This window comes from Phycicoccus sp. 3266 (assembly GCF_031456495.1).
Lineage (GTDB): Bacteria > Actinomycetota > Actinomycetes > Actinomycetales > Dermatophilaceae > Pedococcus.
In genome coordinates this window covers 618,690-676,360 of sequence record NZ_JAVDUW010000003.1, presented here as the reverse complement: position 1 = coordinate 676,360, position 57,671 = coordinate 618,690, and the positions used below count along the sequence as shown (strand labels likewise).

The window sequence follows — 57,671 nt, the reverse complement described above, 5'->3', positions numbered from 1 at the left end:
CAGCACACCAATGCCGTCTACGGCTTCACCTCGATGCTCATCAACGTGCTGCGTGACGAGCAGCCGACGCACGTCGCCGTCGCCTTCGACGTGTCGCGCCAGACGTTCCGCAGCGAGGAGTACGCCGACTACAAGGCGACCCGGTCGGCCACCCCGAGCGAGTTCTCCGGGCAGATCCCGCTGGTGCGCGAGATCCTCGACGCGCTCAAGATCCGGTGGGTCGAGGTCGACGGCTTCGAGGCCGATGACGTCATCGCCACCCTGACCACGCTGGCCACCGAGCAGGGAATGGACGTCGTCATCTGCACCGGTGACCGCGACGCGTTCCAGCTCGTCACCGACAAGGTCACCCTGCTCTACCCCGTCCGCGGTGTCTCCGAGGTGTGGCGGATGGACCCCGCCAAGGTCGAGGAGAAGTACCTCGTCTCGCCCGAGCGGTACAGCGACCTCGCGGCCCTGGTCGGCGAGACCAGCGACAACCTGCCCGGTGTGCCCGGCGTCGGGCCCAAGACCGCCGCCAAGTGGCTCGGCCTCTACGGCGACCTGCAGGGCGTGGTGGCCCACGCCGACGAGATCAAGGGCAAGGCGGGGGAGTCGCTGCGCGACCACCTCAACGACGTGCTGCGCAACCGGCGCCTCAACCAGCTCGTCCGCGACCTGCCGCTGCCCGTCACGATCGACGAGCTCGGGCGCAGGAACTGGGACCGCGAGCTCATCCACACCGTCTTCGACAGCCTCGAGTTCCGCGTCCTGCGCGACCGCCTCTTCGAGTACCTCGAGGCGCCGCAGGAGGAGGCCGACCACGGGTTCGACCTCGAGGGCTCCGTGCTCGCGCCGGAGGAGGTGGCCGGGTGGCTCGAGACGTATGCCGCGCCCGGAGCGCGCGTGGGCCTGCACCTCGTCGGCCACTGGGGTCGCGGGACGGGCGATGCCACGGCCCTGGCGCTGGCCACCGAGGGTGACGCCGCGGCATACCTCGACCTCACGACCCTGGACCCCGAGGGGGAGGCGACCGTCGGCGCCTGGCTGGCCGACCCCGAGCGACCCAAGGTCCTGCACGACGCCAAGGGACCGATGCTCGCGCTGTACGCCCGGGGCTGGGACCTGCAGGGCGTCGCCACCGACACCGCGCTGGCCGCCTACCTCGTGCGGCCGGACCAGCGGTCGTACGACCTGGCCGACCTCGTGCTGCGCCACCTCGGCCGCGAGCTGCGGGCCGAGACCGAGTCGACCGGCCAGGGGCTGCTCGACTTCGGCGACGAGCACCTCGGTGGGGCGCAGGACGCCATGGTCCGCGCCCGCGCGGTGCTCGACCTCGCGGCGGCACTGTCGGAGCAGCTGGACGCCACGGGTGGCGCCTCGCTCCAGCAGGACGTCGAGCTGCCGCTCGAGCGGGTGCTCGCCGGCATGGAGCGCACCGGCATCGCGGCCGACGTCGACACGATGACCGGCCTCGAGGCCGACTTCGCCGCCAAGGTGCGCGAGGCGCAGCAGGACGCGTACGACGCGATCGGCGGCGAGCAGGTCAACCTCGGCTCGCCCAAGCAGCTCCAGGTCGTGCTCTTCGAGACGCTCGGCCTGCCGAAGACGCGGCGCACCAAGACCGGGTACACGACGGACGCCGACGCGCTGACCGACCTCTACGCCAAGACCGAGCACCCGTTCCTCGAGGCGATGCTGCGGCACCGCGACGCCTCCCGGCTGCGGGTCACCGTCGAGGGGCTGCTCAAGTCGGTCGCCGAGGACGGGCGCATCCACACGACGTACCAGCAGACGATCGCGGCGACCGGCCGGCTGTCCTCGACCGACCCGAACCTGCAGAACATCCCGATCCGCACCGAGGAGGGCCGCAGGATCCGCGAGGTGTTCGTCGTCGGCGACGGGTACGAGTCGCTGATGTCGGCCGACTACAGCCAGATCGAGATGCGGATCATGGCCCACCTGTCCGGTGACGAGGGCCTCATCGAGGCGTTCCGGACGGGCGAGGACCTGCACCGGTTCGTCGGGTCGCGGGTGTTCTCGGTCGAGCCGCAGGACGTCACCCTCGAGATGAGGTCCAAGGTCAAGGCGATGTCGTACGGCCTCGCGTACGGGCTGTCGGCGTTCGGGCTGAGCAAGCAGCTGACGATCTCGACCGGCGAGGCCCAGGGCCTGATGGACGAGTACTTCGCCCGGTTCGGCGGCGTGCGCGACTACCTGCGCGACGTGGTGGCCGAGGCGCGGGCGACGGGCTACACCCAGACCATGCTGGGGCGGCGCCGCTACCTGCCCGACCTCACCAGCGACAACCGCCAGCGCCGCGAGATGGCCGAGCGGATGGCGCTCAACGCCCCGATCCAGGGCTCGGCCGCGGACATCATCAAGGTCGCGATGCTCCGCGTGGACCGCGCGCTGGCCGAGGCCGGGGCGAAGTCCCGCCAGCTGCTCCAGGTCCACGACGAGCTCGTCCTCGAGATCGCACCGGGGGAGCGCGACGACGTCGAGGCGCTGGTGCGCCGCGAGATGGGTCATGCGGTCGAGATGGACGTGGCGCTCGACGTCAGCGTCGGGGTCGGCCGCTCCTGGCACGACGCCGCGCACTGAGTCCTCCGTGGGCAGACCCCTCGGCGCAGCGACAGGTCGCCCGACCGCTGCCCGTTGGCGGTGTGGGCTGAGGCCACCTCTGGACTCGGGGCTATTGCGGTGCAAGGCCGTCATGGCGGTCAAAATGGTCAACAACGAACCGAACGGTCGATGCGTTACGGATTCTTCTCTGCGAGTCGCGTCACACGCGTGATTTTTTCGGTGGCCGTACCCCATACTCTCCGGTAACCATGCACCCGCCAACGGACGTCGGGTGCTTTTCCTGTGAGGTGGACATGCGCAGAGGCCTGGTCGTCGGGCTTGTGTTGGCCGTATTCGCGGCCTTGATCATCGGACTCGGACAGCTATTTGGTCTCGACCTGCAGCACGTCGCCCTGCTGGGCGCGGCGCTGGGTGGAGTCCTGGGCCTGGTGCCGCACGAGCCGCCACTAGGGAAGTTGGGAGGCTTCCTCGTTGGCTTCGTCACCGCGTGGATCGGTTTCGCCCTTCGCGCCGCCGTCCTGCCGGATTCCGCCAGCGGGCGGGCGGTGGCTGCGTTCCTCGTCGTCGCCGTCATCGGGGTGGCCTGCGCGGTCAGCGCCGGCAACCTGCCGCTGTGGAGTGGACTCCTCGGCGCCGCGGCGATCGTGGGTGCCTACGAGGAGACCTACACCAACGCTCCCTCGCAGTTCCTCCAGGAGTCGCCCGCGGCAGGCACCACCGTGCTGTTCGCCGTCGCCCTGGGCTATCTCGCGGCCTCCCTCCTGCCTATCGGCGAGAGAGGCGCCCACACCAAGGGTTCATGGGACAGCTGGTTCACCCGCGGCTCGGGCCGTTCGGGTGAGGACAACGTGGACACGGTCGGCATCGACGGCCTCGTGGCAGGAGAGAACAAGTGATCAAGAAGAAGTCTGTGACGCTGGCAGGCGCCGCGTTCTTCGCCGTTCCGGCCGCCGCAATCCTTGCCGCCGGTCCTGCCATGGCGGCGTCGGGCTCGGGCGTCCTGGTGTCCAACACCGAGACGATCCAGGCCTACTTGAACGCGAGTGGCAAGGTCGACGTCGCCCGCGTGTACGAGCAGGTGGCCATGGAGGGCAGGGGCACCGTCAATCTGGCCAACCCGGTCGAGACGAAGGGACTTCGCAACCTCGACGGCTTCGGGGGGTTCGAGGTCAAGGGCGGCCAGATGGTCGGCTCCTACACCGTCGACGGTGAGAAGCGACTGCGCTCCGTGAGTGACTACACCAAGCGCCTCCCGCTGGAGGTAGACGTGAAGTACTTCATGGACGGCAAGCAGGTACAGCCCGGTGATGTGGTTGGCAAGAACGGCAACCTCAAGGTGCAGTACACCGTCCGGAATGTGACCGGCAAGCCACAGGAGGTGTCGTTCAACGACGGGACCGGCAAGACGACCACGGCCACCGCCGATGTGGTGATCCCGATGGTCGGCTCCCTCACGACCGTCCTGCCGTCGAACTTCACCGACGTTCGGTCCGACGAGGCCAACATGGCGGGCGACGGTCACGGCGGGACGAAGATGTCGTTCACGATGACCCTCTTCGGCCCGATCGGGAAGCCTGAAGCCACGTTCGGTTACGAGGCGCGGGTTTCCGATGGGGTGGTGCCGAAGGCGTCCATCTCCGCCCTTCCCGTAAGCCCCTTGGACAGCCCGTCCTTCAAGGGCGGGGCCGAGTCCTACAAGGGTGGCGCGGAAACGGGTGCGACTCTGACGGCCGGGGCCACCGAGATCGACAGCAACCTGCTGAAGCTGCGCGACGGAGCGGGGGACCTGCTTGCCGGTCTGATCAAGCTCCGCGACGGTGCCAACCAGCTCCATGACGGCCTCGCGGGGCAGGCGGCCCCGGGAGCTGCCAAGCTGGCCGCGGGTGCCGGTGACCTCAAGAACGGCACCGGCCAGCTCCGTGACGGCGCGGCCAAGGCCAAGGACGGCTCCTCGCAGGTGGCCGGCGGCGCGACCCAGGTGGCAGGCGGAGCCGCGCAGCTCGACGATGGCGCGGGCCAGCTCCTCGACGGTCTCACCACGGCGGGGCAGAAGGCGCCGCAGCTCCTCGACGGGCTGGCGCAGGTTGCCGACGGGCTGGACCTCCTTGATGCGGGTCTCGTGAAGCTGCACGGGGGCATCGGGGAGCTCCCGACCAAGGCGCAGCCGCTTCACGACGGCATCGCCCAGCTCCGGGCAGGCATCGGCGACAAGGGCCAAGCCAACACGCTCATCGATGGCGTGGACCAGATCCGCGCCGGCTTGGCGGCGGCGACCGCGGACAAGGGCAGTCTCGATCAGCTGAAGGCTGGCGTGGACGCGTCGAAGGCTGGCGTGGACGCGTCGAAGGCGGGCGTCGACAAGTCAAAGATTGGCGTCGACCAGTCCAAGGGCGGCGTCGACCAGTCCAAGGGCGGCGTCGACCAGGTCCTTCAGGGACTGCAGGCGGCGCTCGCACCGGGCGGCGATATCGATCAGGCCAAGGCCGCCATCAACTCGATCAGCGCCACCTGTGGTGTAGGGAACGTCGTGTGTCAGGGGACTGTCGCTGCCGTGGCGAGTGGTGTGGAGGCAAAGCTGCGTAACAGCACGGGCCAGGCGTCCGACGGCCTCACGCAGGTCTCAGGTGGGCTTGGCGCAGTCTCGGGCGGTCTCAGTCAGGTGTCCGGCGGTCTCAGTCAGGTGTCCGGCGGGCTGGGCCAGGTCTCCGACGGGCTTGGCCTGGTTTCTCCGGGGCTGGCTCAGCTGAAGTCGAAGCTCGGTGACGCAGTCGTCGGGCTCGTCAAGGTGGAGTGCGGTCTCAGCAACCAGACGTTGACGGGCCTGTGTGACCCGAAGCGTCCCGGGTTGCTCGAGGGATTGGGCGCTCTTGATGGTGGCGTGACGCTGCTCGTCAACGGCGTTGTCGACCAGGTGCAGAGCGGCGTAGGTGGCGACACGGACACGAAGGAGGACGGCACGCTTAGGGGCGGAGTCCACAGCCTTCAGGGTGGTGTCGACCAGATCGGCGCAGGTGGCGTGACACTTCTGGACGGGCTGTACCAGCTCGGCGGCGGCGCGGCCATGCTCAAGGACGGCACCAGCCAGTTGGCCGGAGGGTCGGCGCAGCTTGCGGACGGCGCCAAGCAGCTCGACTCCGGCCTGGGTGACCTCTCCAGCGGTGCGGGCCAGCTTGACGACGGTGCGGGCCAGCTCAAGGACGGCGCCAACAAGCTCTCGACCGGTCTGGGTGACGCGGCCAACGGGTCGACGCAGCTCGCCGACGGCCTGGACCAGGCCGCTTCGGGTGCTCCCAAGATCAAGGACGGGGCGCAGCAGCTCTCCGACCAGGGCACCAAGAAGCTCATCGAGGCGGGCAAGTCGACGGCCGCCGACTACGGCCAGAAGTACGCCCTGATCGAGGCTGGCGCCAAGCGCGCCAAGGCCGAAGGCATGGCGTACGGAGCCCCGGCTGGCGCCGCCGGCCAGACGGCATACTCGTTCGAGCTGGCGGGCGACGACGGGGAAGGTGGTCGCAACGTGGGTCGCGGCCTCGGTGCGGCCGTTGTCTTCGCTCTGGCAGCCGGTGCCGCCATGCTGAGGCGCCGGGTGGTCTGACCTACCCGCTGCACGACGAAGGGGCCGACCGGGATCATCCCGGTCGGCCCCTTCGTGCGTGTGAGGACTCAGGCGGGGGAGGCCCCGGTCACCGGACGTCCGCTGCCCTCGCGCACCCCGTCCTTGTCGCCGGCGTCCTCGGCCGTGAGCGGCTGGGCGATGCTCTCCAGCGACTGCCCCTCGGCCTTCACCCCGAGGAACGCCTCGACCAACCCGGCGACGATCATCAGCGCCGCGCCCAGGAAGTAGCCGAACGCGAGCCCGGTGATGTCCTTGGACTCCGACGCGTCGTCGATCAGCTTGCCGAACAGCAGCGGGCCGCTGATGCCGCCGACCGCAGTGCCGATCGCGTAGAAGAACGCGATGCACAGCGCCCGCGTCTCCAGCGGGAACACCTCGCTGGCAGTGAGGTATGCCGCGCTGGCGCCGGCCGAGGCGAAGAAGAACGTCACGACGCCGAAGACGGTCAGGGTCGTCGCGTTGAGGCCGCCGAGCATCATGCCGGCGATCCCGAGCAGCACGCCGGACACGATGTACGTGCCGGTGATCATGCGAACCCGGCCGACCCGGTCGAACAGCGGGCTGAGCAGCAGCGCGCCCAGGAAGTTGCTGACCGCGAAGACCGCGAGGTACCAGCCGGTCTGCTTCACGCCGAAGAACGTGGTGAGGGTGTCGCCGTAGGTGAAGAAGAAGGCGTTGTAGAGGAACGCCTGCCCGACGAACAGCGAGAAGCACAGGATCGTCCGCTTGGGGTAGAGCGTGAACACCGTCTTGGCGATCTCCGGGATCGAGATCGTCCGGCGCTGCCGGATGGTGATCGGCTCCTCCGTCGGCTCGGGCAACGAGCCACCCGTCTCCTCGGAGACCGTGCGCTCGATGTCCTTGACGATCCGCTCGCCCTCCTCGTCGCGGCCGTGGATGAACAGCCAGCGCGGGCTCTCCGGCACGTTGCGCCGCACGAAGAGGATGCCGACCGCCAGGACGGCGCCGATGCCGAACGCCAGACGCCAGCCGATCGCCGGGTCGACGACCTTCGGGTCGAGCAGCGGGATGGTCAGCAGGGAGCCGAGCGCGGCGCCGACCCAGAACGAGCCGTTGATCGCGACGTCGACGCGACCGCGGTAGTCCTTCGGGATGAGCTCGTCGATCGCCGAGTTGATCGCGGCGTACTCGCCTCCGATGCCCATGCCGGTGACGAACCGGGCGGCGAAGTACCAGAGCGGGTTGGGGGCGAACGCCGTCGCCACCGTCGCGATCGTGTAGATGCCCAGCGTCAGCAGGAACAGCTTCTTGCGGCCGAAGCGGTCCGTGAGCTGGCCGAACAGCAGCGCGCCGAGGCAGGCGCCCGCGACGTACACGGCACCGGCGAGGCCGATGTCCGAGCTGCTGAGGCCGAGACCGGTGCTGGCCGGCTTCAGCGCGTCCGACATCGAGCCGACGATGGTGACCTCGATGCCGTCCAGGATCCAGACGGTGCCGAGGCCGATGACGACCAGCCAGTGCCAACGGGCCCAGGGCAGGCGGTCCATGCGGGCCGGGATGTCGGTGGTGATGCGTCCTGTTTCGACGTCTGACGCCACGGTTCTCCTCCTCCTCGAGTGAGCGGTGGCACGCGCTCCCTCGGGGTCGGGGGTCTCCGCGGCAACCGCGACCACGCTAGGGCCGGAGGCGCAAACCTGCAGGTTGAGGTCGTTTCGGGCACCCGAGGCGGCCGCGCGAGGCGGCCGAGAAGGCCCGCCGCGCGGAGGGCGCGACCGGTCTCAGCCCCGGACGCAGGCGAAGATCGCGGTGCCCGGGAAGAGCCGCCCGCGGGTGGGCGACCAGCCACCCCAGGCCTGGGTGTTGCGCTCGGGCCACTCGGGCTCCACGAGGTCCACGAGGACCAGCCCCGCTGCCACGAGCTCGCGCACCCGGTCACCGACCGTCCGGTGGTGCTCGACGTAGGTCGCCTCGCCGTCGGAGTCCGCCTCGACGTACGGCGTCCGGTCGAAGTACGACTGCGTGACGGTCAGCCCGTGCTCGCTCGGGTCGTCGGGGAACGCCCACCGGAACGGGTGGGTGGTCGAGAAGACGAAGCGGCCCCCCGGGCGCAGCACGCGGGCCGCCTCCCGCATCAGCGCCGCCGTGTCCGCGACGAAGGGCACCGCCCCGTATGCCGTGAACACGACGTCGAAGCTGCCCTCGCCGAACGGCAGGGCCACCGCGTCGCACTGCAGCAGCGGCACCGGCCGGGCCGGGGGAGCGGCCCGCCGGTTGAGGGCGACCCCCTGGCGCAGCATCCCGGCGGACAGGTCCGTCGCGACCACGGAGGCACCGCGACCTGCGACCCAGCGGGAGCACTGACCGGCGCCGGCCCCGATCTCCAGCACCCGCCGGCCCTCCAGCGGGCCGAGCAGCCCCAGCTCCGACTCGCGCCAGCCCTCCGGTCCCCAGACGAACTCGGAGTCGCCGAGGAAGGCCCCGTGCTCGGCGTAGTACTCGCCGGCCTCGGCGTCCCACCAGGACCGGTTCGCCGTCGCGGTCTCGTCCGGGCCCGCCGTCCGGCGGCTGACCTGCGCAAACTCGCTCAACGGCATACCCCTCGCGTTTTTGACCCCCGCCGGACGCCGCCGGTAAGGTGGAGCAGCACATCCGTGTGCTCGCTTCGTCGTGTCCGTGCCCCAGGGCACGGGGCGACCCGCGGGTCGCACAACCACACCTTCTATTTCCTGCCCATCATCGGAGTTCCTACTACATGACTGCCAGCACGGTCGAGAAGACCGCCCCTCAGATCGCCATCAACGACATTGGCTCTGAGGAAGACCTCCTTGCCGCGATCGACGCGACCATCAAGGACTTCAACGACGGCGACATCGTCGAGGGTCGCATCGTCAAGGTCGACCGGGACGAGGTCCTGCTCGACATCGGCTACAAGACCGAGGGCGTCATCCCCTCGCGTGAGCTGTCGATCAAGCACGACGTCGACCCGTCCGAGGTCGTCTCCGTCGGCGACGAGGTCGAGGCCCTGGTCCTCCAGAAGGAGGACAAGGAGGGTCGCCTGATCCTGTCCAAGAAGCGCGCCCAGTACGAGCGCGCCTGGGGCACGATCGAGAAGATCAAGGAGGAGGACGGCGTCGTCACCGGCACCGTCATCGAGGTCGTCAAGGGTGGCCTCATCCTCGACATCGGCCTGCGCGGCTTCCTCCCGGCCTCGCTCGTGGAGATGCGTCGCGTCCGCGACCTCCAGCCGTACGTCGGCAAGGAGATCGAGGCCAAGATCATCGAGCTCGACAAGAACCGCAACAACGTGGTCCTGTCGCGCCGTGCCTGGCTCGAGCAGACCCAGTCCGAGGTCCGCACGACCTTCCTCAAGGAGCTCCAGAAGGGGCAGGTCCGCTCCGGCGTCGTGTCCTCGATCGTCAACTTCGGTGCGTTCGTGGACCTCGGCGGGGTCGACGGCCTCGTCCACGTCTCCGAGCTGTCCTGGAAGCACATCGACCACCCGTCCGAGGTCGTTGAGGTGGGCCAGGAGGTCACCGTCGAGGTCCTCGACGTCGACATGGACCGCGAGCGTGTCTCCCTGTCGCTCAAGGCGACGCAGGAGGACCCGTGGCAGCACTTCGCCCGGACCCACGCGATCGGCCAGGTCGTCCCGGGCAAGGTCACCAAGCTCGTCCCGTTCGGTGCGTTCGTGCGCGTCGACGACGGCATCGAGGGCCTGGTCCACATCTCCGAGCTGGCCGAGCGCCACGTGGAGCTGCCGGAGCAGGTCGTCCAGGTCGGGGCCGACATCTTCGTCAAGGTCATCGACATCGACCTCGAGCGTCGCCGCATCTCGCTGTCGCTGAAGCAGGCGAACGACGAGAGCGCCCCGGTGTCCGAGTTCGACCCGACGCTGTACGGCATGGCCGCCGAGTACGACGAGCAGGGGAACTACAAGTACCCCGAGGGCTTCGACCCGGAGACCAACGAGTGGCTCGAGGGCTACGAGGCCCAGCGCGAGAAGTGGGAGAAGCAGTACGCCGAGGCCCACGCCCGCTGGGAGGCCCACAAGGCCCAGGTCGAGCAGGCCGCGAAGGACGACGCAGAGGCCGCTTCCAGCGCGGGCACCTCGACGTCCTACTCCTCCGGTGGCAGCAGCAGCTCGGACTCGGGCACGTCGTCGTCCTCGTCCTCCGAGGGCACGCTGGCCTCCGACGAGGCGCTGGCCGCTCTGCGCGAGAAGCTCACCGGCAACTGACCCGGTCGGCACGCACCGCGTGCCACCACGGTCGACACCACGAGGCCCGGTCCCCACGAGGGGGCCGGGCCTCGTGCCGTGCCCGGGGAGCGTGGTCAGGACGGCCCGTGGTCGGGACGGCGCGTGACCCGGCGCCGCGGGTGCGCGATCGGGCTGACGTGTTTGGATGGCGGTATGCCACGCACCATCGCCACGAACACGAAGGTCGACCTCGACGGGCTGCTGGAGTTCGTCCGCCCCCGCCACCACATGGTGCTCATGACCGAGCGGTCCGACGGACGCCCCCAGGCGTCGCCGGTCACGGGGGGCGTGGACGACAGCGGGCGGATCGTCATCTCGACCTACCCCGAGCGCGCCAAGACCACCAACGCCCGTCATCGACCGCACGTGAGCGTGATGGTCCTGTCCGACGACTTCGGCGGTGCCTGGGTGCAGGTCGACGGCGACTGCGAGGTGCTCGACGTGCCCGACTCGGTGGAGCCGCTCGTGGAGTACTTCCGCAACATCTCCGGCGAGCACCCCGACTGGGACGAGTACCGCCAGGCGATGCTCGACCAGGGCAAGTCCATCCTGCGCATCACGCCGACGCGCTGGGGACCGATCGCCACCGGCGGTTTCCCGGCCCGGCTGGCCGACGACTGAGGCAAGGCCTGCCCGGTCGAGCCGGAGCCGGCGACTAGGGTGTCCTCATGCTGAGGGTGGGGTTGACGGGCGGGATCGGCTCCGGCAAATCCACTGTCGCGCAACGGTTCTCCGCCCTGGGCGCCGTCGTCGTCGACGCAGACGTCCTGGCGCGCGAGGTGGTCGCACCCGGCAGCGAGGGGCTCGGGCTCGTCTCCGGACGGTTCGGTGACCGCGTCCTGGCACCCGACGGGGGCCTGAACCGCGCGGCGCTGGGGGCGATCGTGTTCGCCGACCCGTCGGCCCGCCGTGCCCTCGAGGAGATCACCCACCCGCTCATCGCGCGCCGCACGGGAGAGCTGTTCGCAGCAGCCCCCACGGACGCGGTCGTCGTGCACGACGTCCCCCTGCTCGTGGAGAAGCACATGGGGCCCGGCTACCACCTCGTCGTGGTCGTCGACGCCGACGAGCAGGTCCGGCTCGACCGGCTCGTGCAGACCCGCGGCATGGACGTCGAGGACGCCCGTCGGCGGATCGCCGCCCAGGCGTCCGAGCAGGAGCGTCGAGCCGCCGCCGACGTGTGGCTGGACAACGGCGGGAGCCAGCCGGAGCTCGAGGCCGCCGTCGACCGGCTCTGGCACGACAGGCTGGTCCCGTTCGAGCGCAACGTGCGCACGGGCGTCCGTGCGGCCCGCTCCGACGACCTCCGCCTCGTGCCGCCCGACCCGTCCTGGCCCGTCCAGGCCGAGCGGCTCCTGGAGCGGCTGCGGCTCGCGTTCGGGGATGCGCTCGTCACCGCCGACCACGTCGGCAGCACCGCCGTGCCCGGGCTCCTGGCCAAGGACGTCATCGACCTCCAGGTGGGTGTCGCCTCGCTGGAGGCCGCCGACGACCCGGAGCTCGTCCGGCGGTTGCGGGACGCCGGCTTCCCCCGCACCGGGCCGGTCGCCTTCGACAACGCCAAGGACGGGTCGGCCTGGGAGAAGCGGTTCCACGCCGGCGCCGACCCCGGACGTCTCGCCCACGTGCACGTCCGCGAGGTCGGCAGCCCCGGGTGGCGGTGGGCCCTCGCCTTCCGCGACTGGATGCGCTCCGACCCTGCCGCGCGCGAGGAGTATGCCGCGGAGAAGCAGCGCCTCGCGGCGACCGGGCTCGACGTCGACGCCTACGCCGACGCCAAGGAGCCGTGGTTCGACGCCGTGCACGCCAGGGTCGAGGAGTGGGTGCGGGTCAGCGGCTGGGAGCCGGCGAGCGGCTGACCCGCGCGCCCGGCAGGGGCGCCTCGGACCGGACCGGGACGAGGGGGAGGGCCACGGCGGCGAACGCCGCGGCACCGGCGAAGGCGGCGGCATACCCGAGCTGCTCCACCAGCGCGCCCGCGAGGGGCGGCACGAGGGAGGCGGTCAGGAACTGCCCGGTGTTCTGGATGCCGAGGGCGCGCCCGGACCAGAACGGCCCGGCCCGCTCTGCCACGGCGGTGAAGGCCAACCCGTTGTCGGCGACGGTCACGGTCGACGCGACGAGGAGCAGGAACGCCGCCACGGCCCACCCCGCGGCTGCGGTGGCGCCGAGGGCCAGCATGGCCACCACGACGGAGACGGCGACCCAGCGCAGGGGCCGCATCCTGCTGCCGACCCGGTCGGACCAGGCGCCTGCGGCGATGCGGCCGAGGGCGCCGGCCACCTGGGTCACCGCGACGAGGACTCCCGCCGAGCCCGCCGACCAGCCGCGGTCGTCGACGAGCCACGCCAGCCCGAAGGTCCAGACGAGGAACTGCGGCACCACCAGCAGCATCGAGACGCCGTGCACCCGGGCCAGCGTGCGGTCGCCGCGGTAGGGGCTCGCGGTGTGCTCCACGGTCCGCGCCGGCCGCGGCGGGTCGAGGACCACGAGGGCGACGGCCGTGAGCGCGAGGACGGCCGCGACGGCGGGCACGAGGAGCGCTGCCCGGACGCCGTGGGCGTCGGCGAGCGGCGCCATCGTGACCGCTGCGACCCCGACGCCGAGCGGCTGGGCCATCTGCCGGATCCCCATGGCGAGGCCGCGTCGCTGCACCGGGAACCAGCCGACCACCACCCGGCCGCTGGCCGCGTTCGCGGCACCGGCCGCCGCCCCGGCGAGCACCAGCCACGCCGACCACCACACGACGCCCGAGCCCCAGGCCGCCGCGACGGAGCAGGCGCCGGCCGCTGCGAGCCCCGAGAGCAGGGCGAGGCGCTCGCCGCGACGGTCCACGAGCAGGCCCCAGGCGACGAGGGAGAGCATCACGCCGATGGTGGGGGCGGCAGCGACGAGGCCGGCGGCGGGCAGGGACAGGCCGCCGCGCCGGTGCAGCACCGGGATGAGGAACGCCGGGCCGTGGAGGGCTACCGCACCTGCCGCCTGCGCCGCCGTGCTGGCCGCCAGCATGCCCCAGCGGCGGGCCGTGCCGACGGTCGCGAGCTCCACCCGGCCAGTCAACGCCGGGCGATCCGGGGGCGCAGCGACGTCTCAGCCCGTGGCGGACAGCGCGCCGTAGCGCTCGCGCGTCCGCTGCGCCCAGGCGGTCGCGGGCCGCAGCGCCAGCGCCGCGCCGAGGACCAGCGCGGCCGGCACCAGCCACCCTGGCCAGCCCCACTCGATGCACAGGAGGGTGATCAGCGTGGGCGCGACGACGTTCGACAGCGAGAACCCGAGCCCGGCGAAGCCCTGGTACTGGCCCTGCCGCTCCTGCGGGGCAAGGCCCATCTGCACGCCCCACTGGCCGCCGCTGGAGCGCATCTCTCCCACGACGTGCACGGCGGAACCGACGACGAGGACCGCTGCCGCGCCGACCGGTCCCAGCCAGCCCGACGTGGCGATGACGGCGAAGCCGAGGGCGATCCAGACTGCGCCGTGGACCATCGCCCTGGCCGACTCTGTCACGCCGTCGACCCCGCGCGTCATGCGCACCTGGAACAGCGTCACGGCCACGGTGTTGAGGACCAGCAGGACGGCGACCATGGCGGTGGGGGCACTGGTGTGCTGGCTGATTCACAGCGGGATGCCGACCTCCATCACCACGAAGTGCATCGCGACCACGCCGGTCAGCAGCGTGACGACGACGTAGGGCGTGTCGCGCAGCACCGCGAGCCGGGGCTCGCCCGCGCCGTGTGCCGGGGCTGGTGGCAGGTGGGGGAGGCGCAGGCTGACCAGGCCGGCGACGATGCCGGTGACGCCGTCGATCGCGAAGACGGCCAGGTACGCCCACGGCCGGTCGATCCACAGCGCGATGCCGCCCAGGGCGGCCCCGAGCGAGATGGCCAGGTTGGTGACCGCCCGCAGGTACGCCTTGAAGGCGACGCCGGAGCCACCGACGGCGATCCGGCCGATGTAGCCGTTGCGGACGGCTCCGCCGCCGTTCTGCAGGGCGTTGACGACGGCGAGGACGGCCGTGAGGGCCCAGAAGTCGCGCACGACCAGGAAGAGCAGCCCCACCGCACCGAACGCCGCGGTCAGCAACGACATCACCTCGCGGGGGCCCCGGACGTCGCCGAGGTGGCCGAGGGGGACCTGCGCCACCATGCCGACGACGGCGGCGATCGAGAGCGCCAAGCCGACCTGGGCGGCGGCGAGGCCCACCTCCCGGGTGAAGTACAGGGCGAAGGTGGTCAGGGTCGCACCGGCGCCGGCCCGGTTGACGAAGGTGCCGAGGGCGAGCACGCGCAGGCGGGGGTCGACCGGTATGCCGCGGCGGGTGAGCGGTGGCGTCGTCGCCGGGGCTGGCACGGAGGACCTCCGGGGTGCAGGGGAGCGGGGCGGGCACACGCTAGCGCGGGGGTGGGACATCCCCGCGCCGGGCGCGGTGTCGGTGGCACGGCATACGGTGGATCCATGCGTCCCACGACCGACCTGCAGCGCACGGTGGCCCCGTTCGAGGTCGTCTCCGAGTTCCAGCCCGCCGGTGACCAGCCCGCCGCCATCGCCGACCTGTCCCGTCGGATCAAGGCGGGGGAGAAGGACACCGTCCTGCTCGGCGCGACCGGCACGGGCAAGTCCGCGACCACGGCCTGGCTGATCGAGCAGGTGCAGCGGCCCACCCTCGTGATGGCGCCGAACAAGACGCTGGCCGCGCAGCTCGCCAACGAGTTCCGCGAGCTGCTGCCGCACAACGCGGTCGAGTACTTCGTCTCGTACTACGACTACTACCAGCCCGAGGCGTACATCCCGCAGACGGACACCTACATCGAGAAGGACTCCTCGATCAACGACGAGGTGGAGCGGCTGCGGCACAGCGCGACGAACTCGCTGCTCACCCGACGCGACGTCGTCGTGGTCGCGTCCGTGTCCTGCATCTACGGCCTCGGCACCCCGCAGGAGTACGTCGACCGGATGGCCCGGCTCAAGGTCGGGCAGCAGGTCGACCGCGACGACCTGCTGCGGCGGTTCGTGCAGATGCAGTACACCCGCAACGACCTCGCCTTCACCCGCGGGACGTTCCGCGTGCGGGGTGACACCGTCGAGATCATCCCGGTCTACGAGGAGCTCGCGGTGCGCATCGAGTTCTTCGGCGACGAGATCGAGCGGATCTACACGCTGCACCCGATCAGCGGTGAGGTGATGCGCGAGGAGGAGGAGATGTACGTCTTCCCCGCCACCCACTACGTCGCCGGTCCGGAGCGCATGGAGCGGGCGATCCGCGGCATCGAGCTCGAGCTGGCGGACCGCCTCGCCGAGCTGGAGAAGCAGAACAAGCTGCTCGAGGCCCAGCGCCTGCGCATGCGCACGACGTACGACATCGAGATGATGCGCCAGGTCGGCTCGTGCTCCGGCATCGAGAACTACTCGATGCACATCGACGGCCGCGCCCGGGGCACCGCGCCCAACACCCTGCTCGACTACTTCCCCGAGGACTTCCTGCTCGTCATCGACGAGTCGCACGTGACCGTCCCGCAGATCGGCGCCATGTACGAGGGCGACATGTCGCGCAAGCGGATGCTCGTCGACCACGGGTTCCGGCTGCCCTCCGCGATGGACAACCGGCCGCTGAAGTGGGAGGAGTTCCTCGACCGGATCGGCCAGACCGTCTACCTGTCGGCGACGCCCGGTCCCTACGAGCTGGCCCAGGCGACGGGTGTCGTCGAGCAGATCATCCGCCCGACCGGCCTCATCGACCCCGAGGTCATCCTCAAGCCCACCAAGGGCCAGATCGACGACCTGCTGCACGAGATCGGCGAGCGCACGAAGAAGAACGAGCGCGTCCTCGTGACGACCCTGACCAAGAAGATGGCCGAGGACCTCACCGACTACCTGCTCGACAAGGGGGTGCGCGTCCGGTACCTGCACAGCGAGGTCGACACGCTGCGCCGGGTCGAGCTCCTGCGCGAGCTGCGCATGGGCGAGTACGACGTGCTGGTCGGCATCAACCTGCTCCGTGAGGGCCTCGACCTGCCCGAGGTGTCGCTCGTGAGCATCCTCGACGCCGACAAGGAGGGCTTCCTGCGCTCCGCCCGGTCGCTCATCCAGACCATCGGCCGCGCGGCCCGCAACGTCTCCGGCCAGGTCCACATGTACGCCGACTCGGTCACCCCCTCGATGCAGGAGGCGATCGAGGAGACCCAGCGCCGCCGCGAGAAGCAGATCGCCTACAACAAGGAGGCCGGGGTCGACCCCCAGCCGCTGCGCAAGAAGATCGCCGACATCACCGACCTCATCCAGCGCGAGGACGCCGACACCGAGGCACTCATCGGGTCCGGTCGCACCCAGTCGCGGGGCAAGACCGGACAGCGCGGCGGGCGCGGCACGGTCCAGGCCGACGCCGGGGTCGCGGCGGACCGGCTGCGCGGCATGCCGGCCAACGACCTGGCCAACCTCATCCAGGAGCTGTCGACGCAGATGCACCAGGCGGCCGCCGACCTGCACTTCGAGCTGGCTGCCCGCCTGCGCGACGAGATCGGCGACCTCAAGAAGGAGCTGCGCCAGATGTCCGAGGCGACGAAGTGAGAGCGGCCGGAGCCTGACGCGGGCCTGACGCGGGCCCGACGCGCCTTCGGGGAGGAGGCCGCGTGCTGGACCCGATTTGGGGACGTCCGCGGCGGTCTGGGAGACTGGTCAGGCTATTCGGAGGGGAGTATCCCCATCGCGGTGTCCTCGTCATCACGGCTTGCAGCCCGGGGCGCCGGTCCGCACCTCACGGGGCGGGAGAGACCTCCGGCCACCTCGTCGTGACCGGAGGACCCTTGACCGTGACCACACTCGCAGCGACCACCACCACGCAGATGGAGGTCGCCCCCTGGGTCTGGTACCTCACCATCGGGCTCATGGCCGCGGTGCTGCTCTTCGACATCTTCGTCGTCGCCCGCCGGCCGCACGTGCCGTCGACCAAGGAGGTCAGCCTCGCGCTGGCGGTCTACGTCGGCGCGGCCCTGGTGTTCGGGCTCGGCGTCTGGTGGTTCACCCACGACCAGGCCGGCGCGAAGTTCATGACCGAGTACTACGCGGGCTGGCTCACGGAGTACTCGCTGTCGGTCGACAACCTCTTCATCTTCCTGTTGATCATGGCCCGGTTCGCGGTGCCGGAGAAGCTCCAGCAGACGGCCCTGCTCGTCGGCATCGTGATCGCGATCGTCCTGCGCGGCATCTTCATCGCGGTCGGGGCGGCTGCCATCAACCAGTTCTCCTGGGTCTTCTACATCTTCGGCGCGTTCCTGATCTACACCGCGGTCAAGCTGGCCCGCGAGAACGGCGATGACGACGAGGAGTACGAGGAGAACGGCTTCATGCGCTGGGTGGAGCACCGCTTCCCGGCCACGAAGGAGTACGACGGGCCGAAGCTCTTCACGAAGGTCGACGGCAAGAAGCTGGCCACCCCGATGTTCATCGTCATCGTGGCGCTCGGCACGACCGACCTGCTCTTCGCCCTCGACTCGATCCCCGCCATCTACGGCCTGACCAAGGAGCCGTACCTCGTCCTCACCGCGAACCTCTTCGCGCTGATGGGCCTGCGCCAGCTCTACTTCCTCATCGGCGGCCTGCTCAAGAAGCTCGTCTACCTCACCATCGGGCTGGCCGTCCTGCTCGCCTTCATCGGCGTCAAGCTCGTCCTGCACGCCCTGCACGAGAACGAGCTGCCCTTCATCAACGGCGGCAAGCACGTGGAGGCCGCTCCGGACATCCCGATCTCGGTGTCGCTCGGCGCCATCGTCGTCATCCTCGGCGTGACCACCGTCGCCAGCCTCTGGAAGACGCGGCGCGACGACCGCGAGTCCGAGGTGGAGCGCTCAGCCTCCTGAGGCCGCGGGGTCCCGTGGCTGGCCGGCGCCCATGACCAGGGCGCTGGCCAGCACGACCAGTCCCATGCCCGCCAGCTGCGTGGGGTGCAGCCGCTGGCCGAGCACGAGCAGCCCGGCGAGCGCGGCCGCTGCCGGCTCGAGGCTGAGCAGCACCCCGAACGTGCGGGGGCTCAGGTGCCGCAGCGCCGCGAGCTCGAGCGAGTACGGCAGCACCGACGACAGCACTGCGATCCCGAGACCCTTGAGCACCGCCTCTCCGCTCCACTGCGGCACCGACGCGGCACCGAAGGGCAGGCCGACGAGGAGCGCCACGCCCATGGCGAGCGCCAGGCCCTCCAGCCCGACGAACTCGCGGCCGGCGTGCCGGCTCGCGACGATGTATGCCGCCCAGCAGGCGCCCGCGAGCGCCGCCAGCCCCAGCCCGGCCCACTCGAGCCGGTGCCACGGCGTGTCCAGCGCCTCCGAGATGAGCACCACCCCGACGGCGGCGGCGCCGACGGCCGCGAGGTCGCGGGCGCGCCGGGACAGGACGGTGGCGAGCGTGAGCGGCCCGAGGAACTCGATCGTCACCGCCACGCCGATCGGCAGGCGGGCGAGCGAGGCGTAGAAGGCGAGGTTCATCAGCCCCAGGGCGAGCCCGAAGCCGACGACGACGAGCCACGCGCGCCGCGAGTGACCCCGGAGGCGGGGACGGGCCAGCAGGCCGAGGATCGCGGTGGCGAAGAGCAGCCGCAGCACCACCGACCCGCCTGCGCCGATCTCGGGCACCAGCGTGGCCGCGAGGGCACCCCCGAGCTGGACGGACGCGATCGCCGCCAGCACCAGCAGCAGGGGAGGCGCGGGGGGCTGGCGGGGCGTCACAGTCGGCGACTCTAGTGAGCCGGGTGGGACGCCTGCGCCACGGTCTGCGTCACGGTCTGCGCCGCGCGCGGGGCCAGCTTCACCAGCCGCGGGCGCGCCACTCCGCCAGGTGCGGCCGCTCGGCGCCGAGCGTGGTGCTCGCGCCGTGCCCGGGCCACACCACCGTGTCGTCGTCGTAGACGTCGAACACGCGGGTGGTCACGTCCTCGATGAGCGAGTCGAAGCTCTGCCCGGGGTTCTTCGTGTTGCCGACGCCGCCGGGGAACAGGGAGTCGCCGGTGAAGAGCTGCGTCGGCCCCTCCGGGTCGCGATAGGCCAGCGCCACCGAGCCCGGCGTGTGGCCCCGCAGGTGCACGACCTCCAGGGGCACGTCCCCCACCTGGACCACGTCGCCCTGGGCCAGCAGGCGGTCGGGCGGCACCGGCACACCCTCCGCGTCGTCGGCGCCGCACGCGGTGGAGGCACCCGTCGCCGCCACCACCTCGGCCAGGGCCCGGTGGTGGTCCCAGTGCTGGTGCGTCGTGACGACCGTGCGCAGGTCCCCGCCGGCGCCCTCGACGAGCCGGAGCAGCCGCTCGGCGTCGTCGGCGGCGTCCACGAGGAGCAGCTGTCCGGTGCTCGAACAGCGCAGGAGGTACGCGTTGTTGTCCATCTCGGACACTGCTGCGCGCCACATCGTGAGACCGCCCCACACGTGTTCCTCTGCAGGTCGGCCGGATCCGTCGTCGCTGGTCATCGCCATGAGAGGCATTCTCCCCCGATGACAGGCAACCACGGGAAATCGGTGGTATCGCCTAGTCCCGAATGACTATTGCTGCTCCTCTTTCCGGCGTCCTACTTTTGAGCGGTCGCAGAGCCACAGGGGGCCTCACAGGGGGTGCAGGTCCCCGGCTCGCGGGTTGTGAGGGAATGCACATGGTTGCAGTGGTACAGGAGGTCCAGCGCCCAGTCGCTGGAGGGGAAATCGACACCGTTCGAGCGTTGCTGCACGACTTGCGGCAGCCGCTGGCGGCCATCCTGATGTTGGCCGGCACGGAGGGTGGGGACACGAACCGCAAGTTCGACGTCATCGCAGGGCAGGCACGCTGGCTCGCCGAGCTGGTCGAGGCCAGTCTCGGCGGAGGCGCCACCGACGCGGTCGTCCCGACGGACGTCGTCGAGGTGGCGGCCCAGGGGGTCGAGCGGGCGCGGGCGACCGCGGACTGCGAGATCGAGCTCGTGGGCGACGCCGTGGCGTACGCGTCGGCACGCCCGGTCGCGTTGAGCCGGGCACTCGCCTGTGTGCTCGACAACGCGGTCCGTGCGGCAGGCGAGGACGGCCACGTGCGCGTCGAGGTCCACCAGGACCCGGTCGGGGTGCACCTGAGCGTCGTCGACGACGGCCCGGGTCTGGGCAAGATCTCGTCGCGCACCTCGCTCGGCCTGACCACGACGCGCGCAATGGTCGCGTCGTGCGGTGGGTCGTTCGAGATCCACGGCGGTTCCGGTGGCGGTGTCGAGGCGGACATCCGCCTGACCCCGTCGGGCCTGAGGTCGGTGGCCTCGTGAGGATCGTGGTCTGCGACGACCACCTGCTCCTGCTCGAGGCCCTGGGCCTCGCCCTGGGGGCACGGGGTCACGAGGTCCTGGCGCTCGCCGAGTCGCCCGACGAGGCGGTCGAGGCGGTGGCCGAGCACCACCCGGACGTCTGCCTGCTCGACGTCAACTTCCCGGGCGGGACGTCGCTCACGGCGATCCACCGGATCCGGGAGCTGTCGCCGTCGACCAAGGTCGTGATGCTGTCGGCCGAGGCCGACCACGCCATCGTCGGCCGGGCGATCGCCGAGGGTGCGTCCGGGTACGTCGGCAAGGAGAAGCCCATCGTCGAGATCGTCGAGATGCTCGACCGAGCGGTCCGCGGGCAGCTCGCGGTCGAGCCGTCGCTGCTGCAGCGCGCCCTGCGCCCGCAGAAGTCGTCGGACGACCCGCTGTGGGCCCTGCAGTTCCTCACCGACCGCGAGTGGCAGGTGATGCGCTGCATCATGGACGGCCAGACGACGGAGGAGATGGCCACCTCGCTCGGCGTGCAGCGCAGCACCGCGCGCACCCACGTGCAGAACCTGCTGACGAAGCTGGGGGTGCACTCGAGGCTGCAGGCAGCCGCCCTGCTGTCGGCCCACGGGTCGCAGGAGACGTGGCCGGCGCACCTGCGTTGACCTGCGGGGGTTCCTGAGGGTGACGGTCCGTCTGCGGTGCAGACGGACCGTCACCCTTTTGACGTAGCGGGCTCTCCAGCACGGGTCGGTTACCGCGCGGGGCCCCGACCGGCAGCCTTTGCGCATGTCGTCGCCGATCCGCGTCGTCCTGGTGGACGACCACGAGGTGTTCGTCGACGCCCTGGCCCTCTGTCTGGGTGACCACCCGGACCTGGTGGTCACGGGCGCCGCGACGAGCCTCGACCATGCCATGCGCCTCGTCGACGACGTCGACTTCGACGTCCTGGTCCTCGACCTGAACCTGGCGGGAGAGGACGGCCTCGAGGTGGCCCGGCACGTCCTGCGCACCCGTCCTCGCGTGGGCATCCTCGTCGCGACCGGCGCGGACTCCGACTCCCGCGTGGTCGAGGCGGTGCAGCTGGGGGTCCGCGGCTGGCTGCCCAAGACCGTGACGGCGAACGCGCTCGCGGACGCCATCCGGGGCGTGGCGCGCGGTGAGACGTGCATCCCGGCCGACCTGCTCGCCCAGGTCCTCGTGGGCATGTCCCGGGGCGCCCAGCCGCAGCTCGAGAACGTGCAGGGGATCACCGACCTGACGTCGCGTGAGCTCGAGGTGCTGTCCTGCCTCGTCGAGGGCCTGACCCGCACCGAGATCGGCGACCTGCTGCACGTGTCGCCCAACACGGTGCGCACCCACGTGCAGAGCATCCTGCACAAGCTCAAGGTGCACTCGGCACTGGCCGCGGTGGCCATCGCCCGCCGGGCCGGCATCACCGGGACCCGGCTCACCGCCTGAGGCGGACCGACCCGGGGGCTACGAGCCGCGGGGGAGCTCCGGCAGGTGCTCGGAGCGCACGCCGCTGGGGTCGCGCCGGGCGAGCCAGAGCAGCAGCCCCGCCAGCGGCCCGGTGACCTCGGCATCGTCGGCGGCGTCCTCGGGTCCGAGGCGCCAGGTGTCGCCCTCGTCGGAGCGCAGCGACAGGGCCAGGTCGGGGGCGGCAGCCCGCAGCCGGGTGACCGCGTCGTCGACGAACCGGCGCGCCAGGTCCGGCTCGAGGTCCGCGAAGGTGAAGCCGGCCGCGAGGTCGACGTGGTGGAAGACCACCTCGCGCAGCCGCAGCAGCGGCAGCACGTCCGGCGAGACGGCCAGGCCTCCGCGCATCTCCACGTGCTCGACGGCGCGAGGTGCGGTGGCGAGCCGCTCGAGCACCGGCGCCAGTGCCTCGGCCGTGCTGCGCACGTCCTCGACCAGCTCTGCCATGGACCGTTCCGCGCCCGCCTCGATCTCCGCGTCCCGGGCCCGCGTCCCACCTGGGTACATGTCCCGCCGCTCCCCGTCGATCGCCCACTGCGCCAGCCGGTCGATCGCCTCGGCGTTGCGGGCCACGTGGGTCAGGACGTGCCCGCGGGTCCACCCGTCGCAGAGCGAGTCGGCGGCCGGGTCGTCGAGGGTGCGGGCGGTGGCGAGGAGGCGGTCGGTGTGGGCGGCCAGGGCGGCCAGCTGGGACTCCATGTCCGAAGGCTAGGAGCCCGAGGGCTCCGGCGCAGGGTCCGCCCCGCCTGCGTCGCCGTCTCCCCGCGCCGGCTCCGGGGTGACGGGGTCCGACGGCGTGGTGCCGTGGGACGCGGTCCCGGTCGCCGCTGCCCGGGTGGCTGCCGCCAGCGCGTGCGCGGCCCCGATGAAGGCGAGGTGCGAGAACGCCTGCGGGAAGTTGCCCACCATGCGCGAGTTCGCCGGGTCGTACTCCTCCGAGACCAGACCGACGTCGTTGAAGAGCGTCACGAGCCGGTCCATGAGGGCGGTGGCCTTGTCGACCTGGCCGCTCACGGCATACGCGCTCACGAGCCACCACGAGCACGCCAGGAACGGGTGCTCGTCCCCGGCGAGGCCGTCGACGCCGCTCTGGGTGCGGTAGCGCAGCAGGAAGCCGTCGCGCATGAGGTCCTGCTCCACGGCGGCGATGGTGCCGAGCACCCGCGGGTCGTCAGGCGGGAGGAACCCGACGAGCGGGATGAGCAGGAGGGAGGCGTCGACCTCCTTGGTGTCGTAGTGCTGGGTGAACGTGCCACGGTCGGCGTCGTACCCCTTGTCGAGGATCTCCGCACGCACGCGGTCCCGCAGGTCGCGCCACCGGTCGACCGGCCCCTCGAGCCCCCACTCCTCGACGCCGCGCACGGCCCGGTCGAGGGCGGCCCACACCATGACCCGCGAGTGGGTGAAGTGGCGGCGCGGGCCGCGGATCTCCCACAGCCCGTTGTCAGGGGCATCCCAGTGGCGGGCCAGCTCGTCGACGAGCACCCGCTGCATCGCCCACGCCTGGGGCAGCACCTCCAGGCCCCGTCGGCGGGCCTCGTCGAGGGCGATCATCACCTCTCCGAGCACGTCGGACTGCCGCTGCTCGACGGCCCCGTTGCCCACGCGGACCGGCACCGAGCCGGCATACCCGGGCAGGTGCTCCAGCGTGCGCTCCGGCAGCCGCCGGGCACCGTCCACGGCATACATGATCTGCAGGTCCTCCGGGTCGCCGGCGACGGCGCGCACGAGCCAGTTGCGCCACAGGCGCGCCTCGTCGACGTACCCGGAGGCGAGCAGCGCCTCGAGGGTGAGGGAGGCGTCGCGCAGCCAGCAGTACCGGTAGTCCCAGTTCCGCTCGCCGCCGAAGTCCTCCGGGAGGCTGGTCGTGGGCGCGGCCACGATGCCGCCGAAACGGGAGTGGGTGAGGGCACGGAGGGTGAGGAGGGACCGGACGACCAGGTCGCGGTGCGGTCCGTCGTAGTCGCAGCGTGACGCCCAGTGGGTGGAGAGGCGGACGGTCTCCTCGATCCGGCTGTCGATGTCGAGCGGCGGGGGCACCGGCTCGTACGACGGGAACCAGGTCGTCGAGAACGTGTGGGTCTCGCCGGCGTGCACGTCGAACTCGTCGACGTGCCGGCCGTCGCGGGCGCGGGGGAGCCGGGTGCCGCGGAGCACGAGCATGTCGGGACCCGCCACGGCACGGATGACGTCGCTGTCGAGGCGGTGCCCGGTGCCGTGCGACACCCACGGCCGCACCTGGCCGTACTCGAACCGGACGACCCACTCGTGCCGCATGGTGACGACGCCGTGCAGCCCCTCGACGCTGCGCACGATGTCGGCGCGACCGTCCCCGAGCGGCATGAGGTCGGTCACCTTCACCGCGCCGGTGGCGGTCTCGTGCACGGTCTCGAGCACGAAGGAGTGGTCGAGGTAGCTGCGGGTGCTGCGCGCCTCGTCCCGGGGTCCGAGCAGCCAGCGCCCGTGCTCGGGCGTGCCCAGGAGCGCCGCGAAGCAGGCGGGGGAGTCGAAGCGCGGCAGGCACAGCCAGTCGATCGAGCCCTGCCGGCTCACGAGCGCCGCGGTCTCCGTGTCGCCGAGGAGCGCGTACTCCTCGATGGGCGTGCTCTCGTGGCCGGGCATGCGGCGACTGTATGCCGGGTGCCGGCGGCCCCGCACGCGGGCGCGGGAGGGCTCCGACGGGCGATGTCGGTGGCCCCACCTACGATGGACACCGTGACTTCCGCCCTGCCCGCACGCCGTCCGACGCACGACCAGCTCATCGTCCGCGGGGCCCGCGAGCACAACCTCCGCGACGTCTCGATCGAGCTGCCGCGCGACTCGATGATCGTGTTCACCGGCCTCTCGGGCTCCGGCAAGTCCTCGCTGGCGTTCGACACCATCTTCGCCGAGGGCCAGCGCCGCTACGTCGAGTCCCTCTCCGCGTACGCCCGCCAGTTCCTCGGACAGATGGACAAGCCGGACGTCGACTTCATCGAGGGGCTCTCGCCGGCCGTGTCGATCGACCAGAAGTCGACGAACCGGAACCCGCGCTCGACCGTCGGCACCATCACCGAGGTCTACGACTACCTCCGCCTCCTCTTCGCCCGCGCCGGGCGGCCGCACTGCCCCGTCTGCGGCGAGCCGATCACGCGGCAGAGCCCGCAGCAGATCGTCGACCGGCTGCTCGAGCTGCCCGAGCGCACCCGCTTCCAGGTCCTCGCGCCGGTCGTCCGGGCGCGCAAGGGCGAGTACGTCGACCTGTTCGCCGAGCTGCAGACCAAGGGCTTCTCGCGGGCCCGGGTCGACGGCGAGGTCGTCTCGCTGACCGAGCCGCCCAAGCTCGAGAAGCAGGTCAAGCACACGATCGACGTCGTCGTCGACCGGCTCGTGGCCAAGGGCGACGACACCGGGTCCAAGCGGCGGCTCACCGACTCGGTCGAGACCGCCCTGTCCCTGGCCGGCGGCGTCCTCGTGGTCGAGTTCGTCGACCGCGACGCCGACGACCCGGAGCGCGAGCGGCGCTTCTCCGAGAAGATGGCCTGCCCCAACGACCACCCCCTCGCCATGGACGAGGTCGAGCCCCGGTCGTTCTCGTTCAACAGCCCCTTCGGCGCCTGCCCGAAGTGCACCGGCCTCGGCACCGAGCTCGAGGTCGACCCCGAGCTGCTCGTGCCCGACGAGGACCTGTCCCTCGCCGATGGTGCGATCGCGCCGTGGGCCCAGGGCAGCGGGTCGGCCGAGTACTTCCAGCGGGTCATGACGGCGCTGGCCGAGGACCTCAAGTTCTCCATGGACACCCCGTGGCACGCCCTGCCGGCGCGCGCCAAGGAGGCGCTGCTGCACGGGCAGAACTACAAGGTGCACGTCCGGTACCGCAATCGCTACGGCCGGGAGCGCTCGTACACGACCGGGTTCGAGGGCGTCGTCCCGTTCGTCCGCCGCCGCCACTCCGAGACCGACTCGGAGTGGAGCCGTGAGCGGTACGAGGGGTACATGCGCGAGGTGCCGTGCCCCGAGTGCAAGGGCGCGCGCCTCAAGCCGGAGTCGCTGGCGGTGCTGCTCGGCGGCCAGTCGATCTCCGCGGTCTGCGCCATGGCGATCGCCGACTGCGCGACCTTCCTCAAGGAGGTCGACTTCAGCCCGCGCGAGCGGCAGATCGCCGAGCGCGTCATCAAGGAGATCGAGGCCCGCCTCGGCTTCCTGCTCGACGTCGGCCTCGACTACCTCTCGCTCGACCGCCCTGCCGGCACGCTGTCCGGTGGCGAGGCCCAGCGCATCCGGCTCGCGACGCAGATCGGGTCCGGCCTCGTCGGCGTGCTCTACGTCCTGGACGAGCCGAGCATCGGCCTGCACCAGCGGGACAACCACCGGCTCATCGAGACCCTCACGCGGCTGCGCGACCTCGGCAACACGCTCATCGTCGTGGAGCACGACGAGGACACCATCGCCACCGCCGACTGGGTCGTCGACATCGGCCCGGGCGCGGGGGAGCACGGCGGTGTCGTCGTGCACTCCGGCACCGTCAAGGGCCTGCTCGAGCACCCCGACTCACTGACCGGCAAGTACCTCTCGGGCCGGCTGGAGATCCCCACCCCGTCGGTGCGGCGCCCGCGCGAGAAGGGCCGCGAGGTCAAGGTCGTCGGCGCGCGCGAGCACAACCTCCAGGGCGTCGACGTGTCGTTCCCGCTCGGGACCCTCACGGCGGTCACCGGCGTGTCCGGCTCGGGCAAGTCGACCATGGTCAACGACATCCTCTACAACGTCCTGGCCAACAAGCTCAACGGCGCCCGGCACGTCCCCGGCCGGCACAAGACGGTCACGGGCCTGCAGCACCTCGACAAGGTCGTGCACGTCGACCAGAGCCCGATCGGCCGCACGCCGCGGTCCAACCCGGCGACGTACACCGGCGTGTTCGACGCGATCCGCAAGCTGTTCGCCACGACCACCGAGGCCAAGATCCGCGGCTACCAGCCCGGCCGGTTCTCGTTCAACGTCAAGGGCGGCCGCTGTGACGCCTGCTCCGGCGACGGCACCATCAAGATCGAGATGAACTTCCTGCCGGACGTCTACGTCCCGTGCGAGGTGTGCCACGGCGCCCGGTACAACCGGGAGACCCTCGAGGTGCACTTCAAGGGCAAGACGATCGCCGACGTCCTCGACATGCCGATCGAGGAGGCCGCCGACTTCTTCGCGGCCGTGCCCGCCATCGCCCGGCACATGAAGACGCTCAACGACGTCGGCCTCGGCTACGTCCGGCTCGGCCAGCCCGCGCCCACCCTCTCCGGTGGTGAGGCGCAGCGCGTCAAGCTGGCCTCGGAGCTGCAGAAGCGCTCGACCGGCCGGACCATCTACGTGCTCGACGAGCCGACCACGGGTCTGCACTTCGAGGACATCCGCAAGCTGCTGCTCGTGCTCCAGGGGCTGGTCGACAAGGGCAACACGGTCATCGTCATCGAGCACAACCTCGACGTCATCAAGAACGCCGACTGGATCATCGACATGGGTCCGGAGGGCGGCAACGGCGGTGGCCTGGTCATCGCCGAGGGCACGCCCGAGGAGGTCGCGCAGGTCGAGGGGAGCCACACCGGCCGGTTCCTCGCGCCCGTGCTCGCCAAGAGTGCGCGCACCCCGACCCGGGCGACCGGCAGCCGGGCGACGAAGAAGACCGCGGCCGCGTCGGCAGCCACCCAGCGCACGGCCACCCGCGCCACCGCCAGCACGACGAAGGCTCCCGCCCGGAAGACGACGACGAAGTCGGCAACCACGAAGTCGACCACGGCGAAGAAGTCGGCGACGAAGAAGGCCCCCCGCTCGCCGCGCTGATTCCCCGCGTGTTGCCACGTCGTGGTCACCACGAGCGGTCCTGGATGCCCTAGTGACCACTAGTGGGCAACAAGTGGAGGGGTAGGAGCATGACGAACGGCCCCGGAGGGGAACCTCCGGGGCCGTTCGTCGGTCGAGCGAGCGGTGCTAGATGTCGCCGCCGAGGTACGCGGCCTTGACGGCCGGGTCGTTGGCGAGCTCCTCGCCGGTGCCCTCGCGGACGATCTCCCCGGTCTCGAGGATGTACGCGCGGTGCGCCCTCTTGAGCGCCTGCGCGGCGTTCTGCTCCACCAGCAGCACCGTCGTGCCCTGCTTGTTGATCTCCGTGATGATCTCGAAGATCTGCTGGATGAGCTTGGGCGCCAGGCCCATGGACGGTTCGTCGAGCAGGAGCAGCTTGGGCGAGGCCATGAGCGCGCGCCCGATCGCCAGCATCTGCTGCTCGCCACCGGACATCGTGCCCGCGACCTGCGTCCGGCGCTCGGCCAGGCGGGGGAAGAGCCCGAAGACCCGGTCGAGGTCCTCGCGGACCTTGCCCGACTTGCGGTCCTTGCGGGCGTAGGCGCCCATGTCGAGGTTCTCGGTGACCGTCATGCCGACGAAGCAGCCGCGACCCTCGGGGGACTGCGCGATGCCGAGGACCGGGCGGTCGTGCGCGGGCATGGACGTGATGTCCTGGCCCTCGAAGCGGATCGCGCCGGCCCGGACCGGGCGCAGGCCCGACACGGTCTTCATCGTCGTCGTCTTGCCCGCGCCGTTGGCCCCGATGAGGGTGACGACCTCACCCTCCTCGACCCGGAACGAGATGTTGCGGATCGCCTCGATCCGGCCGTAGTTGACGCAGAGGTCGTCGACCTCAAGAAGCATTCTCATCCACTCCCAGGTAGGCGGCGATGACCGCGGGGTTGTCCTGGATCTCCGCCGGCTTGCCCTCGGCGATCTTCTTGCCGAACTCCAGCACGACGATCCGGTCGGTGACGCCCATCACGAGCTTCATGTCGTGCTCGATGAGCAGCACGGTGTAGCCCTGCTCGCGGATCGACTGGATGAGCTCCATGAGCCGGGCCTTCTCGGCCGGGTTGAAGCCGGCTGCGGGCTCGTCGAGGCACAGGAGCTTGGGGTTGGTGGCCAGGGCCCGCGCGATCTCGAGCCGGCGCTGGTCGCCGTAGGGGAGGTTCCGGGCGAGCTCGTCGGCACGCTTGTCCAGGCCCATGAACTTGAGCAGCTCGTAGCCGCGGTCCATCCCCTCCTTCTCCTCCGCCCTGTGCTTGGGCAGGCGGAGCAGGGCGGTGCCCATGCCGGTGGAGTGGTGGGCGTCGGCACCGACGAGCACGTTCTCCAGCGCGGTCATGTTGTGGAAGAGCCGGATGTTCTGGAACGTGCGCGCGATGCCCAGCTTGGTGATCTGGAACTTCTTGCGCCGCCCCAGCGGCTCGCCCATGAAGCGGACGTTCCCCGAGGTGGGCTGGTAGACGCCGGTCATCACGTTGAAGCAGGTCGTCTTGCCGGCGCCGTTGGGGCCGATCAGCCCGAGGATCTCCCCGGTGTTGATGTGGAACGAGACGCCGTCGAGGGCGGTGACGCCACCGAAGCGCAGCGTCACGTCGTCGACCTCGAGCATCTTGCCCTGGGGGAGGTCCTGCACCTCCTCGACGGAGATGTCGACGGACGTGTCGGGTGTCGCCTCGGTGTCGGGACCGAGAAACGTGTCGTCGTCCACCCGGGGGCCCTTGGCGGGCTCGGGGGTGCTGGACGCCTTCGGGTCCGGGGTGGTGGCAGAGGGGGTGGTGTCAGACACGAGCGACTCCTTCCGCGTCGATCTGGTCGGGGGCGACCTCGTCGGCCCGTTTCGCACGGACCGAGCGCCGCGGGGGCAGCAGCCCCTGGGGCCGGAAGATCGCCAGGGCCATCAGCGCGATGCCGAAGAGGAGGAAGCGGGCGTCGGACAGGAACCGGAACTTCTCCGGCGCCCACGTCAGCAGTGCGGCCGCCACGACGACACCCCACCGGTTGCCCTGGCCGCCGACGACGACCATGGCGACGAACAGCACCGAGTAGAGGATGGTGAAGTTGTCGGGGTTGATGAACTGCTGCTTGGTGGCGAAGAGCGCCCCGGACAGGCCACCGATGGCGGCACCCGTGGCGAACGCCAGCAGCTTGAACTTGAAGGTCGGCACGCCCATGAGCTCGGCGGCGTCCTCGTCCTCACGGGTGGCCTCCCAGGCCCGGCCGACGCGCGAGTTCTGCATCCGCCAGTCGAGGAACAGCACGATGATCACGAAGGTCAGCGCCAGCCAGTAGTAGGGCACCGAGTCGGTGACGCTGAACTCGAACGCCTTGCTCGTGTTGTCCAGGTTCAGGGTGGCGACGAGGCCGTTCCACTCCAGGTGGGGGAGCGAGAACAGCACCACGCTGGGCGGCGTCGGGATGTTCGAGATGCCTCGGCTGCCGTTGGTCAGGGCGTCGCCATTGACCAGGATGAGCCGGACGATCTCACCGAACCCGAGCGTGACGATGGCCAGGTAGTCGCCCCGGACCCGCAGGGTCGGTGCGCCGAGGATGATGCCGGACACGAGGGTCACGAGCATGGCGGCCGGGATGCACAGCAGCAGCGGCAGCTTGCCGTGCTGCGAGCCCAGGACACCCACGGTGTAGGCACCGATCGCGAAGAAGCCGATGTACCCGAGGTCGAGCAGGCCGGCATACCCGATCACGATGTTGAGCCCGATCGCCACGAGGGCGTACAGCGCACACAGGAAGAGCACCGCACCGAAGTCGGAGTCCTGCGTCGTGATGAACGGTGGGTTGAGGATCGGCAGCAGGTAGATGAGCACGACCACGGCCAGGACCAGGACGATCCGGGCCCAGCGGGGCAGCGCGCGGTAGCGGTCGGCGACGCCGGAGAAGAAGCTGCGGACACCGTTCATGCGCGTGCCTTTCCGAGGGACTCGCCGAGGAGGCCGGTGGGGCGGAACAGGAGGATGACGACGAGCAGCGTGAACGACACGACGTCCTTCCAGTTCGACCCGAAGATCGCCGAGCCGTAGCTCTCGGCCACGCCGAGCACGAACCCGCCGAGGAGCGCACCGCGCAGGTTGCCGATGCCACCCAGGACCGCGGCCGTGAAGGCCTTGACGCCCAGCAGGAAGCCGGCGTTGTACCGGGTCTGGCCGACCTTGATGAGGTACATCATCGCCGCGGCGCCGGCCATGGCGCCGCCGAGGACGAAGGTGAGCCGGATGACCCGGTCGCGGTTGACGCCCATGAGCGCGGCGGCCTCGGGGTCCTGGGCGACGGCCCGGATGCCGCGGCCGAGCCGGGAGCGCTTCACGAACTGGTCGAGCACGACCATCATGACGATGGCGGAGCCGAGGACGATGAGGTCCTTGTTGGAGACCTGGTAGTCGCCGATCGTGAACAGCCGGACCGTGTTGATCTGGAGCGGGAAGGGGGAGGCCTCACGGGGCCGTCCCACGTAGTCGCCCAGCTTCACGTCGAGGCCCATGGCCTTGAACGGCTTGTCACGCAGGCCCATCGCCTCGGAGAGGGTGTACGAGGCGCCGATGGCGGAGATGAGCGCGATGAGCGGCGGGGAGTTGCGCTTGCGCAGCGGCCGGTATGCCACGAACTCCAGTGCGAGGGCGACCAGGGCCGAGACGAGCATGGCGGCCAGGAAGCCCACGACGAGGTAGCCGACCAGGCCCATGCCCGTGGCCTTCCCGCCGCCGATGGCGAGGAGAACCCACACGGCGGCGAAGCTGCCCCACATGAAGACCTCGGAGTGCGCGAAGTTGATCAGGCGCAGGACGCCGTAGACCAGCGTGTACCCGAGGGCGATGAGGGCGTAGATGGCCCCGAAGGCCAGTCCCGTGATGGTGAGTTCCCAGAAGTGGTTGAGCAGAAGATCCATCAGACCTCCGTGTGAGGGGGGACCTGCACGGGTCGGCGCTCGAGGGGGTGGCGGCCGGCCCGGTCCCGGCGTCCGGGTGGGAACACGGTAGCGGCCAGGACCCTGACTGAGGAGGGTCCTGGCCGCTACCAGTGCGTCGTTACTTGATTTCCTGGTCGGGCACGATCTTGCCGCCGGTCACCTTGTAGGCCCACACGGAGACCTCGGCCGGCTCGCCCTTGGAGTCGAACTTGACCTTCTTGGTCACGCCCTGCTTGTCGTAGGAGGCGATGAAGGAGTTCATGTCCGAGGAGGACGTCTTGCCGGCCGCGATGCCGTCGAGGAAGACGTTCGCCGCGTCGAAGGCCTCGGCCGAGTAGGTGGCCGGGTCGGAGTTGTAGGCCTTCTTGTAGGCCGCCGCGAAGTCGGGCGCCTTGTCGGGCGGCAGGCACGGGCAGGTGAGGATCGCGCCCTCGGCCGCCTGGCCGGCACCCTTGATGAAGCCGTCGTCCTTGACGCCGTCAGCCGCGACGAAGGTGCCGGTGAAGCCACCGTCCTTGAGCTGCTTGACCAGCTTCGAGGCGTTCGAGTAGTAGCCGCCGTAGAAGAACGCGGTCGCGCCCGAGGCCTTGGCCTTGGTCACGGTCGGGGAGAAGTCGTCCTGCTTGCCGTCGGCAGCGGTCTCGTCCGTGCCCACGACGAGGGAGCCGAGGTCCTTCTTGACGATGTCCGCCAGGCCCTTGCCGTACTCGGAGGTGTCGTCGGAGACGAAGACCTTCTGGGCCTTGAGGACGTCCTTCATGTACTTGGCGGCCGCCGGGCCCTGGGTGGCGTCGTTGCCGAGGATGCGGTGGAAGGTCTTCCAGCCGTTCTCCGCGAGCGCCGGGTTGGTGGCGGAGGCCGTGATGATGTTCAGGCCGGCCTTGTCGAAGATGGGGTCGGCGGCCTTGGACTCACCGGAGAACGCCGGGCCGACGATGCCCACGAGCTTCTTGTCGGTGACGGCCTTCTGGGCCAGGCCGGGCGCGATGGCCGGGTCACCCTGGGAGTCGAAGGAGACGAGCGTGACCTTGCAGTCCGAGTGCTTCTCGTTGTACTGGTTGACGGCGAGCTCGGCACCGTTCTTGATGTTGATGCCGAGGTTGGCCGCGTCCCCCGTGAGGGCGCCGAAGAAGCCGATCTTGAGGTCACAGGCCTTGCCGCCGCCGCCGGCGGAACCGCTGCCGCCACCGCTCGTGCCACCACAGGCACTCAAAGCGAGCGCGGCGGCAACCACCGGCGCGCCGATCTTGAAGACAGAACGCAAGACTCCTCCTGAAGTCAATTGTGCTCGCGGGTAGGTAGGGGCAAACCCGCGCCAGCCCCGGGGGTGGGGTTTGAGGAGACTATGCCTCGCCCGGTGCTGCCGGGGGGAGGTGCTTGGGATCAGCGTGACCGTGTCGTTACCAGCCCGCGACCTCGGGTGGTGAACCGTCGACGTCCCTCGCCCGTTTCCCACCGTGTCGGGATCGTCCGCACCGGGCGCTTCCCAGACGGCACCTGCATACTCGGCCTCCCGGCCCCACCCCGAGCCCTGCTCCCGAAAGGCGAACCCCATGACCCACCCCGAAGAGCACAGCGGCACCGGCCCCACCCGTCGCACCGTCCTGGCCATCGCGGGCATCGCCGGCGTCGGGGTGGTCGCCGGCTGCAGCTCCGCCCAGGACGCGGCCAACGGCGTCGTCGACTCGGCCACGAGCTCGGCGAAGGAGGCCGTCAAGCAGGCCATCGACAAGGCCAGCATCCCCGTGGGCGGCGGCAAGATCTTCACCGACCAGCAGATCGTGGTCACCCAGCCCAAGGCGGGGGAGTTCAAGGCGTTCACCGCCGTCTGCACGCACCAGGGCTGCCTGGTGAGCAAGGTCGAGAACGGCGTCATCACCTGTGGGTCCCCGTGCGGTCACGGCAGCGAGTACGACGCCGCGACCGGCCAGGTCAAGGTCGGGCCCGCCCCTGCCCCGCTGGCGGAGAAGAAGGTCACCATCGGCACGGACGGCATCCGCGTCAGCTGAGGCGACCGGGTCACCGGGGCGTCGGACCGCGTCCATAGAGTGGAGCCGTGGCTGACCCGTCGACCTACCGCCCCGCACCCGGCGAGATCCCGGTCGACCCGGGTGTCTACCGGTTCCGGGACCGCACCGGCCGGGTCATCTACGTCGGCAAGGCCAAGTCGCTGCGGCCGCGGTTGTCCTCGTACTTCCAGGACCTGGCCCAGCTGCACCCGCGCACGCAGACGATGGTCACCACGGCGACCAGCGTCGAGTGGACGGTGGTCTCCACCGAGGTCGAGGCCCTCCAGCTCGAGTACTCGTGGATCAAGGAGTTCGACCCGCGGTTCAACGTCAAGTACCGCGACGACAAGTCCTACCCCTACCTGGCGGTGACCCTCGGCGAGGAGTACCCCCGCGCTCAGGTCATGCGCGGCGCCAAGCGCAAGGGCACCCGCTACTTCGGGCCGTACGCCCACGCCTGGGCGATCCGCGAGACGCTCGACCTGCTGCTGCGCGTCTTCCCCGTGCGCACCTGCTCCTCGGGCGTGTTCAAGCGCGCGGGCCAGGTCGGCCGCCCCTGCCTGCTGGGGTACATCGACAAGTGCTCGGCCCCGTGCGTGGGCCGGGTGAGCGCGCAGGAGCACCGGGCGATCGCCGAGGACTTCTGCGACTTCATGGGCGGCGACACCACGCGGTTCGTCAAGCGGCTCGAGCGCGAGATGGCGGCCGCATCGCGCGAGCTCGAGTTCGAGCAGGCGGCCCGGCTCCGCGACGACCTCGTGGCGCTGGGCAAGGCGCTCGAGAAGTCCGCGGTCGTGCTCGGGGACGGCACCGACGCGGACGTCTTCGCCCTGGCCGAGGACGGCCTCGAGGTGGCGGTCCAGGTGTTCCACGTGCGCGGCGGCCGCATCCGCGGCCAGCGCGGCTGGGTGGCCGAGATGGATGCCGAGTCGGTGCCGGAGGTCGTGGGCCACCTCCTGCAGCAGGTGTACGGCGGCGAGACCGGCGAGGGCGTTCCCCGCGAGGTCCTCGTCCCCGTCCTGCCCGAGGACGACGACGCCGTCGCCGAGTGGCTGGGGGCTCTCCGCGGCTCGGGGGTGCAGCTGCGCGTGCCGCAGCGCGGCGACAAGCGGACCCTGCTCGAGACCGTCCGCCGCAACGCCGAGCAGTCGCTGGCGCGGCACAAGCTCGCACGGGCCGGCGACCTCACCGCCCGCAGCCAGGCGCTGCAGGAGCTGCAGGAGACGCTCGAGCTCCCCGACGCGCCGCTGCGCATCGAGTGCTTCGACATCAGCCACATCCAGGGCTCGCAGGTCGTGGGCTCGATGGTCGTGTTCGAGGACGGCCTGGCCCGCAAGTCCGAGTACCGCCGGTTCGTCATCCGCGGTGAGCAGGTCGACGACACCGCGGCCATGGACGAGGTGCTGACCCGTCGCTTCCAGCGCTACCTCGAGGAGCGCGACAGCGCCTCCGACGTCGAGCTCGGCCCCGACAGCGACAGCGGACCGGAGCGGATCGACCCCGACACCGGGCGCCCCAAGAAGTTCGCGTACCCGCCCAACCTGGTGGTGGTCGACGGTGGCCTCCCGCAGGTCAACGCCGCGCGCGCCGCCCTCGACCGCCTCGGGATCGACGACGTCGCCGTGGTCGGCCTGGCCAAGCGGCTCGAGGAGGTCTGGGTACCCGGGCAGGACTACCCCGTGATCCTGCCGCGCACCAGCGAGGGCCTCTACCTGCTCCAGCGGGTGCGTGACGAGGCGCACCGCTTCGCCATCACGTTCCACCGCCAGCGGCGGTCCAAGGCGATGACCGCGAGCGTGCTCGACGGCATACCGGGGCTGGGGGACTCGCGGCGCAAGGCGCTGCTGCGGCACTTCGGCTCCGTGAAGAAGGTTCGGGCCGCCTCGGTCGAGGAGCTGCAGGCCGTTTCGGGTATCGGGCCTGCGCTCGCGGCCACGATTGCGGCAGAGTTGTCCTCGGAGGAGTCGCCCGTGCCCGCGGTGAACCTCATGACCGGTGAGATCGTCGACGACGAGGGGCAGCAGTGAGCAGTGGCGCGCAGGACGCCCAGCCCGAGCAGCACGCCCAGGACCAGGAGCCCGCTGAGGACGAGCAGCCAGCCCAGGACGAGCGGCAGGCCCCGGGGGACCCACAGGGACCCGGCGACGCGGCTCCCGGGCTGCGCCAGGGTGAGCTCGTCATCCTGACCGGGATGTCCGGAGCCGGCCGCTCCACCGCGGCCAACGTGCTCGAGGACTCCGGCTGGTACGTCATCGACAACCTGCCGCCGCACCTCCTCGTCTCGCTCGTGGAGCTCACCCACGGGACGCCGCGACCGGCCGACCTGCCGCGCCTGGCCGCCGTCGTCGACGTCCGCGCCCGCGGCTTCTTCGCCCACCTGCAGACCGCCATGAACGAGCTGGCCGAGCGCGGCTGGAAGCCCAGCCTGGTCTTCCTCGACGCGACCGACGAGGCGCTGGTGCGCCGGTTCGAGTCGGTGCGCCGGCCGCACCCGCTGCAGGGCGAGGGGCGGCTTCTCGACGGCATCACCCGCGAGCGCGAGATGCTGGCCGACCTGCGGGCCCGCGCCGACGTCGTCATCGACACCTCCGGCCTCAACGTGCACCAGCTGGCCAAGAAGGTGCACCCGGTCTTCTCGTCCGAGCGCGGCCCCAAGCTGCGGATCGCACTGATGTCGTTCGGGTTCAAGTACGGCGTGCCGCTCGACGCGGACTTCGTCTTCGACATGCGGTTCCTGCCGAACCCGTTCTGGATCCCCGAGCTGAGGCCGTTCACCGGGCAGGACCAGCCGGTCGCCGAGTACGTCATGCGCCAGCCCGGGGCCGAGGAGTTCCTCGACCGGGTGGTCGACCTGATGGTGCCCGTCACGGCCGGGTACCTGCGCGAGGGGCGGCGCTACGTCACCCTCGCCGTGGGGTGCACGGGCGGCAAGCACCGCTCCGTCGCGACGGCCGAGGCGCTGCGCCAGCGGCTGTCCAGCGACGAGATCGCCACGTTCGTCGTCCACCGGGACCTGGGGCAGGAGTGAGCCCGGTGGCGGACCGCACGGAGGGGGCGGCATGAGCGGGCCCGCCGTCGTCGCGCTCGGCGGGGGACACGGGCTGGCTGCCTCGCTCGAGGCGCTCAAGCTCGTCACGGACGACATCACCGCCGTCGTGACGGTCGCCGACAACGGCGGGTCGTCCGGGCGGCTCCGCGAGGAGTTCGGGGTGCTGCCGCCGGGCGACCTGCGGATGGCGGTCACGGCCCTGTGCGACGACACCGAGTGGGGCCACATCTGGCGCGACGTGCTGCAGCACCGGTTCCAGGGCACCGGCCCGCTCGCCGGCCACGCACTCGGCAACCTGCTCATCACCGCCCTCTGGGACCTGCACGACGACCCGGTGACCGGCCTGGACCTGGTCGGGCGGCTGCTCAACGCCCGGGGCCGGGTCCTGCCGATGGCTGCCGTCCCGCTGGAGATCACGGCCCAGGTGGCCGGGCTCGAGCCGGTGGCGGACACGGCCCGCGCGGGTGACGACGGCACCGGTATCGACGGCACACGCATTGAGGGCACGGCACCCGGCGCCGGGACCACCACGGAGGTCGTCACGACCGTCCGCGGCCAGGTGGCGGTGGCGCGCACGCGTGGCACCGTCCGGAGCATCGCCCTCGAGCCGGCGGACCCGCCGGCGGCGCCCGCCACGGTGGAGGCCGTGCTCGACGCCGACTGGGTCATCCTCGGCCCCGGGTCGTGGTTCACCTCGGTGATGCCGCACCTCATGGTGCCCGCGCTGCGCGAGGCCCTCCACGACACGACCGCCCGCCGCTGCCTGACCCTCAACCTCGAGCACTCGGGCGAGACGGCCGGGATCTCGGCTGCGGGGCAGCTCGAGGTGCTGGCGGACCACGCCCCGCGGATGCGGTTCGACGTCGTCCTCGCCGACCCCGGCGCGGTCGACGACGAGGAGGGCCTGCGGGCGACGGCCGGCCGGCTCGGCGCCGAGCTCGTGCTCGCCCCGGTCGCCCGGCGCGGGGCTCCCGGCCAGCATGACTCGCTGCGCCTCGCTGCGGCGTATCGTGACCTCTTCGGCTCCCGGGGTACGGCATGAACGAGATGGGCAGGATGAGCGGATGGCGATGACGGCACGCGTCAAGGACGAACTCAGCAGGCTGGACGTGACCAAGCCCTGCTGCCGCAAGTCCGAGGTGGCTGCCACGCTCCGGTTCGCCGGCGGCCTGCACATCGTGGGCGGCCGCATCGTGGTCGAGGCCGAGCTCGACACCGCCAATGCCGCCCGGCGGCTGCGCAAGAGCATCACCGACCTCTACGGCCACCCGTCCGAGGTGCTGGTTCTGGCCGCGAGCGGGATCCGCAAGGGCAGCCGGTACGTCGTGCGCGTCGTCCAGGACGGCGAGGCGCTCGCCCGGCAGACCGGCCTCATCGACTCGCGGGGCCGCCCCGTGCGCGGTCTGCCGCCGAAGGTCGTCAGCGCGTCGTCCTGCGACGCCGAGGCAGCCTGGCGCGGCGCCTTCCTGGCGCACGGCTCGCTCACCGAGCCCGGCCGGTCCTCGGCCCTCGAGGTGACCTGCCCCGGCCCCGAGGCGGCCCTCGCCCTGGTCGGTGCGGCCCGGCGCCTCGGCATCTCCGCCAAGGCCCGCGAGGTGCGTGGCGTGGACCGGGTCGTCATCCGAGACGGCGACGCGATCGGCGCCATGCTGACCCGGCTCGGTGCCCACGAGGCGGTGCTCGCGTGGGAGGAGCGCCGGATGCGGCGCGAGGTCCGCGCGACCGCCAACCGGCTCGCCAACTTCGACGACGCCAACCTGCGGCGCTCGGCCCGGGCGGCCGTCGCCGCTGGCGCGCGCGTCCACCGCGCGATGGAGATCCTCGGCGAGGACATCCCCGACCACCTGCGCGAGGCCGGCCAGCTGCGCCTGGAGCACAAGCAGGCCTCGCTCGAGGAGCTCGGCCAGCTCGCCCAGCCGCCGATGACCAAGGACGCCGTGGCCGGTCGCATCCGGCGCCTGCTCGCCATGGCCGACAAGCGCGCCGAGGACCTCGGCATCCCGGGCACGGACGCGAACCTCACCCCCGACATGCTCGAGGCCTGAGCGTGCGCGTCACCGTCGTCGGGACGGGCTACGTCGGCCTGTCCATCGCCGTGCTGCTCGCGGGGTCGCACGACGTCGTCGCCCTCGACATCGACGAGGGGCGGGTCGAGCGGCTGCGCGGCGGCCACAGCCCGATCGCCGACCCCGACATCGAGCGCCGCCTCGAGCGCGGCGGCCTGCGGCTGTCGTTCACGACGGTGCCGGAGGAGGCGTATGCCGGCGCGGAGTTCGTCGTGGTGGCGACCCCGACCGACTACGACCCGGTCACGAACTACTTCGACACCTCGACCGTCGAGCAGGTGGCGGCCGACGCCGCCCGGCTCAACCCCGAGGCGACCGTGGTCGTCAAGTCGACCGTGCCGGTCGGGTTCACCCGCGCGCTGTCCGCCCGGCTGGGCACGACCGTCCTCTTCAGCCCCGAGTTCCTGCGCGAGGGCAAGGCGCTCTGGGACAGCCTGCACCCGAGCCGCATCGTGGTCGGCGACCGCGGTGAGCGGGGCAAGGCGTTCGCCGAGCTCCTGCGCAGCGCCGCCGACGAGCCCGAGGTGCCGGTGCTGCTCACCGACAGCACCGAGGCCGAGGCGATCAAGCTGTTCGCCAACACCTACCTCGCGATGCGGGTCGCCTTCTTCAACGAGCTCGACACCTTCGCCCTGACCCACGGGCTCGACACCCGCCAGATCATCGACGGCGTCGGGCTCGACCCGCGGATCGGCCCCGGGTACAACAACCCGTCCTTCGGGTACGGCGGGTACTGCCTGCCGAAGGACACCAAGCAGCTGCTGGCCAACTACCAGGACGTGCCGCAGAGCCTCATCGAGGCGATCGTCTCGGCGAACACCACGCGCAAGGACTTCATCGCCACCGACATCCTGCGCCGCAGCCCCTCCGTCGTCGGGATCCACCGGCTCATCATGAAGTCGGGGTCGGACAACTTCCGGTCCAGCAGCGTGCAGGGGATCATGAAGCGGATCAAGGCCAAGGGCGTCTCGGTCGTCGTGTACGAGCCGGCCCTCCCGGCCGAGACCTTCTTCGGCTCCCGCGTGGTGCGCGACCTCGCCGAGTTCACCGAGCTCTCCGACGTGATCGTCGCGAACCGCATGGTGCCCGAGCTCGAGCACGTGGCCGACAAGGTCTACACGCGCGACCTCTTCGGCGGAGACGCCTGACGGGTCCGGTCGGCGGGGACGCCTGACGGTCCCGGGTTACCAGCCCGTACGCCGGACCGCCCTGTCCGGTGCAGGGGCCAGCCGATAGGGTCGGAGGCGAAGCAAGCGTGCCGCGACCACGCGGCACTCGACCCCCTCTCGAAAGGGCAGGAACCCGTGACCGTTCGCGTTGGTATCAACGGCTTCGGCCGCATCGGCCGCAACTTCTACCGCGCCGTGCAAGCCTCCGGCGCCGACATCGAGGTCGTCGCCGTCAACGACCTCACCGACAACGCCACCCTGGCGCACCTGCTCAAGTACGACTCGATCCTGGGTCGCTTCGACGGCGACGTGACGTCGACCGACGCCGACATCACGGCCGGTGGCAAGACGTTCAAGGTCTTCGCCGAGCGCGACCCGAACAACCTCAAGTGGGGCGAGCTGGGCGCCGACGTCGTCATCGAGTCGACCGGCATCTTCACCGACGCCACCAAGGCGAAGGTGCACCTCGACAACGGCGCCAAGAAGGTCATCATCTCCGCGCCGGCGAAGAACGAGGACGTCACGATCGTGCTCGGCGTCAACGACTCCGACTACGACGCCGACAACCACCACATCATCTCGAACGCGTCCTGCACCACGAACTGCCTCGGCCCGATGGCCAAGGCGCTCAACGACTCCGTGGGCATCGTCAAGGGCCTGATGACGACGATCCACGCGTACACGCAGGACCAGAACCTCCAGGACGGCCCGCACAAGGACCTGCGTCGCGCCCGCGCCGCGGCCCTGAACATCGTGCCGACCTCCACCGGTGCCGCCAAGGCCATCGGCCTCGTGCTGCCCGAGCTCAAGGGCAAGCTCGACGGCTTCGCCCTGCGCGTGCCGATCGCGACCGGGTCGGCCACCGACCTCACCTTCGAGGCGTCGCGCGAGGTGACGGCCGAGGAGGTCAACGCCGCGGTCAAGGCCGCCGCCGAGGGCCCGCTCAAGGGCATCCTGCGCTACACCGAGGACGAGATCGTCTCCAAGGACATCGAGACCGACCCGGCCTCGTGCATCTTCGACGCGGGCCTCACCAAGGTGATCGGCAACCAGGTCAAGGTCGTGGGCTGGTACGACAACGAGTGGGGCTACTCCAACCGCCTCGCCGACCTGACCGTGCTCGTCGGCTCGAAGCTCTGACCGACCGGTCCCACCCCATCGATACGGAGCTGGTCCGAATGCGTTCCATCGCCGACCTGGGCGACCTGCGCGGCAAGCGCGTGCTCGTCCGGTCCGACCTCAACGTGCCCCTCGACGGGAGCACGATCACCGACGACGGTCGCATCCGGGCCTCGGTCCCGACCATCACGGCCCTGTCCGAGGCGGGCGCGCGCGTCGTCGTGTGCGCCCACCTCGGGCGGCCCAAGGGCGCGCCCGAGGACCGCTACTCGCTGCGCCCCGTGGCGGACCGCCTCGGCGAGCTGCTGGGGCGGGACGTCACCTTCGCCACCGACACGGTGGGCGAGAGCGCCCGGTCGGCGGTCGACGCCGCGCAGGACGGCGATGTCGTGCTGCTCGAGAACCTGCGGTTCAACCCGGGCGAGACCGCGAAGACCGACGAGGAGCGGGCCGAGTTCGCGCGCTCCCTCGCCGGGCTGGCGGACGCCTACGTCTCCGACGGGTTCGGGGTCGTGCACCGCAAGCAGGCGTCGGTCTACGACGTCGCCCGCCTCCTGCCGGCCGCCGTCGGCGGGCTCGTCGAGACCGAGGTCGGCGTCCTGCGCCGGCTCACCGAGGACCCCGAGCGGCCGTATGCCGTGGTGCTCGGTGGTGCGAAGGTGTCCGACAAGCTGGGCGTCATCGAGAACCTGCTCCAGACCGCCGACCGCCTGCTGATCGGCGGCGGCATGGTCTTCACGTTCCTCAAGGCGCAGGACTACGAGGTCGGCACCTCGCTGCTCGAGGCCGACCAGGTCGAGACGGTCAAGGGCTACCTCGACCAGGCGAAGGAGCGCGGCGTCGAGATCGTGCTGCCGGTCGACGTCGTGGCCGCCACCGCGTTCTCGGCCGATGCCGACCACGAGGTCGTCCCGGCCGGGGCCATCCCCGCCGACCGCATGGGCCTGGACATCGGCCCCGAGTCCGGGGTCCTGTTCGCGGAGAAGCTGAAGGACTGCCGCACCGTCTTCTGGAACGGCCCCATGGGCGCGTTCGAGATGGAGCCGTATGCCGCGGGCACCGCCGCCGTGGCCAAGGCCCTCGTCGAGCTCACCGAGGACGGCGCGCTCACCGTCGTCGGCGGGGGCGACTCCGCTGCGGCCGTGCGCCAGCTCGGGTTCTCCGACGACCAGTTCGGCCACATCTCCACGGGTGGCGGCGCGAGCCTGGAGTACCTCGAGGGCAAGGAGCTCCCGGGGCTGACGGTCCTGGACGAGACGCAGGAGGACGCCGGCTGATGGCCGCGAAGACCCCGGCCGGTCGCACGCCGCTCATGGCGGGCAACTGGAAGATGAACCTCGACCACCTCCAGGCGACGCACCTCGTGCAGAAGCTGGACTGGACCCTGCGTGACGGCAAGCACGACTTCGGTGCCGTCGAGGTGGCGGTCCTGCCGCCGTTCACCGACATCCGCTCGGTCCAGACGCTCATCGACGGCGACCGGCTCGACCTGCGCCACGGCGCGCAGGATCTCTCTCAGCACGACAGCGGCGCCTACACCGGCGAGGTGTCGGGCGCCTTCCTCGCCAAGCTCGGCTGCACCTACGTCGTCGTCGGGCACAGCGAGCGCCGCGAGTACCACCAGGAGACCGACGAGGTGGTGGCCGCGAAGGTGAGGGCCGCCTTCCGTCACGGCCTGACGCCGATCTTCTGCGTCGGCGAGCCGCTCGAGGTGCGCCAGGCCGGCGAGCACGTCGCGCACGTGCTGGCGCAGGTCGAGGCCGGCCTCGCAGACGTTCCGGCGGAGAAGGCGCGGACGGTCGTCGTGGCATACGAGCCGGTCTGGGCGATCGGCACCGGCGAGGTGGCGACGCCGCAGGACGCGCAGGAGGTCTGCGCGGCGATCCGGACCAAGCTCGCCGAGCTGTACTCGGGCGACCTGGCCGACGGCGTGCGGATCCTCTACGGCGGCTCGGTCAAGGCCGGCAACGTCGCGGCGATCATGGCCCAGGAGGACGTCGACGGCGCGCTGGTCGGGGGTGCCTCGACCGACCCGGCCGAGTTCGCCTCGATCTGCCGCTACCGGGACCACATGGCGACTGCGTGACCCTCGAGCAGGTATCCTGACCGCTGCTGCCGAAACGGCAGCAGGTACTGACGTCGACTCGAAGATGGGTGCTCCGTGGAAGCCGTGCGCATCGGCCTGCAGGTCCTGCTGGTCCTCGGGGGTCTGTTCCTGACCCTCCTGATCCTCCTGCACAAGGGCAAGGGCGGCGGCCTGTCGGACATGTTCGGTGGCGGCATGTCCACCTCCCTCGGCTCCTCCTCGGTGGCCGAGCGCAACCTCGACCGCTTCACGATCGCCGTCGGCATCGTGTGGTTCGCGTGCATCGTGGGCCTCGGTCTCATCGAACGCTTCTCCAGCTGACCCGGAAGGACTCGACTCATGGCAGGTGGCAACGCAATCCGCGGCAGCCGTGTCGGCGCCGGCCCGATGGGCGAGGCCGAGCGCGGCGAGGCCGCTCCTCGCGTCTTCGTCTCGTACTGGTGCGCCAACGGCCACCAGACCCGGCCGAGCTTCGCCGAGGAGCCGGGCCTCGCGGTCCCCGAGACCTGGGACTGCCCGCGCTGCGGCTTCCCGGCAGGTCAGGACGAGGCGAACCCGCCCGCCGCGCCGAAGGTGGAGCCGTACAAGACGCACCTCGCGTACGTGAAGGAGCGGCGCTCCGACGCCGACGGCAAGGCCATCCTCGAGGAGGCCCTCGCCACGCTGCGTGACCGCAAGCTGATCCAGTAGCGGCCGGCCGCCACGCGCGGCTGCCGCGTCGACGACGCCCCCGAGGACCACGGTCCCGGGGGCGTCGTCGTGCGCCGCCTGCGTGACCTGCCGCACCCGTCCTGACCTGCGTGTTCGGGGTCGCCGTGATGGGGTGGGGTGGTGGCCCCGAACCCCCTGAGACCCGACCCGTCGACCACGAGCGGGCGGGCCGTCGTGCCCGTACGCCTCGCGCCGGCCGGCACCGGGGGCGACGACCGTGGCAGGGACGGCAGTTACCGCGACGGCAGCAGCCAGGACGGCAGGAGCCAGGACGACAGCGCCCTCGAGCTCCCCGGGGTGGACGAGCTGCTGGCGCAGGCGGGCGGTGCCGCGGACGACGTCGACGCGTCCCTGGAGCTGGCGCGTCGACTGGGGGCCGTCCTGCCCGGGCCGGGCGAGGGACGGACCGGCGAGCTGTGGTCGGCACTGGCGACCCTGGGTGCGCTCGACCTCACCACCGCCCGGGTCGTCGAGCCGCACCTGGACGCCCTCGCGATCCTGCGCCAGGCCGGCGTCGACCTCTCCGCGGCGCCGCAGGACGCGACGTGGGGTGTCTTCGCCGCCGAGGGCCCGGGGGTGCGGCTGTCCGCCTCCCGGGGCGAGGACGGGGCCTGGCGGCTCGAGGGGGTGAAACCCTGGTGCTCGCTGGCGGACCGCCTGAGCCATGCCGTCGTCACGGCCCACACCGCTGCGGACTCACGTCGGGCGTTCGCGGTCGAGCTGCGCGCCCCCGGGGTGACGGGCGAGGGCGGGACCTGGGCCTCCCGCGGGCTGCGCGACGTCCCCAGCCTGGCGACACGGTACGACGGCGTGCCGGCGGTGCCGGTGGGGGAGGACGACTGGTACCTGACCCGTCCCGGGTTCGCCTGGGGCGGGATCGGGGTGGCGGCGTGCTGGTACGGCGGGGCGGTCGGCCTCGCCCGGACGATGGTGGCTGCCGCCGGAACCCGCCCGCCGGACCAGGTGGCCCTCATGCACCTCGGCGCCGTGGACGGCGCTCTGCACGCCGCGCGGGCGTCGCTGCACGAGGCAGCAGGGCTGGTGGACGCCGGCGCCGCCCGCGGGGCGCAGGGCGCCGTGCTGGCCCTGAGGGTGCGCGGCGTGGTCGCCGACGCTGTGGAGCGGGTCGTCGCCCACGCCGCCCACGGCCTCGGGCCCGGTCCCCTGACGGGGAACGAGGAGCACGCACGACGGGTGGCCGACCTGCAGGTGTACGTGCGCCAGCACCACGCGGAGCGCGACGAGGCGGCCCTGGGGAAGGCGCTGCTGGACGACGGGGGAGCGCCGTGACGGCCCCCGGGTCACCCCGGACGCCGGCGCCGGCGTTCGACCACCGGGAGCCGGGGACGGCCGAGTCGCAGTGGCTGGGCGCCCCCCAGTGGACCGAGGTGGATCGCGCCCGGCCGGCGGACGTGCTCGCGGGAGTCGACCACCTCGTCGTCCTGGCCGCCCACCCCGACGACGAGACGCTCGGGTGCGCAGGACTGGTGTCCGCCGCGTCCGCAGCCGCCGTGCCGGTGACCGTCGTCGTCGCCACGCTGGGTGAGGACTCGCACCCTGCGTCGCCCACCCACACGCCCGAGGACCTGGCCGGACGACGCGAGGACGAGGTCCGGCGCGCCGTCGCGGAGGTCGCAGGCGACGCGACGGTCGAGCTGCTCCGGCTCCCTGACGGTCGCCTCGAGGACCACGCGGTCGAGCTGGTTGAGACCCTGTCGCGTCTCGTGACGGGCCCGGGGACGCTGGTCCTCGCCCCGTGGCGCCACGACGGCCACTGCGACCACGAGGCCGCGGGACGGGTGGCGGCGGAGGTCGCCGACAGCGCAGGCGCCAGGGTGCTGGAGTACCCCGTCTGGCTGTGGCACTGGGGGACGGCCGATGGCGTGCCGTGGGGAGAGGTCCTCGCCGTCGACCTCGAGGCGGAGCAGGTGACCGCGCGCCGGGCTGCCCTGGACCTGCACGCCTCACAGACGGCGCCGCTGTCGGACGAGCCGGGGGACGAGGTCCTGCTCGGGCCGCACGTGCTGGCGCACTTCGACCGGCCGTTCGAGACCTACCTGCGGCACGACGGCTCCGGTCCCGCCGACCCGCGCGACGCGGTGTTCGACGAGATGTTCGAGTCCAGCGAGGACCCGTGGGACGTCGACTCGTCGTGGTACGAGCGGCGCAAGCGGGCGGCCACGCTCGCCGCACCCCTCACCGAGCGGCTGGGCCGGGTGCTCGAGGTGGGGTGCTCGACCGGGGTGCTGACAGCCGAGCTCGCACCGCGGGCCGACTCGGTGCTCGCCCTCGACGTGAGCGCCGAGGCGCTGCGCCGGGCGTCCGAGCGGCTGGCCTCCTGGGGGGACCGGGTGGAGCTGCGGCGTGGCAGGGCGCCCCGGGACTGGCCGGAGGGGGAGTTCGACCTCGTCGTGCTGTCCGAGGTGGGCTACTTCTGGACGCCGGAGGACCTCGCCGAGGTGGCGCGCCTGCTGCCCTCGTCGCTGGCCCCGGGTGGGACGGTGCTGCTGTGCGACTGGCGGCACCCGGTGGACGGCTGGCCGCTCGACGGCGAGGACGTCCACGAGGCGTTCCGGGAGCTGCCCGGACTGGAGGTGCTGGTGCGCCACGAGGAGGAGGACTTCCTCGTCGAGCTGCTGGGTGCGCCCGGCACGGACTCGCCCGCGCGCCGGGAGGGCAAGGCGTGAGCAGCCGGCACGGCGCGAGCAGTGCGCACGCCCTCCGCCGGGTGGCGGTCGTCGTCCCGGCCCGCGATGAGGAGGAGCTGCTGCCCGCCTGCCTCGACAGCGTCGAGGTGGCGCGGGCCGCGCTCGCGCGCCGTCGCCCCGACGTCGAGGTCGGCGTGGTCGTCGTCCTCGACCGGTGCACCGACGGGACGGCCGGGGTCGTGGCCGCCCGCGGCAACGTGCGGGGGGTGTGGTCCGACTCCGGTGTCGTGGGAGCTGCCCGGGCCGCCGGCGTGGCGGTCGCCCTGGCGGACGTGCCCGAGCACGTCCTTCCCGCGACGTGGATCGCCTGCACCGACGCCGACACGACGGTGCCGGCGCAGTGGCTGTGGCGCCAGGTCGAGCTGGCCGACGAGGGGGCCGACCTCGTGACAGGGACCGTCGTGCCCACGGACCTGCCCGGCGGGCTCTTCGGGCGGTGGCGTGCCCGCCACGTGCTGGGTGAGGGCCACCCCCACGTCCACGGGGCCAACCTCGGGGTCCGGGCCGACGCGTACCTCGCTGTGGGCGGCTTCCCGGCGGAGCCGGTTCACGAGGACGTCCTGCTCGTCGAGGCCGTGCGCGCGACCGGCCGCCCCTGGGTCGCGACCGACGCCACGCGGGTGGCCACGTCGGCGCGGCGCACGGGCCGGGTCGTGGGTGGGGGCTTCGCCGGCTACCTGCGACGGCTGGCCGCGGACGTGCCGGCCCTGCAACCCGGTGACCGGCCGGGCATGGAACCGGCGCCGCTCCCCGAGCGGGGATGACGGCGCCGGAACGGGGAGGGCGGGTCAGTTGCGCTCGGGCAGCTCCGAGGCGGCGTCGGCGTCGACGAGCCACACGGTCTCGGCGGACCCGTGCACCTGCGCCGCGGACGACTGCTCCGGGGCTGCTCCGGCGACGCCGTTGCGCACCGCCTCGGCCTTGTCGGCCCCGGCCACGAGGAACCAGACGCGCTCGGAGCGGTTGAGGCACTCGAAGGTCAGGGAGACCCGGTCCGGCGGGGGCTTGGGCGACTCGTGCACCGCGACCGCGATCGCGTCCGTGGTCTGCTGGGCAGGGTGCCCGGGGAACAGCGACGCGACGTGGCCGTCGGGCCCGACGCCCAGGATCATGATGTCGAACTCACCGGCACCCGCGGCACGCAGCGTCGCGGCATACTCCTGCGCGCTCTGCTCGGCCGAATCGCTCGCGTCGGGTCCGGGGACGCGGTGGACCCGCTGCGGGTCGAGGCCGAGGCTGCTGAGCCCCGCGTCGTCGTTCTGGGTGTCGTTGCGCTCGGCGTCCCCTGCGGGCAGGTAGCGCTCGTCGCCCCACCAGATGGAGACCGTCGACCAGTCGACCGCGTCGCGCGCCGGGAGGGCCGCGAGGGAGGCGATGATCGCCGACCCCATCGACCCACCGGTGAGCGACACGTGCGGCTCACGCCCACGGGACTGCGCGTCGACGAGGGCCGTGACCAGCCGGGCGGCCGAGGCGTCGGCCAGGGCCTGCTTCGACGGGTGCACGACGACGCGTGCCTGCGCCCCGGTCACGAGGCCGCCTCCGACGAGCTGCCCGCCTTCGCGGCCTTCCTCGTCGTGCCCTTGGCCGCCGTGGTGGCCCCCTTCCCGGCAGGCTTCTTCGCGCCGGCCGGTGCCGCGTCCTCGGACCGTTCGTCGCGCTTGGAGGCGAGCTTGCGCTCGGCGGCCTTGCGCACCGAGGTGTCGTCGGCCTTGTCCGGGGGCGGCGGCGCGCTGACCATCGTCGCGCTGCCCGCCTTGTGGTTGGCGCGGGCGATCCGCTTGGACTCGCGCTCGGCGTCCTTGACCGAGGGCGCCTCACCCTCGCGGACGGCCTCGGTGGCGGTGACCGACTTGGTGCCGACCCGGGCCAGGCCCTTGCTGATCGTCTCCTCGTAGATCTCGTCCGGGTCGAGGCGGCGCAGCTCGTCGGCGAGGCACTCGGCGGTGGCCCGGCGGGCCAGCGAGATCCGGCGCACGGGCTGTCCCGGCTGGCTCAGCGTCGCGATGACGCCGTCCGGGCGGACGAGGTCGACCGGCCCGCTGCGCCGTTCGAGGCGGACGCTGACCATGCCGCTGCCGGCACGGGTGCGGGCCCGCTGCACCGGGCAGCGCAGGGTCTCCGCCAGCCACGCGGCCAGCAGGTCCGTCGACGGGGAGTCGGAGCCGCCGGTGACGGTGGCCTCGAGGACCGGCTCGAACGGCGGCTGGTCGAGCGCGGCGGCGAGCAGCCCGCGCCACAGGGTGATGCGGGTCCACGCCAGGTCGGTGTCGCCCTTGGTGTAGGTCCGCGCCCGGCTCTTGAGCGTCGCGCGCGGGTTCTTGGACTCCGCCGCGTCGGTGATCCGGCGCTGGGCCATCGCACCGATCGGGTCGGCCGCGACGTCGGTGGGGGCGTCCTTGGGCCACCAGGCGACGACGGGGGAGTCGGGCAGCAGGAGCGGGATGACGACGCTGCGACCGTGCTGGGTCAGCGCGCCGTACAGCCGCAGCACGACGACCTCGCTCGCGCCGGCGTCGCCGCCGACCCGGATCTGGGCGTCGATGCGCGACTGACCGCGCCGGTTGCCGAGGACGACCGCGATGATGCGGCAGGGGTGCTGCCGGCTCGCGTCGTTGGCGGCCTCGATGGCCTCCTCGGCGTCCTTCTCGTCCACGACGATGAGCAGCGTCAGGACCCGTCCCAGGGCCATGGCCCCGGTGTCCTGGCGCAGGGCGACCAGCTTCTTGCTGATCGCCACCGTCGTGGTGCTGGGCAGGTCGACGATCACGGCATCCTCCAGACGCGGCCGTCACGGCTCATCATCTCGTCGGCGCTGGCCGGGCCCCACCCGCCGGCGGCGTACGGCTCGACCGGGCCCTTCTGCTTGGCCCAGTAGCGCTCCACCGGGTCGAGGATCTGCCAGGACAGCTCGACCTCCTCGTGGCGCGGGAACAGGGGCGGGTCACCGAGCAGCACGTCGAGGATGAGCCGCTCGTACGCCTCGGGGCTGGACTCGGTGAACGAGCGGCCGTACCCGAAGTCCATCGTGACGTCGCGGACCTCCATCTGCGCGCCCGGCACCTTGGCGCCGAACCGCATGGTGATGCCCTCGTCGGGCTGCACACGGATGACGATGGCGTTCTGGCCGAGCTCCTCGGTGGCGGTGTGCTCGAACGGCAGGTGCGGCGCCTTCTTGAAGACGACCGCGATCTCCGTGACGCGCTTGCCGAGCCGCTTGCCGGTCCGCAGGTAGAACGGCACGCCCGCCCAGCGGCGCGAGTCGATCTCGAGCTTCATCGCGGCATACGTCTCGGTGCGCGAGGACGACGCGACGCCGTCCTCGTCGAGGTAGCCGATGACCTGCTCGCCGCCCTGCCAGCCCGCGGCGTACTGCCCGCGCGCCGTGGCCTTGCCCAGGTCCTCGGGCAGGCGGACCGCCGAGAGCACCTTCTCCTTCTCGGCGCGCAGGTGGTCGGCCTGGAACGACACCGGCTCCTCCATCGCGGTGAGCGCGAGGAGCTGCAGCAGATGGTTCTGGATGACGTCGCGGGCGGCGCCGATGCCGTCGTAGTACCCGGCGCGGCCACCGATGCCGATGTCCTCGGCCATGGTGATCTGCACGTGGTCGACGAAGTTGGCGTTCCAGACCGGCTCGAACATCTGGTTGGCGAAGCGCAGCGCCAGCAGGTTCTGGACCGTCTCCTTGCCCAGGTAGTGGTCGATCCGGAACACCGAGTCGGGCGGGAAGACGCTCTCGACGATCTCGTTGAGCTGCCGGGCGCTCTCGAGGTCGTGGCCGAACGGCTTCTCGATGACGACCCGGCGCCACGAGTCGCCCTCGGGGCGGCTCAGGCCGGAGCGCTCGAGCTGCTCGCAGACCACGGAGAACGACGACGGCGGGATCGACAGGTAGAACGCGAGGTTGCCACCCGTGCCGCGCTCCTCCTCCAGCGACTTCACCGTCTCGGCGAGCAGGTCGAAGGCGTTGGGGTCGTCGAAGGTGCCCGGCACGAACCGGAACCCCTCGGCGAGGTTGCGCCACACGCTCTCGCGGAACGGGGTCCGCGCGTGCTCCTTCACCGCGTCGTAGACGATCTTGCCGAAGTCCTGGTCGGCCCAGTCGCGGCGCGCGAACCCGACGAGCGCGAAGCCCGGCGGCAGCAGGCCACGGTTGGCCAGGTCGTAGATCGCCGGCATGAGCTTCTTGCGCGCCAGGTCGCCGGTCACGCCGAACAGCACGAGGCCGCTGGGTCCTGCGATCCGGGGGAGCCGCTTGTCGCGCGGGTCGCGCAGCGGGTTCTGCTCCTGCGTCACCCTCGTCGGGCTCATGCGGTCGCCTCTGCGCCGGGGAGGCCACGCAGGACGGCGCTGAGCTGGGCCAGTCCGGCGTCGTGGTCGGTGAGGTGCAGGCGCAGGACCGGCCGGTCGTGCTCGGCGAGGACCTGGGCGTCGCCGGCGGCCTGGGCCGCCACGAAGTCGCCGAAGCTGAACTCGCGCCCGGGGACCGCGAGGTCCTCGTGCGGCTCGGTGGTCACCTGCAGGTAGACGCCGGTGGCCGGGCCGCCCTTGTGGAACTGGCCCGTGGAGTGCAGGAACCGCGGACCCCAGCCGAACGTGGTGGGTCGGCCGGTGTGCCGGGCCAGGACCGGACGCACCGCCGCGAGGTCCGCGTCGGCGAGGCGGTCGAGGTATGCCATGACGGCCACGTAGCCGCGCTCGGCGTCGAGCTGCCCGAACAGGGCGGCCAGGGCGTCCGGCACGGTGGTCGCGCCGCCCAGCCAGTCCCCGCCGAGGGCGCGGATCTCGATGGCGCCGTCGGTGGCGGCCGGCTCGTCGGCGGCACCCATGCCCTGGTCGAGCAGGGTACGGGCCGCCTTCTTGGCGCTCTCGACGTCGGGCTGGTCGAACGGGTCGATGCCGAGCAGGCGCCCGGCGGCCGCGGTCGCGACCTCCCACAGCAGCAGCTGCGCGCCCAGGGGCCCGCTGACCTCGACGGTCGAGTGGTCGGCGTGGACGGGCTCGCCGGGGGAGTCGGTGTCGTCGTCGCCCTCGCCGACGAGGCGGGCCACGGTGACGTCGGCGGCCGGCCGGCGGACCTCCGGGTCGTCCTCGCCGCCGACGACGACGGGGAGGATGCCGGTGCCCTGCTTGCCGGTGGACTCGGCGATGAGCTGCTCGGCCCAGTCGGCGAAGCCGACGATGCCCGAGCCGGCGTCGACGAGCACGAGCTTGTCGCGCAACGGGTCGGTGCCCGCCATCGCGGCGCCGAGGCGCAGACCCGGGTTGGCGTCGTCGTCGGCGCTGAGCACGTCGGCCACGGCCTCGGCGTCGTCGAGGAGCGCCTCGATGTCCACCCCGGCGAGGCCGGACGGCACCAGGCCGAAGGCGGTCAGCGCCGAGTAGCGCCCCCCGACGTTGGGGTCGGCGTTGACGACGCGGTACCCGTCCGCGCGCGACTGCTCGTCGAGCGGGCTGCCCGGGTCGGTCACGACGACGATGCGGGTGGTCGGGTCGATCCCCTTCTCCGAGAAGGCGGACTGGAAGGCACGCCGCTGGGAGTCGGTCTCGACGGTGGAGCCGGACTTGCTCGAGACCACCACGACGGTGCGCTCGAGGTCGGTGATCGCGTCACGGACCATGTCGGGCTGGGAGGAGTCGAGGACGACCAGGTCGACCCCGGCCGTCGCGCAGATCACCTCGGGCGCGAGCGAGGAGCCGCCCATGCCGCACAGGACCACGCGGTCGACGCCCTCGGCGCGGAGCTGGTCGCGCAGGGCGGCCACCTCACCGACGAGCGGGCGCGACGAGCGCGGCAGGTTGACCCACGAGAGCCGGATGGCGGCCTCGGACTCGGCCTCCGGGCCCCAGAGGGTGGCGTCCTGGGCGAACAGGTGGCTGGCGAACTGGGCCTCGACGAGCTGGGGCACCTTCGACGCGATCGCGTCGGCGGCCGCGCCGGAGGCGACGACGCCGAGTGCGCTCACTTGTCGCCCTCGGTGCCGCCCTGGGCCGTGGTGCGGACGTCCTGGTCCTTGCCGTCGTCGGCCTTGCCCTCGGCGTCGACGTCGGCGCGCGCGAGGTCCAGGTCGTGCTGGGCCTCGTCGAGCAGCTCCTGCCAGGACACCTCGAACTTCTCGACGCCCTCCTTCTCCAGCACGTCCGTGACGTCGGTGTAGGAGATGCCGAGCGACTCCAGGTGGTCGAGCAGCTCGCCGGCCTGGGCGTACGCACCGGTGACGGCGTCGCCGCGGATGTCGCCGTGGTCGAGGACGGCCTCGAGCGTCTTCTCCGGCATGGTGTTCACGGTGTTGGGGGCGACCAGCTCGGTCACGTAGAGGGTGTCGGAGTACTCGGGGTTCTTGACCCCGGTGGAGGCCCACAGCGGACGCTGCGCGTTGGCGCCGTCGTCGGCGAGGTTCTGCCAGCGCGGGGTCGAGAAGACCTCCTCGTACGCCTGGTAGGCCAGCCTGGCGTTGGCCACACCGGCCTGGCCCTTGAGGGCCTTGGCCTCGTCGGTGCCGATCGCGTCGAGGCGCTTGTCGATCTCGGTGTCGACGCGCGAGACGAAGAACGAGGCGACCGAGTGGATCTGCGAGAGGTCCTTGCCGGCCTCGCGGGCCTGCTCCAGGCCGGTGAGGAACGCGTTCATGACGCCGCGGTACCGGTCGAGGGAGAAGATCAGCGTGACGTTGACGCTGATGCCCTCGGCGAGCACCTGCGAGATGGCCGGGAGGCCCTCGACGGTGGCGGGGATCTTGATGAGCACGTTGGGGCGGTCGACGGTGGTCCACAGCTCCTTGGCCTGCTCGACCGTCTTGGCGGTCTCGTGGGCCAGGCGCGGGTCGACCTCGATCGACACGCGGCCGTCCTTGCCGTGCGTGGCGTCGAAGACGGGGCGCAGGATGTCGGCGGCGTTGCGCACGTCGTCGGTGGTCAGGCCGAAGACGGCCTGGTCGACGGTGTCGCCGGCAGCCGCGTGCTTGCGCAGGTCGGCGTCGTAGCGGTCACCCTTGGCGAGGGCGGCCTGGAAGATCGACGGGTTGGTCGTCACGCCGACGACGCCCTTGGTGTCGATGAGCTCCTGCAGGTTGCCGGTCTCGATCCGGTCCCGCGAGAGGTCGTCCAGCCACACGGAGACGCCGTTGTCGGCGAGGGCCTTCAGTGCTGCGTTCTCGGTCATGGAATTCACTTTCCCTTGACGGTCTTGAGGGACTTCTTGGCGGCGGCCACCACGGTCTCGGGCGTGAACCCGAACTCGCGGAAGAGCGTCGCCGCGTCGGCGGAGGCGCCGAAGTGGTCGATGGCGACGACCTCGCCGGCGTCGCCGACGATCTCGCGCCAGCCCTGGGGGACCCCGGCCTCGACGGACACACGGGCCCGCACCGCGGCGGGCAGGACCTTCTCGCGGTAGGCGGCCGACTGCTCGTCGAACCACTCGCGGCACGGCATGGAGACCACGCGGGTCCCGATGCCGGACTTCTCGAGCTTCTCGCGGGCGGCGACCGCCAGCTGCACCTCGGAGCCGGTGGCAACGAGGATCACGTCGGGGGTCCCGCTGCCGGCCTCGTACAGGACGTACCCGCCCTTGGCGACGTTGCTCGCCCTGGCGGCACCGTCGGCGCCGCCACGCGGCACGACGGGCAGGGGCTGACGCGAGAGCGCCAGGCCCGCAGGCCGGCGGTTCTTGAGGATCGCGACCCAGGCGGCCGCGGTCTCGTTGGCGTCGGCGGGTCGGACCACGTCGAAGTCCGGGATCGCCCGCAGCGCCGCGAGGTGCTCGATCGGCTGGTGGGTCGGGCCGTCCTCGCCGAGGCCGATCGAGTCGTGCGTCCAGACGAAGGTGACGGGCGCGCGCTGGATGGCGGCGAGCCGGACGGCCGGGCGCATGTAGTCGGAGAAGACGAGGAACGTGCCGCCGTACGGGCGGGTGAGCCCCTCGAGCGCGATCCCGTTGAGGATCAGGCCCATCCCGAACTCGCGGATGCCGAAGTGCAGCGTGCGGCCGTAGGGGTCGCCGCTCCACTCGCGGGTCTGCTTGGCGCGCGGGATGAAGGACGGCTGGCCCTCCATCGTCGTGTTGTTGGACTCGGCGAGGTCGGCCGAGCCGCCCCACAGCTCCGGCACCGCGTCGGCGAGGGCGCCCAGGACCTTGCCGGACGCCGCGCGGGTGGCGACGCCCTTGGCGTCCGCCTCCCAGACCGGGAGCTTCTTGTCGAATCCGGCGGGCAGCTCGTGCGCGACGAGGCGGTCGAGCAGGGTGGCGCGCTCGGGGTTGGCCTGGCGCCACGCGGCATACGCCTTGTCCCACTGCTTGCGCGCGGCCTGGCCGCGCTTGCCCACCTTGCGGGTGTGCGCCAGCAGCGACCGCGGCACCTCGAAGGACTTCTTCGGGTCGAAGCCGAGCAGCTCCTTGGTCGCGGCGATCTCGTCGGGGCCGAGGGCCGAGCCGTGCGACTTGCCGGTGTCCTGCTTGTTCGGGGCCGGCCACGCGATGATCGTGCGCAGGACGATGAGGGTGGGCCGGCGCGAGGTGCGGCTGCGCTCGAGGGCGCCGTAGAGCTGATCCACGTTCTCGACGTACCCGCCGCTGGAGCCGTCGCCGCGCCAGTCGATGGTGACGGTGTTCCAGCCGTACGCCTCGTACCGGGCCGCGACGTCCTCGGAGAAGGAGATCTCGGTCTTGTCCTCGATCGAGATCGTGTTCTGGTCGTAGATGACCGTGAGGTTGCCGAGCTCCTGGTGGCCGGCGAGGGCGGAGGCCTCGTGGGTGACGCCCTCCATGATGTCGCCGTCGGAGGCGATGACCCAGATGTGGTGGTCGAACGGGCTCGTGCCCGGGCGGGCCTCCGGGTCGAGCAGGCCCCGCTGGCGGCGCTGCGCGAACGCCATGCCGACCGCGGAGGCCAGGCCGGAGCCGAGCGGCCCGGTCGTGATCTCGACGCCGTCGGTGTGGTGGACCTCGGGGTGGCCCGGGGTCTTGGAGCCCCACGTGCGAAGTGCCTTGAGGTCGTCGAGCTCGAGGCCGTAGCCCGACAGGTACAGCTGGATGTACTGGGTGAGGCTCGAGTGGCCCGCCGACAGGACGAACCGGTCGCGGCCGAGCCAGTGCGGGTCGCTCGGGTCGTGCCGCATCACGTTCTGGTACAGCAGGTATGCCGCGGGCGCGAGGCTCATCGCGGTGCCCGGGTGGCCGTTGCCCACCTTCTGCACGGCGTCCGCCGCGAGGACGCGGGCGGTGTCCACGGCCCGTACGTCGAGGTCCGTCCAGCCCACCTTCCGGGTGACCGGTCGCTTGAGCGACGAGCTCCGGCCGGCGATGGCCGAGGACTTGGACGAGCGAGCTGCTGTGGGCACTGAGAGGTCTCCTCACGCTGGGTGCACTGTCGGCTGCACCGATGGCAACGACAACGCGTCCGAGACTAGTCCCGGCCGTGACGTGCGTCGCATCCAGTCCCGTGGGTCGGGCGCACCGGGAGCGGGGCTAGACTGGCCCGGCCAGACAGACCTGCCCCTCCTGCGAAGGACGCCGTGACCGCTCTCGATCCGACCGCCCGGGTCGCCGCGTCCCCGGCGCCGGCGAAGCGCAGCAAGGCGGCGGCGTACCTGGCCCTCACCAAGCCCCGCATCATCGAGCTGCTGCTGGTGACGACGGTGCCGGTGATGTTCTTGGCGCACAAGGGAGTTCCCTCCCTGTGGCTCATCGTCGCCACCCTCGTCGGCGGTGCGCTGAGCGCCGGTGCGGCCAACACGTTCAACTGCGTCTACGACCGGGACATCGACGCGGAGATGCACCGCACGAGCAACCGGCCGATGGTCACCGGCGAGGTGAGCCCGCGCGAGGGGCTCGTCTTCGGTGTCGTCCTCACCGTCCTGTCGACGGTGTGGTTCCTCGCGTTCGTCAACGTCCTGTCGGCGGCGCTGAGCCTCGGCGCGATCGTAATGTATGCCGTGGGCTACACGATGCTGCTCAAGCGCCGGACCCGGCAGAACATCGTCTGGGGCGGAGCGGCCGGCTGCATGCCGGTCCTCATCGGCTGGTCGGCGGTCGCGAACTCGGTGTCGTGGTCGGCCGTGATGCTCTTCCTCGTCATCTTCTTCTGGACGCCGCCGCACTACTGGCCGCTGTCGATGAAGTTCAAGGACGACTACGCCGCGGCGCACGTGCCGATGCTCCCGGTCGTCGAGCGGTTCGTCGTCGTGGCGCGGCAGATCGTCGCGTACTCGTGGGCGATGGTCGTGGCCTCGCTGGCCCTCGTGTGGGTCAACCCCATGGGCTGGCTCTACCTCGTGACCGCCGTCGTGACGGGTGGGTTCTTCCTGGCCGAGGCGTACCGGCTGCTGCGCGCCGCCAAGGCCGGCGCCGGTCCCACGGTCCTGAAGCCGATGCGGCTGTTCCACTTCTCGATCAGCTACGTGGCGATTCTCTTCCTCGGCGTCGCCCTCGACCCGCTGTTCTACCTCTCGGTCACCGGCCGCTGACCTCGTCCGGCGTCCCCCGGCCGGGGCTCGGGTCGGGCATGTCGCGCAGCCCCCGCAACGGGCTCCACCACATGGACAGGCACGCCAGCACGTGCACCCCGGCCATGAGGGCGATGGTCTCGCGCAGCCCGAGCGCCGAGCCCAGCCACCCGGCGACCAGCCCCGCGACGGGCATGGTGCCGAGGTTGACCACCTGGGCCGTCGTGACCTGTCGGGCGACCATCTCCGCCGGGACGTAGCGGTTGCGCCAGGCCCCGCGGACGACGTTCCCCGCGACGACGCCGATGCCGACCAGCAGCATGCCCAGCACCATCGCGCCCAGGCGGGGTCCGGGTGCCCCGAGCGGGACGAGAAGGGCCGGCGGCCCGGCGAGCAGCTGCAGGGCGAGCAGGGTCCGCGCCGAGCCGAGGCGGCGGGAGACGTGGGTCGCGACCGCC

48 protein-coding genes (2 of these 48 cut by a window edge) are annotated in these 57,671 nt (G+C 71.6%); 27 read left to right on the top strand and 21 right to left on the bottom strand.

Annotated features, from left to right (window positions below; translation table 11 throughout):
- From polA to J2X64_RS17605, 3 genes are all read left to right on the top strand, one after another.
- Positions 1–2,583 carry the 3' portion of a DNA polymerase I gene (gene polA / locus J2X64_RS17615; protein ID WP_310157259.1) on the top strand. The gene continues 90 nt to the left of window position 1, outside the view, so only the last 2,583 of its 2,673 coding nucleotides appear in the window; its start codon lies beyond the left edge, outside the window; the stop codon is at positions 2,581–2,583.
- Positions 2,584–2,858: 275 nt separating this feature from the next.
- Positions 2,859–3,461, top strand: coding sequence for a hypothetical protein (locus J2X64_RS17610; protein ID WP_310157257.1), 603 nt, complete (start codon positions 2,859–2,861; stop codon positions 3,459–3,461).
- The gene (locus J2X64_RS17605; RefSeq protein ID WP_310157255.1) at positions 3,458–6,160 is read left to right on the top strand and encodes a hypothetical protein; all 2,703 of its coding nucleotides are present in this window, start codon (positions 3,458–3,460) and stop codon (positions 6,158–6,160) included. Before J2X64_RS17610 ends, J2X64_RS17605 begins: the two co-directional genes overlap by 4 nt.
- A gap of 68 nt (positions 6,161–6,228) precedes the next feature.
- Here the strand turns inward: J2X64_RS17605 and J2X64_RS17600 are convergent, their stop codons facing one another.
- The gene (locus J2X64_RS17600) at positions 6,229–7,740 is read right to left on the bottom strand and encodes an MFS transporter (protein WP_310157254.1); all 1,512 of its coding nucleotides are present in this window, start codon (positions 7,738–7,740) and stop codon (positions 6,229–6,231) included.
- A gap of 180 nt (positions 7,741–7,920) precedes the next feature.
- Positions 7,921–8,736, bottom strand: coding sequence for a class I SAM-dependent methyltransferase (locus J2X64_RS17595; RefSeq protein ID WP_310157252.1), 816 nt, complete (start codon positions 8,734–8,736; stop codon positions 7,921–7,923).
- Between the two features lie 158 nt (positions 8,737–8,894).
- Between J2X64_RS17595 and rpsA the strand changes: the two genes are divergently transcribed.
- The 3 genes from rpsA (at position 8,895) to coaE (ending at position 12,259) form a co-directional block, all read left to right on the top strand.
- The gene (gene rpsA, locus J2X64_RS17590; RefSeq protein WP_310157250.1) at positions 8,895–10,379 is read left to right on the top strand and encodes a 30S ribosomal protein S1; all 1,485 of its coding nucleotides are present in this window, start codon (positions 8,895–8,897) and stop codon (positions 10,377–10,379) included.
- A gap of 174 nt (positions 10,380–10,553) precedes the next feature.
- On the top strand, positions 10,554–11,021 hold the full coding sequence (locus J2X64_RS17585) for a PPOX class F420-dependent oxidoreductase (protein WP_310157248.1): 468 nt from the start codon (positions 10,554–10,556) through the stop codon (positions 11,019–11,021).
- Between the two features lie 47 nt (positions 11,022–11,068).
- On the top strand, positions 11,069–12,259 hold the full coding sequence (gene coaE, locus J2X64_RS17580) for a dephospho-CoA kinase (RefSeq protein WP_310157246.1): 1,191 nt from the start codon (positions 11,069–11,071) through the stop codon (positions 12,257–12,259).
- On the opposite strand, the gene J2X64_RS17575 is transcribed toward coaE, so the two are convergent.
- From J2X64_RS17575 to J2X64_RS17565, 3 genes are read right to left on the bottom strand one after another with little or no spacing between them, the layout of a single operon-like run.
- Positions 12,231–13,448: an MFS transporter gene (locus tag J2X64_RS17575; protein WP_310157245.1), complete on the bottom strand. Its 1,218-nt coding sequence runs from the start codon at positions 13,446–13,448 to the stop codon at positions 12,231–12,233. The two genes, coaE and J2X64_RS17575, sit on opposite strands and share 29 nt — an antisense overlap.
- 42 nt (positions 13,449–13,490) lie before the next feature.
- Positions 13,491–13,982, bottom strand: coding sequence for a hypothetical protein (locus tag J2X64_RS17570; RefSeq protein ID WP_310157243.1), 492 nt, complete (start codon positions 13,980–13,982; stop codon positions 13,491–13,493).
- 30 nt (positions 13,983–14,012) lie between these two features.
- Positions 14,013–14,747 (bottom strand): MFS transporter, encoded by a 735-nt coding sequence (locus tag J2X64_RS17565; RefSeq protein ID WP_310157241.1) that lies wholly within the window; start codon positions 14,745–14,747, stop codon positions 14,013–14,015.
- Between the two features lie 105 nt (positions 14,748–14,852).
- Between J2X64_RS17565 and uvrB the strand changes: the two genes are divergently transcribed.
- Both uvrB and J2X64_RS17555 read left to right on the top strand, forming a co-directional pair.
- On the top strand, positions 14,853–16,961 hold the full coding sequence (uvrB, locus tag J2X64_RS17560) for an excinuclease ABC subunit UvrB (RefSeq protein ID WP_310157237.1): 2,109 nt from the start codon (positions 14,853–14,855) through the stop codon (positions 16,959–16,961).
- A gap of 275 nt (positions 16,962–17,236) precedes the next feature.
- The gene (locus J2X64_RS17555) at positions 17,237–18,250 is read left to right on the top strand and encodes a TerC family protein (protein ID WP_310157593.1); all 1,014 of its coding nucleotides are present in this window, start codon (positions 17,237–17,239) and stop codon (positions 18,248–18,250) included.
- On the opposite strand, the gene J2X64_RS17550 is transcribed toward J2X64_RS17555, so the two are convergent.
- Together J2X64_RS17550 and J2X64_RS17545 are read right to left on the bottom strand one after the other, a co-directional pair.
- Positions 18,239–19,111, bottom strand: coding sequence for an EamA family transporter (locus J2X64_RS17550; protein WP_310157235.1), 873 nt, complete (start codon positions 19,109–19,111; stop codon positions 18,239–18,241). The two genes, J2X64_RS17555 and J2X64_RS17550, sit on opposite strands and share 12 nt — an antisense overlap.
- Positions 19,112–19,190: 79 nt before the next feature.
- Positions 19,191–19,853, bottom strand: a complete 663-nt coding sequence (locus J2X64_RS17545; protein WP_310157233.1) for an MBL fold metallo-hydrolase — start codon at positions 19,851–19,853, stop codon at positions 19,191–19,193.
- 239 nt (positions 19,854–20,092) lie between these two features.
- Here J2X64_RS17545 and J2X64_RS17540 point away from each other — a divergent pair, with 239 nt between their 5' ends.
- From J2X64_RS17540 to J2X64_RS17530, 3 genes are all read left to right on the top strand, one after another.
- Complete coding sequence (locus tag J2X64_RS17540; protein ID WP_310157231.1) at positions 20,093–20,659, top strand: HAMP domain-containing sensor histidine kinase; 567 nt, start codon at positions 20,093–20,095, stop codon at positions 20,657–20,659.
- The gene (locus tag J2X64_RS17535; RefSeq protein WP_310157229.1) at positions 20,656–21,306 is read left to right on the top strand and encodes a response regulator transcription factor; all 651 of its coding nucleotides are present in this window, start codon (positions 20,656–20,658) and stop codon (positions 21,304–21,306) included. The genes J2X64_RS17540 and J2X64_RS17535 overlap by 4 nt, the downstream gene beginning before the upstream one ends.
- A gap of 124 nt (positions 21,307–21,430) precedes the next feature.
- On the top strand, positions 21,431–22,102 hold the full coding sequence (locus J2X64_RS17530) for a response regulator transcription factor (RefSeq protein ID WP_310157227.1): 672 nt from the start codon (positions 21,431–21,433) through the stop codon (positions 22,100–22,102).
- 18 nt (positions 22,103–22,120) lie between these two features.
- On the opposite strand, the gene J2X64_RS17525 is transcribed toward J2X64_RS17530, so the two are convergent.
- Both J2X64_RS17525 and J2X64_RS17520 read right to left on the bottom strand, forming a co-directional pair.
- Complete coding sequence (locus tag J2X64_RS17525; protein WP_310157225.1) at positions 22,121–22,819, bottom strand: maleylpyruvate isomerase family mycothiol-dependent enzyme; 699 nt, start codon at positions 22,817–22,819, stop codon at positions 22,121–22,123.
- Positions 22,820–22,828: 9 nt separating this feature from the next.
- Positions 22,829–24,742: a glycoside hydrolase family 15 protein gene (locus J2X64_RS17520; protein ID WP_310157222.1), complete on the bottom strand. Its 1,914-nt coding sequence runs from the start codon at positions 24,740–24,742 to the stop codon at positions 22,829–22,831.
- 84 nt (positions 24,743–24,826) lie between these two features.
- Here J2X64_RS17520 and uvrA point away from each other — a divergent pair, with 84 nt between their 5' ends.
- Positions 24,827–27,925, top strand: a complete 3,099-nt coding sequence (uvrA, locus tag J2X64_RS17515; RefSeq protein ID WP_310157219.1) for an excinuclease ABC subunit UvrA — start codon at positions 24,827–24,829, stop codon at positions 27,923–27,925.
- 147 nt (positions 27,926–28,072) lie between these two features.
- Here the strand turns inward: uvrA and J2X64_RS17510 are convergent, their stop codons facing one another.
- The 5 genes from J2X64_RS17510 to J2X64_RS17490 form a co-directional block, all read right to left on the bottom strand.
- Positions 28,073–28,792 (bottom strand): ABC transporter ATP-binding protein, encoded by a 720-nt coding sequence (locus tag J2X64_RS17510; RefSeq protein WP_310157591.1) that lies wholly within the window; start codon positions 28,790–28,792, stop codon positions 28,073–28,075.
- Entirely contained in the window at positions 28,782–29,723 is a 942-nt protein-coding gene (locus tag J2X64_RS17505; RefSeq protein ID WP_397444080.1) for an ABC transporter ATP-binding protein, read from the bottom strand. Before J2X64_RS17505 ends, J2X64_RS17510 begins: the two co-directional genes overlap by 11 nt.
- Entirely contained in the window at positions 29,716–30,852 is a 1,137-nt protein-coding gene (locus tag J2X64_RS17500) for a branched-chain amino acid ABC transporter permease (RefSeq protein WP_310157217.1), read from the bottom strand. The genes J2X64_RS17505 and J2X64_RS17500 overlap by 8 nt, the downstream gene beginning before the upstream one ends.
- On the bottom strand, positions 30,849–31,835 hold the full coding sequence (locus J2X64_RS17495; RefSeq protein ID WP_310157215.1) for a branched-chain amino acid ABC transporter permease: 987 nt from the start codon (positions 31,833–31,835) through the stop codon (positions 30,849–30,851). The genes J2X64_RS17500 and J2X64_RS17495 overlap by 4 nt, the downstream gene beginning before the upstream one ends.
- Positions 31,836–31,974: 139 nt before the next feature.
- A complete protein-coding gene (locus J2X64_RS17490; protein ID WP_310157213.1) occupies positions 31,975–33,120 on the bottom strand; it encodes a branched-chain amino acid ABC transporter substrate-binding protein in 1,146 nt (381 codons plus the stop codon).
- Positions 33,121–33,409: 289 nt separating this feature from the next.
- Between J2X64_RS17490 and J2X64_RS17485 the strand changes: the two genes are divergently transcribed.
- From J2X64_RS17485 to J2X64_RS17420, 14 genes are all read left to right on the top strand, one after another.
- On the top strand, positions 33,410–33,865 hold the full coding sequence (locus J2X64_RS17485) for a Rieske (2Fe-2S) protein (protein ID WP_310157212.1): 456 nt from the start codon (positions 33,410–33,412) through the stop codon (positions 33,863–33,865).
- 47 nt (positions 33,866–33,912) lie between these two features.
- Positions 33,913–35,892 (top strand): excinuclease ABC subunit UvrC, encoded by a 1,980-nt coding sequence (uvrC, locus tag J2X64_RS17480; protein ID WP_310157210.1) that lies wholly within the window; start codon positions 33,913–33,915, stop codon positions 35,890–35,892.
- A gap of 164 nt (positions 35,893–36,056) precedes the next feature.
- Entirely contained in the window at positions 36,057–36,893 is an 837-nt protein-coding gene (gene rapZ, locus J2X64_RS17475; protein WP_397444090.1) for an RNase adapter RapZ, read from the top strand.
- Positions 36,894–36,924: 31 nt separating this feature from the next.
- A complete protein-coding gene (gene yvcK, locus J2X64_RS17470) occupies positions 36,925–37,956 on the top strand; it encodes a uridine diphosphate-N-acetylglucosamine-binding protein YvcK (RefSeq protein ID WP_310157208.1) in 1,032 nt (343 codons plus the stop codon).
- A 22-nt stretch (positions 37,957–37,978) separates the two neighbouring features.
- The gene (gene whiA / locus J2X64_RS17465; protein WP_310157207.1) at positions 37,979–38,959 is read left to right on the top strand and encodes a DNA-binding protein WhiA; all 981 of its coding nucleotides are present in this window, start codon (positions 37,979–37,981) and stop codon (positions 38,957–38,959) included.
- A 2-nt stretch (positions 38,960–38,961) separates the two neighbouring features.
- Positions 38,962–40,128 (top strand): nucleotide sugar dehydrogenase, encoded by a 1,167-nt coding sequence (locus J2X64_RS17460; protein ID WP_310157205.1) that lies wholly within the window; start codon positions 38,962–38,964, stop codon positions 40,126–40,128.
- Between the two features lie 156 nt (positions 40,129–40,284).
- Entirely contained in the window at positions 40,285–41,289 is a 1,005-nt protein-coding gene (gene gap, locus J2X64_RS17455; protein ID WP_310157203.1) for a type I glyceraldehyde-3-phosphate dehydrogenase, read from the top strand.
- A 38-nt stretch (positions 41,290–41,327) separates the two neighbouring features.
- The gene (locus tag J2X64_RS17450; protein WP_310157201.1) at positions 41,328–42,545 is read left to right on the top strand and encodes a phosphoglycerate kinase; all 1,218 of its coding nucleotides are present in this window, start codon (positions 41,328–41,330) and stop codon (positions 42,543–42,545) included.
- Positions 42,545–43,354, top strand: coding sequence for a triose-phosphate isomerase (gene tpiA, locus J2X64_RS17445; RefSeq protein WP_310157198.1), 810 nt, complete (start codon positions 42,545–42,547; stop codon positions 43,352–43,354). The genes J2X64_RS17450 and tpiA overlap by 1 nt, the downstream gene beginning before the upstream one ends.
- 75 nt (positions 43,355–43,429) lie before the next feature.
- Positions 43,430–43,675, top strand: coding sequence for a preprotein translocase subunit SecG (gene secG / locus J2X64_RS17440; protein ID WP_310157196.1), 246 nt, complete (start codon positions 43,430–43,432; stop codon positions 43,673–43,675).
- 18 nt (positions 43,676–43,693) lie between these two features.
- Positions 43,694–44,044 carry an RNA polymerase-binding protein RbpA gene (locus tag J2X64_RS17435; protein ID WP_310157194.1) on the top strand — a complete coding sequence of 117 codons (351 nt, stop codon included), beginning with the start codon at positions 43,694–43,696 and terminating at the stop codon, positions 44,042–44,044.
- A gap of 141 nt (positions 44,045–44,185) precedes the next feature.
- A complete protein-coding gene (locus J2X64_RS17430; RefSeq protein WP_310157192.1) occupies positions 44,186–45,355 on the top strand; it encodes an acyl-CoA dehydrogenase in 1,170 nt (389 codons plus the stop codon).
- Positions 45,352–46,752, top strand: coding sequence for a bifunctional PIG-L family deacetylase/class I SAM-dependent methyltransferase (locus tag J2X64_RS17425; RefSeq protein WP_310157191.1), 1,401 nt, complete (start codon positions 45,352–45,354; stop codon positions 46,750–46,752). Before J2X64_RS17430 ends, J2X64_RS17425 begins: the two co-directional genes overlap by 4 nt.
- Complete coding sequence (locus J2X64_RS17420) at positions 46,749–47,537, top strand: glycosyltransferase (protein WP_310157188.1); 789 nt, start codon at positions 46,749–46,751, stop codon at positions 47,535–47,537. The genes J2X64_RS17425 and J2X64_RS17420 overlap by 4 nt, the downstream gene beginning before the upstream one ends.
- A gap of 24 nt (positions 47,538–47,561) precedes the next feature.
- Here J2X64_RS17420 and pgl read toward each other — a convergent pair whose 3' ends face one another.
- From pgl to tkt, 6 genes are read right to left on the bottom strand one after another with little or no spacing between them, the layout of a single operon-like run.
- On the bottom strand, positions 47,562–48,305 hold the full coding sequence (gene pgl / locus J2X64_RS17415) for a 6-phosphogluconolactonase (protein WP_310157186.1): 744 nt from the start codon (positions 48,303–48,305) through the stop codon (positions 47,562–47,564).
- Positions 48,302–49,543, bottom strand: a complete 1,242-nt coding sequence (opcA, locus tag J2X64_RS17410; protein WP_310157184.1) for a glucose-6-phosphate dehydrogenase assembly protein OpcA — start codon at positions 49,541–49,543, stop codon at positions 48,302–48,304. The genes pgl and opcA overlap by 4 nt, the downstream gene beginning before the upstream one ends.
- Positions 49,540–51,084 (bottom strand): glucose-6-phosphate dehydrogenase, encoded by a 1,545-nt coding sequence (zwf, locus tag J2X64_RS17405; protein ID WP_310157181.1) that lies wholly within the window; start codon positions 51,082–51,084, stop codon positions 49,540–49,542. The genes opcA and zwf overlap by 4 nt, the downstream gene beginning before the upstream one ends.
- Positions 51,081–52,739, bottom strand: coding sequence for a glucose-6-phosphate isomerase (locus tag J2X64_RS17400; protein ID WP_310157179.1), 1,659 nt, complete (start codon positions 52,737–52,739; stop codon positions 51,081–51,083). The genes zwf and J2X64_RS17400 overlap by 4 nt, the downstream gene beginning before the upstream one ends.
- Positions 52,736–53,935, bottom strand: coding sequence for a transaldolase (gene tal, locus J2X64_RS17395; RefSeq protein WP_310157177.1), 1,200 nt, complete (start codon positions 53,933–53,935; stop codon positions 52,736–52,738). The genes J2X64_RS17400 and tal overlap by 4 nt, the downstream gene beginning before the upstream one ends.
- Before the next feature lie 5 nt (positions 53,936–53,940).
- Entirely contained in the window at positions 53,941–56,109 is a 2,169-nt protein-coding gene (gene tkt / locus J2X64_RS17390) for a transketolase (protein ID WP_397444079.1), read from the bottom strand.
- A 174-nt stretch (positions 56,110–56,283) separates the two neighbouring features.
- Here tkt and J2X64_RS17385 point away from each other — a divergent pair, with 174 nt between their 5' ends.
- A complete protein-coding gene (locus tag J2X64_RS17385; protein ID WP_310157175.1) occupies positions 56,284–57,234 on the top strand; it encodes a heme o synthase in 951 nt (316 codons plus the stop codon).
- Here J2X64_RS17385 and J2X64_RS17380 read toward each other — a convergent pair.
- A protein-coding gene (locus J2X64_RS17380) for an MFS transporter (RefSeq protein WP_310157172.1) crosses the window boundary here: on the bottom strand, positions 57,221–57,671 show its 3' portion. It continues 872 nt past the right edge of the window; 451 of the gene's 1,323 nt are visible here — the last part of the coding sequence; its start codon lies off the right edge, out of view; its stop codon occupies positions 57,221–57,223. The two genes, J2X64_RS17385 and J2X64_RS17380, sit on opposite strands and share 14 nt — an antisense overlap.

Excerpts from the sequence above, each read along its gene's own strand:
- zwf (WP_310157181.1), bottom strand. The coding sequence starts at position 51,084 with ATGAGCCCGACGAGGGTGACGCAGGAGCAGAACCCGCTGCGCGACCCG.
- J2X64_RS17495 (WP_310157215.1), bottom strand. The coding sequence starts at position 31,835 with ATGGATCTTCTGCTCAACCACTTCTGGGAACTCACCATCACGGGACTG.
- J2X64_RS17520 (WP_310157222.1), bottom strand. The coding sequence starts at position 24,742 with ATGCCCGGCCACGAGAGCACGCCCATCGAGGAGTACGCGCTCCTCGGC.
- J2X64_RS17610 (WP_310157257.1), top strand. The coding sequence starts at position 2,859 with ATGCGCAGAGGCCTGGTCGTCGGGCTTGTGTTGGCCGTATTCGCGGCC.
- yvcK (WP_310157208.1), top strand. The coding sequence starts at position 36,925 with ATGAGCGGGCCCGCCGTCGTCGCGCTCGGCGGGGGACACGGGCTGGCT.
- J2X64_RS17570 (WP_310157243.1), bottom strand. The coding sequence starts at position 13,982 with ATGGTCGCCGTCCTGCTGGTCCTCAACACCGTGGCCGTGACGCTGTTC.
- J2X64_RS17510 (WP_310157591.1), bottom strand. The coding sequence starts at position 28,792 with ATGCTTCTTGAGGTCGACGACCTCTGCGTCAACTACGGCCGGATCGAG.
- uvrB (WP_310157237.1), top strand. The coding sequence starts at position 14,853 with ATGCGTCCCACGACCGACCTGCAGCGCACGGTGGCCCCGTTCGAGGTC.
- J2X64_RS17435 (WP_310157194.1), top strand. The coding sequence starts at position 43,694 with ATGGCAGGTGGCAACGCAATCCGCGGCAGCCGTGTCGGCGCCGGCCCG.
- J2X64_RS17530 (WP_310157227.1), top strand. The coding sequence starts at position 21,431 with ATGTCGTCGCCGATCCGCGTCGTCCTGGTGGACGACCACGAGGTGTTC.
- coaE (WP_310157246.1), top strand. The coding sequence starts at position 11,069 with ATGCTGAGGGTGGGGTTGACGGGCGGGATCGGCTCCGGCAAATCCACT.
- J2X64_RS17545 (WP_310157233.1), bottom strand. The coding sequence starts at position 19,853 with ATGGCGATGACCAGCGACGACGGATCCGGCCGACCTGCAGAGGAACAC.
- J2X64_RS17450 (WP_310157201.1), top strand. The coding sequence starts at position 41,328 with ATGCGTTCCATCGCCGACCTGGGCGACCTGCGCGGCAAGCGCGTGCTC.
- rpsA (WP_310157250.1), top strand. The coding sequence starts at position 8,895 with ATGACTGCCAGCACGGTCGAGAAGACCGCCCCTCAGATCGCCATCAAC.
- J2X64_RS17500 (WP_310157217.1), bottom strand. The coding sequence starts at position 30,852 with ATGAACGGTGTCCGCAGCTTCTTCTCCGGCGTCGCCGACCGCTACCGC.
- rapZ (WP_397444090.1), top strand. The coding sequence starts at position 36,057 with ATGTCCGGAGCCGGCCGCTCCACCGCGGCCAACGTGCTCGAGGACTCC.
- tpiA (WP_310157198.1), top strand. The coding sequence starts at position 42,545 with ATGGCCGCGAAGACCCCGGCCGGTCGCACGCCGCTCATGGCGGGCAAC.
- J2X64_RS17595 (WP_310157252.1), bottom strand. The coding sequence starts at position 8,736 with ATGCCGTTGAGCGAGTTTGCGCAGGTCAGCCGCCGGACGGCGGGCCCG.
- whiA (WP_310157207.1), top strand. The coding sequence starts at position 37,979 with ATGGCGATGACGGCACGCGTCAAGGACGAACTCAGCAGGCTGGACGTG.
- J2X64_RS17555 (WP_310157593.1), top strand. The coding sequence starts at position 17,237 with ATGGAGGTCGCCCCCTGGGTCTGGTACCTCACCATCGGGCTCATGGCC.
- J2X64_RS17485 (WP_310157212.1), top strand. The coding sequence starts at position 33,410 with ATGACCCACCCCGAAGAGCACAGCGGCACCGGCCCCACCCGTCGCACC.
- uvrA (WP_310157219.1), top strand. The coding sequence starts at position 24,827 with ATGGACACCGTGACTTCCGCCCTGCCCGCACGCCGTCCGACGCACGAC.
- J2X64_RS17585 (WP_310157248.1), top strand. The coding sequence starts at position 10,554 with ATGCCACGCACCATCGCCACGAACACGAAGGTCGACCTCGACGGGCTG.
- tal (WP_310157177.1), bottom strand. The coding sequence starts at position 53,935 with ATGACCGAGAACGCAGCACTGAAGGCCCTCGCCGACAACGGCGTCTCC.
- J2X64_RS17525 (WP_310157225.1), bottom strand. The coding sequence starts at position 22,819 with ATGGAGTCCCAGCTGGCCGCCCTGGCCGCCCACACCGACCGCCTCCTC.